The sequence below is a fragment of the Acidimicrobiia bacterium genome (assembly GCA_040878325.1).
Classification (GTDB): Bacteria; Actinomycetota; Acidimicrobiia; order Spongiisociales; family UBA11373; genus JAUYIV01.
In genome coordinates this window covers 142,125-198,997 of the sequence record JBBDMM010000010.1, presented here as the reverse complement: position 1 = coordinate 198,997, position 56,873 = coordinate 142,125, and the positions used below count along the sequence as shown (strand labels likewise).

Here is a 56,873-nt window from a genome sequence, read left to right as displayed (position 1 = left end):
ACCGAATTCGCCCCGATCACTGTCCTGTGGACCATCCAGTTTCTCGTGCTGACCATCGTGTTCGTGCCCATGGAGCAGCTGACGATCCGCCGGTTGAGCTCGGATGATCCCGACGCCGGGCCCTGGCGGCTGTTCATTGGCGTGATCGTCCTTTCGGTGATCGTCTCCACGGGTTTCACTGCGCTGGCGCTCGACCGGCTGCTCCACGGCGAAACCACCTACCTCGTGATAATCGCCGCCCTCATCGCGGGCTATGGCGGATTCGCGCTCGCCCGGGGCATGCTTGCCGGGCACCGCCGCTTCAAGGAGTACGGGCTCTCGACCCTGGCCGAATCGGTGTTCCGCCTGGTTCTAGCCGCGACCCTGCTGGCCGTTGGGGTCGGCGCGGTAGGGCTCGGCTGGACGCTGGTCGCCGGTTCGCTGGTGGTGTGGATCTGGCTGCCGTTCCGTGCGGAGCCGTTCCGCCGCACCGGGGAGAACTCCCGGGGTTCCGGCTCGGGGCTGGCGACGTTCGTTGCCGCCAACGCCGCATCGCAGACGATCGTTGCCGCCGGTCCCCTGGTCGTCGGCGCTCTCCGGGCATCGTCGGCAGAAGTCAGCGTCTTTTTCGAAACGTTCCTGCTGTTTCGGGCGCCGCTGACCGTCTCCTACAGCCTCATCGCCCGGGTCCTTCCCCCCTTCACCCGCTTCGTGCAGAGTGGAAATCAGGCAACGATCCGCCTTTGGGCATGGCGCCTCGGCGCACTCGGAGCAGTCGGCGGGGCGCTCGGCTACGCGGTGGGTCGGGCGGTGGGACCCGACCTGGTGGCGTTCCTCCTCGGCGAAGTGTTCCGACCAACCGCGACCCTCGCCGCCTATGCCGCTGCCGGCGTCGCCATCGCAACGATCGCCCTCTTCGCCCAGCAGATCCTCATCGCGATGCGGGCGACAGGGAAGCTCGCCGTCTCCTGGGCCTTCGGACTGGCGGCGGCTTCCCTCACAGTGATGGTCGCCGAGGGAAGCCCCAGCGCCCGGGTGGGTGCCGGCTTTCTCGTCGGTGAAGCCGTCGCCTTCGCCCTGATCGTGACGATGATCGTCAGGAGCTCGAGGTCAACCGCCTGACGGTCAGCGAGCCCCGAAGCCCGACACCACCGTCCACACCGACCGGCCGAGGATCTCGAGATCGAGCCACACCGACAGGTGCTTCACGTAGTAGAGGTCGAACGAGAGCTTCTCTACCGTGTCCGCCTCGTTGTCGGCGTACCCGAAGTTCACCTGAGCCCACCCCGTGAGACCAGGGCGAACCAGATGCCGGTGCATGTAGAAGGGAATCGACTCGGAGAACACCTTCACGAACGGCTCCTGCTCGGGCCGGGGACCGACCAGGCTCAGGTCGCCCCGCAGCACGTTCCACAGCTGAGGGAGCTCGTCGATGCGGACGCGCCGTAACACCCTCCCCACCCGGGTCAGCCGACCGTCACCCCGTTCTGCAAACCGCGCCGATTGGTCCTCGGCGACCTGCATGGTCCTGAACTTGTAGAGCCGGAATGGCTTGCCCTCGAGCCCGATGCGCTCCTGTCGGTAGATCGCCGGGCCGCGCGATTCGATCTTGATGGCCAGAGCGATCAGAGAACCCAGGACGAGGGAGAGCGGGAGAGTGACGAGGACCAGGGCAGTGTCGACGATCCGCTTGACCTGCACATACAACGTGCGGCCCGACAACGGCACCGTCAACTCCCAACCTTCGTGCAGGTGAACGATGGGCAGCCGGCCCGTGTGATCCTCGTAGGCAGAAGTCATCGACCGCACCGGAAGGCCGGCGAGATTGCAGGACGACACGAAGCGGGCCATCTCGTCGCTCAGCACCGAGCGCAGGTCCACCGCCAGTGTGGCGCCGGGGACCAGCCGATCCGGCGCGATACCGGACGGATCGAGCACAGAAGCGATATCGGCGTGGGGAGCCGCCAGCAGGTCCTCGACGAGTGCCTTCTCGGACGTGACCAGCACCAGGGTCTCCGTCCATGGCCGTCGACGCCGAATCCAACGATGGATCAGCCCGATCCCGAGCCACGCGGTGACCGTGACGAGCACGAACCCCCGGGACCAGAAGCCCCGGAAGAACACCAGGCCGACGGACGCCGTCGCGAGCGTGATCAACGACATCGACAGGGCACGCCCGTACGAGGGGCGGTGGACTCCGGTGGCCGCCGGACGGAAGGCGATGAAGAGCCCGAGCAATGCCCCGCCGACAATCGAAGCGAGCATCGTGCCCGACTGTGGCCGCGCCCGCCACGGGATTGGATCGCCGAAGATGACGAGTGAGGCGATCTCCATCGCAACCAGCAGCGCGGCTAGGTCGAGCAGGACGGCTGCAACGAGCGTGCGGCGAGCCATTAGGCGATCAGGCTACTTCAGCCGCCGTCAGGGGATTCGCCGGGGCCGCCACCGGCCATCCGTCGCACGATCTCGACCATGGTGCGGACGCCGAATCCCGTCGCCCCTTTCGGGATGTAGTGCTCGGCTTCGGACGCTCGGGCGGGGCCGGCGATGTCGAGGTGGACCCACGGCACGTCGCCCACGAACTCCTTGAGCAGCAAGGCCGCGGTGATCGCCCCACCGAACTTGCCGCCGGTGTTCTTCATGTCGGCGACCTCCGAGTCGATCAGCTTCCGGTAGTCGTCGGGCAGGGGGAGCCGCCAGGTGCGCTCGCCCGCCGCCTCCGCTGCGGCTGACACGATGGCTGCAGCGTCGTCGCCCCCGAACAGCCCGGCGATCTTTTCCCCCAGTGCCGCCTTGCACGAACCGGTGAGGGTGGCGATGTCGACGATGAGATCCGGCTTCTCTTCGGCCGCCAGCGACAGGCCGTCGGCGAGAACGAGCCTCCCCTCGGCATCCGTGTTGAGCACCTCGATCGTCTTGCCATTGCGGATCTCGAGGACGTCGCCCGGCCTCACGGCCGATCCGCTCGGCATGTTCTCGGTGAGTGGGGCGATCCCCAGCACCCTCACCGGAAGGCCCATCTCGGCGATCACCTGCATCGCCCCGAAGACGGCAGCGGCGCCCGACATGTCGGTCTTCATGGTCTCCATGCCATCGGCGGGCTTGATCGAGAGGCCCCCCGAATCGAACACGATTCCCTTGCCGACGAACGCCACGAAACCCTTGGCACCCTTGGGTTCGTAACGAAGCTCTACGAGGCGCGGGGGCTTGGTCGACCCGAGCGAGACACCCAACAGCCCCCCGAGGCGCTCTTGGGCGATCTCCCTCTCGTCGAGCACCCGGACATTCATTCCCACGCGCGCAGCCAGGTCGCGGGCTACCTGGGCGAGCACCTCCGGAGCTTTGTCCATCGCTGGGGTGTTGATCAGGTCGCGGGCGAGGTTGACTCCCCCGGCGATCGATCGACCCAACTGTGCCTCCGCCACGGACGCGTCATCCGCCCCGAGCAGCACCAACGAGGTGGTTAGCGAAGGCTTTGGATCGGTCTTGTGACGGGTGAAGGTGTAGGCGCCGAGAACGAACCCCAGCCCGGTCGCCTCGGCTGCTCGATCGACCGGAACCGCGTGCAGCGTGGTGGCCACCATCACCGCCTTCGGGAGCGAGCGAGCTCCACACCCAGCAGCCCGGCGAATGATCTCGGCGTCTGGCTTGGAGCCGAGACCGACGAACACCACCCGGTTGTAGGGAACGTCCCCGGAGCCCGCCAGTGAGAGCGTCTGCCCGGGCTTGCCGGTGAACTCGGCTTCGTCCATAAGCCGATCCAGACGGGGCATCCGTTCCGCGACCCAGCGCCCCGCATCGTCGAGTGCCTTGTTGGCGCCCACACCCAACACGACGGCGTCGGCGAACGCCTCCCCGTCGAGGCTGCCTCGTATCTCGATCATCCGCTCTCCTCTGCTTCGGTTCGGCTGGGTATCCACGCGGCCTCGGCCGAGCGGGCGAGTACATACAAATAGTCGGCGAGCCGGTTGAGGTAGGGCACCACGAATGAGTCCTCGATGCCCGAGTGACGGACATGAGTCACCGCTCGCCGCTCGGCCCGGCGAGTGATAGACCGGGCGAGGTCGAGCGCCGCCGCCACCGGCGATCCGCCGGGGACGATGAACTCGTTCGGCAGGCCGCGCTCGGCTTCGATGTCGTCGATCCGCGCCTCGAGGGCGACCACCATCGACGCAGTGGTGAGCGACACCCCCGCTTCCAGCAAGCCGCGACGCTCCGCCGAAGTGGCCAGCTCCGCCGCCACGACGAACAGGTCACGCTGAACACTGAGAATCTGGTCGGCCAGGTCCCCTGAGGCGAGGGCCCGGGCCACCCCGAGTGCCGAAACCGCCTCGTCGACCGTCCCGTAAGCCTCAGGCCCGGTCTCGTCCTTCGCCACCCTGCCCCCATGAAACAGCCCGGTCGACCCGTCGTCACCCCGCCTGGTGTAGATCTTCATGCGGGGCGGAGTGTAAGGGGTCGCCCGGCTTCGCCGGGCTCCGCCAAGAGCCAAGAGTCAAGAGCCAAGAGCTCGTCCGAATCGCAGATCCGAGATCCGTCGTATCTCCGACTGCGAGTCGCGCTTCTTGATTCTTGAATCTTGGCTCTTGACTCTCTACAGCATCCTTCCCAGGACCATCGCGCCGGCGGCGGTGAGCATGGCGAGATAAGAGAGGCCGGTGGCGGCCATCACCCCCGAGTAGCCCCGCTCCCGTAGCGCCAGGCCGACGGCCACCATGAGCAGGACCGTGGTGGCCGCCAGCACCACGAACGCCCAGCCCGTCACTGCTTCGGCCGGAGCCCACGGCACGCCTCCGTGGGCCGCGACCAGCGCCGCGTCGATGACACCCCCGGCCGCTCCGATGATGGCGAGCCGCCGAAGGGCGGGCCGCGGCAGGCGCGGGTCGACCAGGTACCAGTGCCCGAGCATCATCTCGCTGGTCACCGCCCCGAGAAACAACCCCCCGGAGATGGCAAGGAGCGGGCGGTCGGCGAGCGCGGCGGCGGCACCGAACGAACAGGCGGCCGCCGCCGCCAGGATCACAACCGCAGGAGGGCGACGCGACATCGCCGCCGCCATCAACACCAGCCCGCAGCCCGCCCACGCCGCCGGACCCCCGCCGGCCAATGCCGCCGGGATACCGAAGAGGAGCGCCACCCCCGCCGCGAGGAGGGCGTACCCGGATCCGACGACACGCCAGGCTGCGACCAGCGCCAACCCCGCGGCGATGCCGCTGGCCCACGCGGAGAGGACGAGAGAAGGATCCAAGGCGGGCGAGTCTAGGGCAGCCCCTCCTGACCCCTCCGGGGGCTGAAACGCGACCCGGTACACTGGGGGCCCCGCCGCGGCGCCATCGCCTGCGGCCCTCGTCCGGAAGGAACCGCATCGTGTCCGACAGCCTGATCGCGCCCCACGGCGGCTCTCTCGTCGACCTGATCGTCGACCAGGCTCGCGCCGACGAGATGAAAGAACAGTCACGCGACTGGCCGTCCCTCGACCTGTCGCCCCGGCACCTCTGCGACTACGAGTTGTTGGCAAACGGTGGGTTCTCGCCATTGACCGGATTTCTCGGGCGAGCCGACTACGAGCGGGTGCGCGACGAGATGCGACTCGCCGATGGCACGTTGTGGCCGATCCCGATCACGCTCGACGTGCCCGAGGAATTGGCGAAATCACTCGCGGAGGGCGACATGCTGGCCCTCCGCGACGACGAGGGAGTGATGCTGGGCGCGCTCCGGGTTTCGGATGTGTGGCAGCCGGACCGCGAGGAGGAAGCCCGCCAGGTGTTCGGCACCACCGATCGCAAGCACCCCGGCGTCGCCCACCTGCTCGACCGCACCCACCCCTGGTACGTCGGAGGCACGATCGAAGCCGTCGGCCTCCCCCACCACTACGACTTCGCCACGCTGCGAATGACTCCGGCCGAGGTCCGTCAGCGTTTCGCCCGACGAGGCTGGCGAAGGATCGTGGCGTTCCAGACCCGCAACCCGATGCACCGGGCCCACCTCGAACTCACGGTCCGCGCTGCCCGCGAGGTCAAGGCCAATCTGTTGATCCACCCCGTGGTCGGGATGACCAAGCCCGGAGATGTGGACCACTACACCCGGGTGCGCGCCTATCAAGCCGTCATGTCGCGGTACCCCAATAACACGGCCGAGCTGGCACTGCTCCCCCTCGCCATGCGGATGGCCGGACCGCGCGAGGCGGTGTGGCACGCCATCATCCGCAAGAACCACGGCTGCACCTACTTCATCGTGGGCCGCGACCACGCCGGGCCGGGCGACGACTCGAGTGGCCAGCCCTTCTACGGGCCGTACGACGCCCAGGAGATGCTCTCCCAGTTCGAGGAGGAGCTCGGCGTGGGCATGGTGCCGTTCAAGATGATGGTGTACCTCCCGGATGAGGATGAATACCGCCCGATGGACGAGGTGGCCGACGGCACCAAGACACTCTCGATATCCGGCACCGACCTGCGTGATCGGCTCCAGGACGGTCGTGAGATCCCGGAGTGGTTCACGTTCGCTCAGGTCGCCGATGAGCTTCGCAAGACCCATCCCCCGCGTAGCCGTCAGGGCTTCACGATCTTCATGACCGGCTTGTCGGGGTCGGGCAAATCGACCGTCGCCAACGTGCTGCGGATCAAGCTCCTGGAGATGGGCGGCCGTCCGGTGACGCTGCTCGATGGCGACATCGTCCGCAAGAACCTCTCGTCGGAGTTGGGATTCTCCAAGGAGCACCGCGACCTGAACATCACCCGCATCGGCTACGTGGCGTCGGAGATCACCAAGAACGGCGGCATCGCCATCTGCGCCCCCATCGCCCCCTATGACGAGGTGCGCCGCCTGGTTCGCGAGACGATCGAGCCGGTAGGAGGGTTCGAACTGGTGTGGATCTCGACGCCGATCGACGTGTGCGAGTCCCGCGACCGCAAGGGACTGTACGCCAAGGCCCGCGCCGGGATCATCAAGGAGTTCACCGGGATTTCGGATCCCTATGAGGAACCTGCCGACGCCGACGTGGTGATCGACACCTCCGACATCACCCCCGAGCACGCCGCCCAGCGAATCATCCTCCACCTCGAGTCACAGGGATACATCGACGCGTCGCGCGACTGAGTGCCTACGGCCGTCGGAGCATGGCCGTCTCTACCTCGACTTCAACCACTCGATCACGCGCGCCGCGACTGCCTCCGGGGTGAATCCATAGGCCTTGGCTAGATCCTCCCAGGGGGCGGATTCGCCGAAGTGGTCGATGCCGATGGCAAGGCCGTCCGATCCGACGATCCGCTCCCAGCCGAAAGTGGCGGCAGCCTCGAGCGACGCCCGGGGAAGGTCCGGGCCGAGCACTGACTCCCGATAAGTGGCGTCCTGCTCGAAGAACGCCTCCCAGCACGGGAGTGAGACGACTCGCAAGGAGATGCCGGCGTCGACCAGGCGCTCGGCGGCGGCAAGGGCGACCCACACCTCCGATCCGGTGGCGACCAGGACGGCATCGTCACCCTGGCGGATGACGTATCCACCCAGATGCAGCGACCCCTGCGGCCGCTCCAGCACCGGCAGGCCCTGGCGCGTCAGGATCAGGCACGACGGCCCATCGGTGCGGCGCAGCGCCATCTCCCACGCTTCCCCGGCTTCGCCGGCGTCGGCCGGGCGGATCACCCACATGTTCGGCATCGCCCGCAGCGAAGCCAGGTGCTCGATCGGCTGATGCGTCGGGCCGTCCTCGCCGAGGAACACCGAGTCGTGGGTGTAGATGAAGATGCTGGGGGCGTGCATCAGCGCGGCCAGCCGGGTCGCCGGACGCATGTAGTCGTTGAAGGTGAGGAAGGTCGCTCCGTAGGGGCGTAGCCCACCGTGGATTGCCATCCCGTTGACGGCTGCCCCCATCGCGTGTTCCCGCACCCCGAATCGGAAGTTGCGGCCGGCGTAGTCGTCCTGGAACTCGGGACTCCCTTCGATGAGGGTGTTGGTCGATGGAGCGAGGTCGGCCGACCCGCCGAGGAGCCCCGGGTAGAACGGGGCGATGGCGTTGATCGCCTTGCCCGACGCCTTGCGGGTGGCCACCGATGCTCCGACTGCGAATCCGAGGTCGCCGACTTCCACCGGTGGCGGAGCGAAGAAGGCGTCCCACTCCTCGTCCGACGCCGAGGCCCGCCGTCCTTCCCACTCCTTCCGGGCAGCTGTGCCCTTGACCATGGCTTCACGGAACAGTGCGTAAACCTCGTCGGGTACCTCGAACTTGGAATCGACCGGCCACCCCATCCCCCGCTTCGTGGCCGCGATCTCCTCCTCACCGAGCGGGTTGCCGTGAGCCTCGGCGGTGCCTTCCTTGGTGGGTGCGCCATGAGCGATCTTGGTGTGGCAGACGATGAGGCTGGGTCGATCGTCAGCCTTGGCGGCCGTGATGGCCTGGTCCACCGCCTCCCGGTCGTGCCCGTCGACATCGAGCACGTGCCAGTTGTACGCGGCGAATCGGGCACCGACATCTTCGGTGAATGTGATGTCGGTGTCGCCATCGATGGAGATCTCGTTGTCGTCATACAGGTAGACGAGCCGGCCCAGCCGCAGCCGTCCGGCGAACGACGCTGCCTCGGATGAGATCCCCTCCATGAGGTCGCCGTCGCTGACGAGGGCGTAGGTGCGATGGTCCACCAGCTCGGGGCCCAGGACCGCACGCAGGTGGGCTTCTGCAATCGCCATCCCGACTGCAGTGCCGAACCCCTGGCCGAGCGGTCCGGTGGTGGTCTCGATCCCACGGTCCTGGTCCCGTTCGGGGTGCCCCGGGGTCGGTGATCCGATTTGCCGAAAGTTCCGGATGTCATCCATCGAGATGTCGAAGCCGGCGAGGTGCAGCAGCGAGTAGAGGAGCATCGAGCCGTGCCCATTGGAGACCACGAATCGATCGCGATCGTGCCAGTGCGGATCGGTTGGGTCCACCATCAGGTGGCGGGTCCACAGCACCACCGCGATGTCGGCCATTCCCATCGGCATCCCCGGGTGGCCGCTCTCGGCGCGCTGGACGGCGTCCATGGCCAGGGCTCTGATCGTGTCGACGGCCAGCTGGTCGGTGGTCATGCCACCACTCGCAGGCTGCGATCGGACCGGTTCAGTTCGTCGATGCCATCAGGTCCTACCGCCACGATGTCCTCGATCCGCATGCCGAACTCGCCGGGCACGTAGATCCCGGGCTCGATCGAGAAGGTCATGCCCGTCTCGACCGGGAGTTCGTTGCCCTCGACGATGTACGGGTGCTCGTGACCTTCGATACCGATCCCGTGCCCGGTGCGATGGATGAAAAAATCGCCATATCCGGCGTCGGCGATCGCGGCCCGGGTGGCCCGATCGATCTCCTGGGCCGGCACCCCGGGGACCACCGCGGCCCGGCCCGCAGCCTGCGCCCGCTCGAGCACGTCGAATGCCGCGCTGTACCGAGCGGAGGGCGGACCGACATGGAGCGTACGGGTGGTGTCGGAGTGGTATCCGTGCGCCCGGCCCCCGAAGTCGAGCACGATCGAGTCGCCTTCGGTGACAACCCGATCGCCGGTCTCGTGGTGCGGAGATGCCGAATTGGGGCCAGAGGCCAGGATCGTGAAAGTCGAGACGTCGTGCCCCTCGGCGACGGTCATGGCCGCGATGTCGCCGGCCACTGCCCGCTCGGACCGTCCGGCGAAGGAAACCTCGTCAAGCCGTGCGACCACTCGATCGGTGGCCTCGGCCGCATGGCGGAGCCAGCGGATCTCCTCGGGCTCCTTGCGCATCCGCAGCTCCCTCGTCAGCGGGGTCGCCGAGGCGAACGACGCCTTGGGGATGAGCGACTGCAGACCGAGCAGAAAGATCGACCAGGTGGGATCGGCGATCACCGCACGAGTGCGGGGACCCACGATGCCGCCCACGATCTCAACCGGGTCGTCGGTCTCCCCCCAGTCCCGCACTGAAAAGGCGCCGCGATCCATCACTCGGGGGGCTTCCAGACGGGGCACGACCAAGGTGGCCTCGTCGTCGGCAGGCACCACCAGCATGGTGAGCCGCTCGAGCGGCATCGCCTCATATCCGGTGAAGTAGGGAAGGTCGGCCCCCACGGAGAGAAGGGCGACCTCGACGGCCTGGCCCGCCATGAGGGCACGCAAACGGTCGAGGCGAGACGAGTAGTCGAAGTCAGGGAACATCGTCATCGAGGCTAACTGGCACCGGGGCACACGGCGACGCCACATCTGGCATCCTGGTCGGGTCCAGCTCCGTGGACAGGAGGGCATCCTGGTCCGCCGATCGCTCGTCCTCGCCGCCACGCTCCTCGCTTCGTGCTCGGGGGGTAGCCGCAGCGCGCCTATCCAGGTCGACGTGACGACGACCGCCGGGCTCCCGGCGCTGCGGGTAGGTGAGTGGATCCGCACCGACGACGAATCCCTGCTCGACAACGGGTACCAGTGGATAACCGACGTGATCGAGGCCGGTGACGGGCTCGTCGCCAGCGGTATCGACTCTTCACAGACCGACCCCGATGCCGTCATCTGGATCTCCCCCGACGGCACCTCATGGACCCGGGTGCTCAGCCCCCTGTTTGGGGGGCCGCAGGCCCAGGGGATCCACGACCTCGCCTGGGGCGGGCCGGGGATCATCGCGGTCGGCTTCGACGGCTCGGGTGGGAACTTCGACGCCGCAGTGTGGGCATCGGTCGACGGAACGGAATGGATCAGAGTGCTGGATCCCGGATTCAACGACGACGGTGACCAGGAGATTCGCACGGTCGTCGCCACCGACTCCGGCTTCGTCGCAGCGGGTCACGACATGTCGGGCAACCAGGTGGACGCCGCCGTCTGGGTGTCGCCCGACGGCCTCCAGTGGAGGCGGGTGTTCGATCCCGCCCTTGGAGGGTTCGGCCACCAGCGGATCTACTCGATCACGGTGGGCGAGCATGGACTCGTCGCGGCTGGATCCAACTACTGGCCCAACCAGTTCGGGCTCTTCCACATGGACGCCCGGGTCTGGGTGTCGCCTGACGGGCTCTCCTGGTCGCTCGTCGACGACCCCATCTTCGAGGGCCCGGGTTGGCAGTTCGTCAGTGCGGTGAGCGCCGGCCCCGAGGGGTACGTGGCGGCGGGTACCAACATCCTCGGCCGGCCCGGCGTGGACAACGACGTGGCCGTGTGGGTGTCCACCGACGGGCAGGCGTGGACCCGGGTCGCCGAGGAGACGTTTGCCCTTCCCCTGGTGCAACGGGTGTCGGCGATGACCTACGGCCCCCAAGGCTTCGTCGCCGTGGGTTACGACACGACGATCGCCGGGAACCGGATCCCGGCCGTCTGGCTGTCGGCCGACGGGACCACCTGGGCTCAGATTGAAGCCGCCGCCTTCGCCGAGCCGGGGCATCGGTGGATGAACACCGTCACCACCGGTGGACCCGGCCTGGTGGCGGCCGGTGCGGACGGAACCCGACCGGTAGGCGATCCGGCGGTGTGGCTTTACCCGCTGGTCGGGCCCTGACCCTCAACCGTCGAGCAACCAGCGCGCCGTCTCGACTAGATGGCAGACTTGGAGCGAGCCGAGGGGGCGCGTGGACTCGAAACCAGTCGTAAGGCGTTTCTCAGAACCCGACGAGGTCGTCGACGTGCCCGGATTGGTGCACTCCGAGATTCTCGAAATCGGCGGATTCGGGCTGGCGCGCACGGTCCACGCCGCTGGTTTCCGGTGGTCGACCCATGTCGCACCTTTGGTGGGAACGGAGTGGTGTGAGGTCCGACACATCGGCCTGCTGGTATCGGGAATAATGCATGTGCAGTTGGCGACCGGCGAAGAGTTCGAGGTGGGCCCCGGGGAGGTGTTCGACATCCCTGCCCACCACGACGGCTGGATCGTCGGCGGTGAGGAGTGCGTGACGATCGATTGGACGGGGGTACGCAGCTGGCTCTCGCCGCTCGACAGTTTGAGCCGACGGGTCCTGCTCACCGTGCTTTTCACCGACCTGGTCGACTCCACGGGAACGGCGACGTCTCTCGGGCCAACCCGATGGGGCGAGCTTCTCGCCCAGCATGGGAACATCGTTGGCGACACCCTTGCTCGCTTCCGGGGCCGCCTGGTGTCGACCACGGGCGACGGCGTCCTGGCGACGTTTGACGGGGCGGCGCGCGCCATCAGATGCGCCCCCGCCCTCCACGAGGCCCTGGGATCGTTGGGCCTCCGCATCAGGATCGGCATCCATACGGGCGAAGTGGACCTCGCCAGCGAAGACATCTCCGGCGTGACCGTCCACGAGGCGGCCCGCATCCTCGCTCTGGCCGGCCCCGGAGAGACTCTGATCTCGGACGTGACGGCAGGGCTGGTCAGCGACGCCGACATCGCTCTCGTCGAGTTCGGGACCCATGAGTTGCGAGGCACAGGGAAGTCCCGCGTTCTCTACAAGGTCGGATGAATACCCGATGATGGTCCATGCCGCAAGACTCGGGGAGATTTCGTGATTCGCCTAGCCGGTCGGTGTTCGAGGGCTTCCTGGTGCCGCCCCTTGAGCGGTACCAGGAGCCGTGACAGCGTCGAGACGAATGTCAGCCCACCACCCCGCGCAACTGCTCGAGCATGGTGGTCCATCCGCCCGCGTGCCGCCGGGAGATCTCCTCGCTGGAGTAGCCGGTCTCGCTGACCACTACCTCGGTCTCGTCTCCGTGGTCGAGGAACTCGACGGTGACCCGGGTGGCCTCGTCGATCCCACCCGACAGCGCCACCTCGAACACCAGTCGGTTCGGTGAGTCGAACTCTCGGAAGATCCCCTTCTCGATGATCTGGTCGCCGCCCGGCGGGCCGAATTCGAGGTGGTATCCGCCGCCCTCTCTGGGGTCGACCTCGGCGTGCGAGACCTCCCAACCGACGACGGGGGCGTACCAGCCGCGCATCTCGTCGGGGTCGGTGAACGCCCGGAACAGGCGCTCCCGGGTGGCCCGGTAGCGGCGGCGCAGGACGAACCCTTTGGCATCGATCGTGTCGGTCATGCTTCCTCCAGGTGGTGTTCCAGGGCGTCGAGGCGTTGCTCCCACACAGCGCGGCGGTCGTCGATCCACGCGACGACCGCGACGAGCGCCGCCGGCTCCAACCGGCAGGTCTTGACCCGGCCCACCTTGCGGGACCGCATCAGCCCGGCACCTTCGAGCACGCCGAGATGCTTCAGCACCGCCGGCAACGACATGGCGAACGGGGACGCCAAGTCGGAGACCGTCGCCTCGCCCTCGGAAAGGCGCTCGACGATCGCTCGCCGGGTTGGATCCGACAGGGCTGCCAGGCGTCGGTCGAGGGTGCGAGAGTTAACCATCGGGTTAACTATTCCAGGTTCACCGGCGGTCGTCAACCCGCTCGCGCCGACTCCTTGGCGTGATAGGAGGACCGCACCAGCGGTCCGCTCTCCACATGGCGCAGGCCAACCGACTGGCCGTACGCGGCGTACTCGGCGAACTCGTCGGGGTGCACGTAGCGGTCGACCCTGCGATGGCGGGCGGTGGGGCGGAGGTACTGGCCGATGGTGACGATGTCGACCCCGACTGCCCGCAGGTCGGCGAGCGTCGACAGCACCTCTTCCCTGGTCTCCCCCATTCCCACGATCAGCCCCGACTTGATCAGCGACTCGGGTCGCATCCACCGGGCACGGGCCAGCAGCGCCAGCGATCGCCCGTAGTTGGCGGCGGTGCGCACATCCCGCTGGAGGCGGAGTACGGTTTCGGTGTTGTGGTTGAGCACCTCGGGGGCGGCGTCCATGACCGTCCGCAGTGCGGCCCGATCGCCCTTGAAGTCGGGGACCAGCACCTCGACGTCGCAGGTGAGCCGGGTGCGGATCTCCTTGATCGACTCGGCGAAGATCTCCGAGCCGCCGTCGGCCAGGTCGTCGCGGTTCACCGAGGTGAGCACGGCGTGCTCGAGGGCCATGGACGCCACCGCCTCGGCCACCCGCTTGGGCTCGTCCCAATCGACCGCCCCCGGTCGCCCGGTGTTGACGTCACAGAACCCGCACGCCCGGGTGCACACGTCGCCGAGCAGCATGAAGGTGGCGGTGCCACTCCCCCAGCACTCGTAGATGTTGGGACAGCCCGCCTCCTCGCACACGGTGTTGAGGTCCAGGCCCTCGACCAGCCGCTTGAGGTCGCGGTAGCCGGGGCCCAGGTCGAGCCGCACCTTCATCCACGGCGGCTTCTCGGGCTCGCCGGGCAGCCGGCCCTTGACCGTGATCGGAATCAGGTTGCGGCTCTCCGGAGAGAAGGTGCCGCAGGCGACCAGCTCGTCGACATCGAAGGCGGGGGCGACCCGGCCGGTGCCCCGGGTGAAGGCGGCCCGATGGTCTTCCACCTTGTCATGCCCGAACACCGCGGCGAAACGGGTCACGAGCAGGTCGACCACTTCCTCGATCGACACCTTGCGTCCGAGGATCTCCGCGATCGAGGTGACGGGACGATCGGGGATGCCGCATGGGACGATGTGGCCGAACCACGCGAGGTCGGTGGTGACATTGAGCGCGAAGCCGTGCATGGTGACCCGACGGGCAGTGCGCACCCCGATGGCGGCCACCTTGCCCGAGGCGGTCCACACCCCGGTGAATCCGTCCTCGCGCCACGCTTCGATCCCCAGGTCGGCGAGGACGCCGATCAGCGCCTCCTCGATCCGTCGCACATGGCCCACCACATCCGGCTTCGGCCCGAGTCCGAAGATCGGGTAGCCGACGAGCTGGCCGGGGCCGTGGAAGGTGACATCGCCTCCACGATCCACCCGGAACAACTCGGCCCCCAGCCCCGCCGCCTGCGGTTCGGAGATGAGCATGCTGCCACCTGTGGCGAATCGGCCCACGGTGTACACCGGCGGGTGTTCGAGCAGGAGCAGGTAGTCGTCAGTAGTGCGCCCCTCGACCCGACCCTCGTGGATGGCCCGCTGGAGGTCCCACGCCTCCTCGTACGGGAGGCGGCCCAACCAGCGGGACCGGAGCAGCGTCATGTCAGCTCTTGTTCCCAATCCCAGGTCTCGAGGTTCTCCTTGATTCGCGCGAGGAACTTCACCGCGGTCGATCCGTCGAACGCCCGGTGGTCCCAGGTGAGCCCCAGGTACCCGACGTGATGAATCGCCAGCCCGTCGTTGCCGTCCTTGTCGGTGATCACCACCGCCCGCTTGGCGACGGTGTCGGTCGACAGGATCGCCACGTTGGGCACATTGATGATGGGCACCGACATGAACGAACCGAACGGCCCCGGGTTGGTGATGGTGAACGTGCTCCCGGCGAGGTCGTCGGGCTCCATCTTCCCGCTGCGGGCCTTGTCGGCGAGTTGCTTCACCCCGCGGGCGATGCCCTTCATCCGCAGGCCGTCGGTGCCCCGCAGGGTCATCACCACCAGGCCGCCCTCATCGAGGTCGACGCTGTAGCCCAGGTTGATCTGCCCGTGCAGGACCCGCTTCTTGTTGGGGAGATCGAACGACGAGTTGACCACCGGGAACGCGTTGAGCGCGTCGATGGTGGCCCGACTGATAAACGGCAGGTAGGTGAGCGAGAAGCCCTCGCGCTCCTTGAACGCGTCCCGATGGCGCTGGCGAACCCGCTCGAGGGCCTCGTAGTCCACTTCTACCGAGGTCCACACATGGGCCGCCGTCTGCTTGGCGCGGGTCATGTTCTCGGCGATACGAACCCGCAGCCGATCGAGATCCTCCACCTGATCGCCAGCAGCCGCGGCGACGGACACCGGTTTCGCCGCCGGAGCCTGTGGGGCCGCAGCGGGAGTCGGAGCCGCCGCAGGGGCGGCGGGCACGGCGGCGGGAGCCGCCGGCACCGGGGTTTCCGCAGCCGGAAGAGCCACCGGAGCCTCGGGAGTGGATGCCGGAGCCTCTGTCGGCGCTGGAGCAGGAGCCTCTGCCGCGGCGACATCGGCAACCGGGGCGGCGGGGGCCGGTGCCGGAGCCTCCGCTGCCGGGGCTGGAGCCGGAGCCGGAGCGGCCGGCGCCTCGACCGCCGGGCCTGACGCCACGAACTGCTCGACATCCTTGCGAGTTATCCGGCCCCCGCGGCCGGTGCCGACCACCTGGGAGAGGTCGACCCCGGCCTCGGCGGCGATCCGTCGCACCACCGGTGAGAGCATCCCCACTTTCCCGGCAGCCGGAGCCTCGGGGGCGGAGGGCGCGGTGCTGGTCGCCGGTGCCACCACCGGGGGCGCCGCCGCCGGCGGATCTTGCACCTCGACCGGCGGAGGGGCCTCTACCGCCGGCGGCGCTGCGGCCGCCGGTGCAGGCTCGGCAGTGGCCGCCGCGGGCTCGGCAGCAGGCGTGGCGGCGGGGGCCACCGATTCGCCCGCTTCACCGATTATCGCCAGCGGGGTGCCGACGGCGACCGTTTGGCCCTCGGGCACGAGAATCTCGAGCACGGTGCCGGACCACGAAGAAGGCACCTCGGTGTCCACCTTGTCGGTCGAGATCTCCAGGAGCACCTCGTCCTCACTGATGGTGTCTCCGGCCTGCTTCGCCCACCGGAGGATGGTTCCCTCGGTGACCGTCTCGCCCAACTGGGGCATGGTGACCGTGTGCGACATGGATCCTCCTAGACGTCTGCGAGCTTGCGGACCGCTTCGAAGACGTCGTCCGCCTGGGGCACGAACGCATCCTCAAGGACTGCGGCAAAGGGTATGTGGGCTTGGGGCGGAGTGACGCGGATCACTGGCGCGTCGAGGTCCCAGAATGCGTCGGCGGCCACCCGGGCGGCGACTTCCGACGCAATGCTGGCGAATGGCACGTCCTCCTGCACCACGACGAGGCGCGAGGTCTTGGCGACCGACGCGAACACCGCATCCCAGTCGATCGGCGACACCGACTGCAGGTCGATGACCTCAGGCTCGATGCCTTCGGCGGCGAGCCGCTCGGCAGCCTCCAGCGATGTGTGGAGCATTGCTCCCCAGGTGACGATCGTCACGTCGTCGCCCTCGCGAGCCACGCGTGCCTTGCCGATCGCGATCTCGTAGTCGCCCGGCGGGATCGCCTCTTTCACACTTCGATAGAGCTTCTTGTGTTCGAGAAAGATCACCGGATTCGGATCTCGGATCGCCGCCAGCATCAGGCCCTTGGCGGCCGTCGGAGTGCTGGGGACCACCACTTTGATGCCCGCGTGGTGGGCGAGCATCCCCTCCGGGCTGATGGAGTGGAACGGCCCGGCGCGAAGCCCCGCTCCGCTTGGGCCGCGGATCACGATCGGGACCGCCTTGCCGGTCTTCCAGTGGTACTTGGCGGCCTCGGTGGTGATTTGGTCCAAGGCCGGATAGATGAAGTCGGTGTACTGGAGTTCCACGATCGGCAGCTGGCCCATCAGTGCCGCCCCGACCGCGCCGCCGACGATGGCCGATTCGGCGATCGGCGTGTCGATCACCCGATTGGGCCCGTACTTCTCGTGGAGACCCTTCGTCACCTTGAACGCGCCCCCGAAAGGTCCGACGTCCTCGCCCAGGATGAAGACCCGCTCGTCGCGTTCCATCTCCTCGTCCAGCGCCTGGGCCACCGCGTCGAGCAGGGTCACCGGCTCACCGGCGGGCGCGGTTGGGGCCGGAGCAGAGGTGGTGCGGACCGCAAAGATGTCCATCGAGACCGACTCGGGCGACGGGTCGGCTTGCTCCTGCGCCCACTCGATCGTCTTGCGGATTTTGTCCTCGATCCGCCCGACGATGTCGGCGCGGCGTGTCTCGTCGAGCAGCCCCCGCGAGCCGAGGAATTCCTCGAACCGAGGAAGCGGATCCTTGGCCATCCAGGCCTCACGCTCGTCGGGCTTCACATACTCGGCGGGATCATGCCCGGCGTGGCCGAAGTGGCGGAAAGTCACCGCCTCGATGAGGGTGGGGCCTTCGCCGTTGCGGGCCCGCTCGACCGCCTCCTTGGCGGCGGCGTAGCACTCGAGCACGTCGTTTCCATCGACCACCACTCCTGGGATCCCGTACCCGTCGGCTCGGTGGGCGACATAGGAGAGGTTGAACTCCAGGTCATTGGGGGTGGAGTAGGCGTACTGGTTGTTCTGCACCGTGAACACGATCGGCAGGTGGAGCACCGCGGCCATGTTCACGGCCTCGTGCCAGGTACCGGTTGCGGTCGCACCCTCGCCGCAGTTGGCGAGCGCCACCCGGCGTTCCGACTTTTGCTTGAACGCCAGGGCGCATCCCATCGCCACCGGGTACGCGTCGGGGAGGGGCGAGACCACCATGAGGGTGCCCTTGTCGACCACCCCAAAGTGGCTGTTGCCGTCACGGCCCTTGGTCGGGGCGGCGGCCTTGCCATAGAAGTTGAGGAGGGTCTCCTCGAGAGTGACGCCCTTCGTCAACTGGCCGAGCAGATCCCGGTGGGTGGGCCCGAAGACGTCGTCCTTCTCGAGAGCGAACGCAAAGCCCACCTGAGCGGCTTCCTGCCCGACACCGGGGTACACCGCGCCCGCGAGGCGGCCACCGCGGTACATGGTGTGGAGGCGCGTCTCGAGAGTACGACCGGTCAGCATCAACTCGTACATCGAGATGAGCTGGGCTTCGGTCAGTTCGGCGGCATGGCCCTTTGCTTCGATCAACGTCGTCCCCTCGAGCCCGACCCGGGCCGCTCGTCGTCATCGGCGCCAGCAATGTTCCCATACCCGATCAATGCAGGCTCCTACCGGCAGCGGCGAGCAGCGTTTCGCCGACCGCTTCCGCCATCGTGGGATGCGCGTGGATGAACGCCGCCGCCTCGGAGGGCAGCGCTTCCCACCCGACGGCGTACATCAACTCGTGAATCGTCTCCCCCGCGATCGAGCCGACGACGGTGGCCCCCAGAATCGGCCCGTCTCGTTGGACGACCACCCGGGCCATGCCCGTCTCTCCCTTGATGATGGCCCGGCCGGCACCGGCGAACGGATGATCGGTCACCACGACGTCGTAACCCGCATCCTTCGCCTGCTGTTCCGTGAGGCCCACCGACGCCACTTCGGGGTGGGTGTAGACGACCAACGGGATCGCCCGATAGTCGGTGGGGGCTGCGGTCCCGGTGGCGATGTGCGTGATGGCCGAGATCCCCTCGGCGAAACCGGCGTGAGCAAGCTGTGGTGTCCCGGCGACGATGTCACCGACCGCGTACACATTGGGGGCTCCGGTGAGCATCGTCTCCAGATCTGCCACCACGAAGCCCCGGTCGAGAACGATCCCTGCCTCTTCGAGGCCGATACCCGAGGTGACCGGAGCCCGTCCGACGGCCACCAGCACCACATCCACCTCGACCGACTCGTCACCGAATGGCACGACCACGCCGCTGGACACGATCTGGGGTGCCCCCACCCCCACCCCGGTGTGCACCTGCATTCCCTTGTCGGTGAACGACTTCTGCAAGAGGCGCGCCGCCCGCGGCTCCGCTCCCGGAAGCACCTGGTCGACCACCTCGAATAGATGCACCTGCGACCCGAGGTCGATGAGCATGCTGGCGAACTCCGCCCCGATCGCCCCGGCACCGATGATGGCGACCCGCTCGGGCCGCGAGGTCCAGTCGAGCGCATGATCGGAGCTGACGATCCGCTCGCCGTCGAAGTCGTAGCCGGGGATCGACCGCGGGACCGACCCGGTTCCGATGATCACATTGCGCGCCTCGATCCGATTCGATGAGCCATCGGCGAGGGTCACATCGACCGTTCCCCGGCCGGCGAGGCGGCCCGTCCCCTGGATGACCTCGACTCCACGCTTCTTGAGCAGTCCCTGCAGCCCGGTGAACAGTTGATCCACCACCCGGCCCTTCCGCTCCAGGGCCTTCGCCCAATCCAGGCTGGGAGCCGAAGTGATCACTCCGTGGTCGGCGGCATGGGCGACCTGGTGGAACACCTCGGCCGTGTTGAGCCAGGACTTGGCGGGAATACACCCGCGGTGGAGACAAGTGCCGCCGACCTTGTCCTTCTCGACCAGAGCGACCGAGAGCCCGAAATTGTGGGCATATAGGGCGGCTGCGTAGCCCCCTGGCCCACCCCCGATGATGGCGACGTCGTACAAGAATCCTCCGGGCTCGGTGCCCTACGAGGTTAGTTCCCCGGTCACTGTCACCCGCCCTGGGACTCCCGGAGACGTGAACCGGCGTCGACTTCCATCGCCCCTCGACTGCCGTACCCTCACCGGGTGCAGACCCGGTACCTGATCATCGCCGCACTGGTGACGGCGATGGTGATACTCGCCGCATCGCTCGTCTGGTTCTTGATGGGCGCACTTTGACGGTCTCGTTCGAAACCGCCGACGGGCTCACCCTCGAAGGCGACTGGTCGAATCCCCTCCAAGCACCCCGCTGCGCCGTCGTGCTGTGTCACCCTGACCCCAGGCAGCGGGGCACGATGAACGCCCCCCTCATCAAGAGCCTGGCGGGAACCCTGAGCGACGCCGGCTTCGCGGTGCTGCGGTTCAACTTCCGGGGAGTCGGACGGTCCGAGGGCGCTCACGGCGAGGGTGTCGACGAGATCGCCGACGTCGCCGCTGCTGTTGCGCTCGCAGTCCAGACGCACCCGGCGGTGGAGGTCGGGTTGGCCGGTTGGTCGTTCGGTGCCGTCGTCGCCCTGCGATGGCAGGCGGCGGCAAGCTCCACCATCCGATACGCCGGTGTTGCTCCGCCGGTGTGGTTCCCCGACGCGAGGGGCGGCCTGCTGCCCGAACCCTCCGGTCTCGCTCCGGCCAGGCGCCTGTTCGTCATCGGTGACCGCGACCAGTACACCTCGGTCGACGACCTGCGCGGATATGCCGATTCGATCGGAGCCCGCATGGAAGTGCTTTCGGGCAGCGACCACTTCTTCTACTTTCGAGAAGCGGTGGTGGGGAAGGCCCTGGTAGAGCACTTCAAATGAGGTCCAGGCCTCCTAGCCCGCGGGGGAAAACCCCCGGTTGCGAGCCTCAGCGAGCGTGTCCGGCCCGAACGAAGCGAGCAGCTTGGAACCGAGCAGGGCCTCGGCTTCGACCCTTGCCGAGAGGCGGGTGAACTGCAGGTCGTTGTCGCAGTCGTGGACCCGCATGTCGTCGCGAGTGCCGACGAAGCGGTGGGCGGGAAAGGCACGCAGACGACCCATGATCAACTCACATTCATGGTCACGACGGCCCGGGAGAGGCCGTCTCCGTCGGTGATAAGGATCGTTCCGAGAAGGTCTCCCTGGCTGAATTCGATCTCCCATGTGGAGTCGTCGACGCGGGCTGCCCCATCGATCACGTAGCCCTGGCTCACCAACTCGATCGTGAAGAACTGGATCAGGGATAGCGAATCCGACTCCACCGTGACCGTGAACTCGGTGCGGTGGTTCTCGGCATCGATCACCGCGTCGGAGATCACCCCAGCAGCCGGTAGGGGGAACCCGTCGGGAACCGAACGGGGAATGCGCTCTTCGATCGGCTCACCACCGGCGTCGTCGCCGCAGGCGACCGCGATCGTCAATAGTCCGACGAGCGCCATCGAAGCCGCCCTAGCCACGACACGACCCGATGCCCGGCGTCGGGTCGCCCACCGGCAGCACCGCCGCCGGTGGCGGCGCCGGGTCGAGGCGGCGGAACGGGACCGTCGACGGAGAGAAAGTGAGCGCGGTCGACACCACAGCCACGGCGAGGCGGTTCCGAAGGTCGTCCCGCGAAGTCTTCCCGGTCGGCAACTCGAGAGCCGCATTGGCGAGGAAGTCGGGACCGGAGGCGTATGACTGGGGACTGGAGACTGGCGACTCGCGACTGGCCCTCATACCCGCGGCGGCTCTCGATACCCCCCGAATACACCCTTGAGCGCCGCGGCGATCTCGCCCTCGGTCGCCCGTACCCGAGCCGCGTCGATCATCAAAGGCATCAGGTTCGCCTCGCCCCGGGCCCCTTCGACGAGCCCCTCGAGGGCGGACGTGACCGCAGCCTCGTCGCGTGCCCGGCGGACGGCGGCAACCCGACTTCGCTGGGAACGTTCTACTTCGTCGGAGATCCGGAGGATGTCCAGTTCCTCGTGATCCTCGCTGGCGTATTTGTTCACGCCGACTATCGCTCGCTCGCCAGAGCCAACGGCCTTCTCGAACTCGTAGGCCGAGTCGGCGATGGCACCCTGGAACCAGCCTTCGTCGATGCCGGCGAGCACCCCGTCGAGCATCGACCCGCGCCCCATGCGGTCGACGTGCTGGAGGATCTCCTCGACCCGCGCCTCCATCCGGTCGGTCATCTGCTCGACGAACCACGACCCACCCAAGGGATCGATCACGTCGGCCACCCCGGTCTCCTCGGCGATCACCTGCTGGGTGCGGAGGGCGATCTCGGCGGCACGCTCCGTCGGCAGGGCGTAGACCTCATCGAGGGCATTGGTGTGCAGGCTCTGGGTGCCGCCAAGGACGGCGGCTAGTGCTTCGATCGCGGTTCGCACCACGTTGTTGTCCGGCTGCTGGGCGGTGAGCGACACGCCCGCCGTCTGCGTGTGGAACCGGAGCTTGATCGACCGCTCATCCTGAGCGCCATATCGATCCCGCATCCAGCGCGCCCAGATGCGCCGCGATGCGCGGAACTTGGCGATCTCCTCGAAGAAGTCGAGGTGGGCATCGAAGAAGAAGGAGAGGCGCGGGGCGAAGTCGTCCACCGCCATCCCCCGCCGCATCCCCGCCTCGACGTAGGCGAAGCCGTCGGCCAGGGTGAACGCCAGCTCCTGGTGGGCGTTCGCCCCGGCTTCACGGATGTGATACCCGCTCACCGAGATGGTGTTCCACTGCGGCACTTCGATCGTGCAGAACTCCATCATGTCCGTGGTCAGCCGCAGGTGTGGTGCGGGCGGGTAGATCCACTCCTTCTGCGCGATGTATTCCTTGAGGATGTCGTTCTGCAGCGTGCCGCGCAACGCCTGCCAGGAGACGCCCTGCTCCTCGGCCGCCACCAGCAGGAATGCAAAGAGGATCTGGGCGGGCCCGTTGATGGTCATCGACACCGAGACTTCGCCGAGCGGGATTTCGGCGAACAGATCCGCCATGTCGTCGGCAGAGTCGACCGCGACCCCACAGTGACCCACCTCGCCAAGCGAAATCGGGTCATCGCTGTCGTACCCCATGAGCGTCGGCATGTCGAAGGCGACGCTCAGGCCGTGTTGGCCCTGTTCGAGGAGGTGACGGAACCGGGCATTGGTGTCCTCGACTCCGGCGAACCCGGCGAACTGGCGAATGGTCCACGGCTTGCCCCGGTAGCCGGTGACATGGATACCCCGGGTGTAGGGGAAGAAGCCCGGGTATCCGATCGCCTCGGGCGGCTCGTCACGAGGCAGTCCGACCGCCGGAAGGTCTTCGAACGACAGCGTGACCCAGCGGTCGCGGCGCTTCGCTGCCTTGCGGTAGTGCTCCTCCCAGCGATCGCGGTTCACTCTTCCTCACCTTCGTCCGACGAAACGGTAACCGCCTCGCCACAGTTGGGGCAGGGTGCCACCTCGACCGATCCGACGATGAACTTGTAGCCGCAGCCGGGACAGATCACCCGGGGGGAGGGGCGGTCCGGAGCAGGCGGTGGTGGCGGGGGCGTTTGCAACCCGTTGGCTCCGGTCGTGGCGCGGACGTCGTTCGGGGTGCCGCACGTCGGGCACACATGGCGGCCCACGCCGGGGACATCGAACTGCGACCCGCACCTCCCACACCGAACGATCATTGGTTCACCGCCTCACCCACCGCTCCGATCGACACCAGATACTCGGTGTCGGCCGCGATCACCTCTGCGATGTCGAGGACATCGAACGATCGACCCGACTCTGCGGACCGCTCCATCAAGTACTCGATCGAATCGCCGCTACCGACGATCGGGCGCTCCTTGCCCTCGCGCGGCGCGACCACCTGGTGAAAGTGGACCTGCCACTCGAGCAGAAGGTTCACGTCGTCGAGATCGAGCGACTCCATTGCCCGGTCCGACAGCCGCTCGTATACGAATCGTGCCGCCTCGGGCACCAGATACTCCGCCGGGTCGTCGGCGCCGCTCCGTCTGGCGGCCTGCCACACCATGAGGGCGATGATCGCGACCAGGGCCGCGGCGAGGAGGGCTCCAACTGCAACTGCACCCATGAGGGAATGGTACCCAGGGCCTCGCTTCTCTCAGCTGGCGATTGGCGATTGGGACAGCCATGACTTGGGGAGGAGTTGGGGCGTAACGTGCCAGAAAGCTCCGGCCGGAACCGCCACCGGCCCCACGGGCAGCACGCGGGGAGCCGTTAACCTCGGTGGTGCCCACCTCTCGAGGTATCCACCTGTCCGTCAACACCGTTTCCACGTTTCTCGCCGTCGGGGCGATTGCACTCAGTCTCCTCGTCCTCGGCATCGCCGGCCTGTGGGTGGTGGCCCGAGTGTCCGCCGGCGCATCCCGAGCGTTGCAGCGCCTCGCGGACTCGGTACAGGGGTACGGTCTGTGGCTCGCCTGGTTCATGGCCGTCGTCGCCACTCTGGGGAGCCTCTACTACTCCGAGGTCGCCGGTTTCACGCCCTGTGAATACTGCTGGTACCAGCGGATCGCCATGTATCCCCTGGCGATCATTCTCGGCATCGCCGCGTTTCGCCGAGACCGCGCCATCCGGATCTACGCGATACCCGTCGCCGCGGCCGGTGGGGTGATCTCGGCTTACCACTACATGATCCAGCACTTCCCCAGCCTGGCCCGAGGCACATGCGACCTTTTCGCGCCATGCAGCGCGGCCTACGTGTGGAAGTTCGACTTCGTGTCGATCCCCTTCATGGCGCTGGTGGCGTTCGCCTCGATCGTCACGGCGTTGGCCCTCGATGGTCCTTCGGCCCGGGCGCGCCGATCGTCGATCGACGAAGTTTCCGATTCCGAGGAGGATTCATGACCAACCGCAGCATTGCCGCGCGCCCTTTTCCCTGGCTGCCAGTCCTCGGCGGGCTGGTGGCCATCGTCCTGATCACCGTCGTGGTGCTGACCTTCGACTCGGGAGGGTCGGGGGCAGCTGAGTTCGGGGAGCCGACGATCACCGGCGCCGCCCTGCCGCGGTTCGACGACTCAGCCACGGATCCTGCCGCCGGCATGCCCGCCCCGACGGTCGAGGGCGCCGACTTCGATGGCCAGTCTGTCTCGATAACCAGCGACGGCCGACCGAAGATCATCATCTTCCTGGCGCATTGGTGCTCGCACTGCCAGGCCGAGGTCCCTGTTGTGCAGGCGTGGGTCGACGCGGGCCTCAAGCCCGATGGGGTCGACCTCTACTCGGTTGCGACCAGCACCGCCGAAAGCCGCCCCAACTTCCCGCCGTCCGAGTGGCTCGCCTCGGAGGGCTGGACCGCCCCGGTAATCCTTGACGACAGCGACTACTCGGTCGGCGACGTGTTCGGGCTCAACGCATTCCCCTACTGGGTCTTCGTGAATGCTGACGGCACTGTGGCCAGCCGTCTAACCGGCGAGTTGCCGGCCGACGCGATCACCCAGATCGCCGAGTCGTTGCTCGATGGCTAACGGGTGAGCGACCTATTCGCTCACCCGTTTAGATACCCAACCGGTCCGCCAGCACCAACCGGTGGAAGGCGGGGCTTCCAAACAGCAACTCGTCGGTCTTGGCCCGCTTGAAGTAGAGATGGGCGTCGTGCTCCCAGGTGAAGCCGATCCCGCCGTGGATCTGGATGTTCTCCGAGGCACAGTGGAAGTACGCCTCCGAGCAATACGACTTCGCCAGCGGACCGACGATCTTCGCCTCGGCATCGTCGGCAGTGACCGCCCACCCGGCGTAGTACGCGGCCGATTTGGCCGACTCGACGTCGACCAGCATGTCGGCGCACTTGTGCTTGATCGCCTGAAACGATCCGATGGGACGACCGAACTGCACCCGGTCCTTGGCGTACTGCACCGACATCTCGAGGCACTTCTGCGCCCCGCCCACCTGCTCGAAGGCGAGGGCCACGATCGCCCTGTTCAGAGTGTCCTGGAGGGCTCCCCACCCCGCCCCCTCGGTGCCGAGAACCGCCCTCGCCGGCACCCGCACGTTGCTGAACGTGATCTCGGCCTGCTTGCGGGTCATGTCCATCGTCTCGAGGCGCCGCCGGGTGATTCCCCCCGCCCCGGCATCGACGACTACGAGGCTGATCCCCTGCTCGCCGCCGGTGGTGTCGTCGGTGCGCACCACGACGATGATGGTGTCGGCAGTATGACCATCGACCACGAAGGACTTGGTTCCGTCGAGGATGAGCTCGGAACCGTCCCGTTTGGCCACCATCGTTATGCCGTCCGCACCCCACGACCCGTTGGCTTCGACCTGGGCGATGGCAACGGTTCGTTCCCCGGCGGCGATACCGGGCACGAGCGCCTGCTTCTGCTCCTCCGTGCCGGCGGTGAGGATGAGGTCGGCGCCAAGGACCACCGTCGACAGGAACGGCGACGGGAACAATGCTCGGCCCATCTCTTCCATGAGGATCGCCTGTTCCATGAAGGTGAAGCCGGCGCCGCCGTACTCCTCGGGAATCGCCATCGCCTGCCAACCCTGAGATGCGATCTCGGCCCACAGGGCGGCGTCGAAGCCCTCTTCGGTCTCCATCAGACGGCGAACGACCTCTGACGGCGACTTGGCTTCGAGGAACCGCCGGGCGGTGTCTCGCAGCATCTCCTGCTCTTCGCTGACGGCGAAGTTCATCGGGCGGACCTCCCGAGTCCGTTGGGTTGGTGAAGGGTAGTAAGGACCGCCGGGCGTATCGGCGGTAGGGGCTTTGGTCGCAGGTAGTGTCGGAGAGCGACCGAAGGGAAACGCCAATGCAGTTCGTGTTGATGACAGAACCCCATCTCGGTATGAGCTACGCCGACCTGCTGGGCGCGGCGAAGTTCGCCGACGAGGCCGGCTTGGAAGGGTTCGCCCGCTCCGACCACTTCTTGTTCCCGCGCAACACCGCTGCGCCCGCCACCGAGGCATTCGCCACTCTCGGAGGGCTCGCCCGCGAGACGAGCCGGGTCGAGTTGATCGTGCTCGTCTCACCGATCACATTCCGCCACCCGGCGGTGCTGGCGAAAGCGGCGACCACGATCGACGAGATGAGCGGCGGGCGGCTCTCGCTGGGTGTCGGAACCGGATGGATGGAGGACGAGCACGCCACCTACGGGCTCGACTTCCCCGACCTCGGAGTCCGCTTCGAAATGATGGAGGAGGCCCTCGGTTACCTGTGGCACGCCTTCGGCCGGAAGGCGGGGCCGTTCGAGGGCAAGCATTACCGGTTCGACGGCACCGAGGTGCACCCCCGTCCTACCGGGACGATTCCCCTGATCGTCGGCGGCAGCGGAGAGAAGCGCACCCCCCGCCTCGCCGGAACCTATGCCGACGAGTACAACTTTGGCCATCGACCGATCGAGGCGATCAAGCTGCGGATCGGGCGTGCCCGGGCCGCCGCCGAGAAGGCGGCACGAGACCCCGACGCGCTGCGGATCAGCGTCATGACCTCGGTGGCTGCCGGAATGGACGAGGCGGGGTTCCAACGGGTTCTCGCCCGGATCGCCGAGGCCGACCCGATGGGACGAGACGCCGAGACGCTCGAGAAGCTGATGAAGGAGCGCAACATCCCGATGGGAACCGCCGACCAGGTACGCGAGGAGGTCCACGCACTGGAGGAAGCCGGGGTGGACCGCTTCTACGTCCAACATCTCGGCCCCTTCGACCACGAGGTGCTCGAAGAGCTCTTCGCCGCTCTGCGGGGCTGAGAAGGAACCAAGAGTCAAGAGCCAAGAGCCAGCGGGCTTGTTCTTGATTCTTGATTCTTGAATCTTGAATCTTTTCGATACCTGGCGATCCGCCTTTACCCTGTGACGATGTCCTCCCCCCCGTTGCTCGTCATCGAAGACCTGCGCGCCTCTGCCGAGGGGACCGAGATCCTCAAGGGGGTATCGGTGGTCGTCGAGAGGGGCGAGATCCACGCGTTGATGGGCCCGAATGGCTCGGGGAAGTCCACGCTCGGCAATGTCCTGATGGGCCACCCCGGCTACAAGGTGACCGGGGGGCGAATCCTCTTCAAGGGAGAGGACATTTCCGCATGGACCCCCGACCAGCGGGGCCGGGCCGGAATGTTCCTCGCCTTTCAGTATCCCGAGGAGATCCCGGGCGTCTCGGTGGTCAACTTCTTGCGCAGTGCCCTCAGCAACCGCACCGGCACGGAATACACGGTGCTCGAACTGCGGCTGAAGGTGGCAGACACCATGAAGGCATTGGGTATGGAGGTCGAATTCGCCGACCGGTACCTCAACGAGGGCTTCTCAGGAGGCGAGCGAAAGCGCAACGAGATCCTGCAGATGTCGGTGCTCGAGCCCGAATTGGCGGTCATGGACGAGACCGATTCGGGCCTCGACATCGACGCCCTGAAGATCGTCGCCGAAGGTGTCACCCAGCTGGCTTCACCGGAGCGAGGCTTCCTCATCATCACCCATTACCAACGGATGCTCGACTACATCACCCCGGACGTGGTTCACGTGTTCGTGGACGGCCGGGTGGTGGAGACCGGCGGCCCCGACCTCGCCAAGCGGATCGAGGAAGAGGGGTACGACGCGTTCCGGGAGGTGAAGGCGTGAGGGCGCTACCGGCGCCCAGCAATGCGCGATGCGCGATGCGCGACTCGCAATGCGCAATGCGCAATGCGCGGCGCGTCGGAGGTTTTCAGACAGGTTGGGCCGGTAGCGCATTGCGCATCGCGCATCGCGCCGCCCGTAGGGCGGCCCCATGACCGACCTCGCCCACCTCCGCAGCGACTTCCCCATCCTCTCGCGGGAGATGAACGGCAAGCCGCTCGTCTACCTCGACAGCGCCGCGACCACCCAGAAGCCGGTGCAGGTGCTCGACGCGGTCGACGATTACTACCGGAAGCACAACGCCAACGTCCACCGCGGGGCCTACAAACTCGCCGAGGAGGCGACCGACCTGTACGAGGGCGCCCGCCTCAAGATCGCCCGCTTCATCAACGCCACCACCGAACGCGAGGTGGTGTTCACCCGCAGCACCACGTCTGCGATCAACCACATCGGGTACGGCTGGGGCCTCTACCACCTGAAGCCCGGCGATCGCATCGTCCTCACCCATATGGAGCACCACGCCAACGTCGTGCCCTGGCAGTTGATCACCCGCCACACGGGAGCCGAACTCGTCTACCTGCCGCTCACCGAGGACTTCATGGTGGACATCTCTCGCATCGGGGAAGTGGTCGACGAGCGGGCAAAGATCGTGTCGATCTCGGGCATGTCGAATGTGCTCGGCTCGTTCGGGCCGGTCGCCGAGGCCGTTGCCGCCGCCAAGGCCGTCGGCGCCCTCACCGTCGTCGACGGCGCCCAGCTCATCCCGCATTCGGCCGTCGATGTTCAGGCGATGGGCGCGGACTTCGTGGCCTTCAGCGCCCACAAGATGCTCGGCCCCACCGGAGTCGGGGCGATGTGGGGACGGATGGAGCGCCTCGAGGAGATGGAGCCCGCCGAGGGCGGCGGCGAGATGATCCGCGACGTCGATTTCGAAGCATCCACCTGGGCCGAAGTGCCCCACAAGTTCGAGGCGGGTACCCCCCCGATCGCCCAGGCCATCGGGTTCGGTGCCGCCGTCGACTACCTATCCAAAGTCGGGATGGACGAGGTGCGCGCCCACGAGATCGAGATCACCGCATACGCGTTGGAGAAACTCTCGGAGATCCCCGACCTGACGATTTACGGGCCAATGGATCCCCAGAAGCGGGGGGCGGCGGTGTCGTTCACCCTCGCCGACATCCACCCCCACGACCTGGCCACCATTCTCGATCAAGCCGGGGTGGCGATTCGGGCCGGTCACCACTGCGCCAAGCCGTTGATGCGAGTGCTCGGTGTGCCGGCGACCGCTCGGGCATCCTTTTACGTCTACAACATTCCCGAAGAGGTCGACGCCCTCGTGGCGGCACTGCACGAGGCGAGGAGGATCTTCGGTGTCGCTTGACGAGTTGTACCGGCAGGTCATCCTCGACCACTACCGCAAGCCCCGACACGCCGGCCACATCGAGGGAGCCGACGCCCGGGCCGAGGGTGTGAACCCACTCTGCGGCGACGAGGTCACCGTCGAACTGCGGATCGAAGACGGCAAAGTGACCGATGTGGCGGTGAGGGGCCGGGGATGCTCGATCAGCCAGGCGTCCGGGTCGATGATGGCCGACAAGTTGATCGGCCTTTCCACCACGGAGATCGACGAACTGGTTCACCAGGTCAAGCGTCTCCTCGACATCGAGCCCGGCGATTCCGGGGTAGATCCGGAGCGTCCCGGTGCCGTCCTCGGCGACCTCGAGGCACTGGCCGGAGTCCGCCGTTTCCCGGTGCGGATCAAGTGTGCCGACCTCCCCTGGGCCACCCTGCAGGAGGCGCTCGCCGGGGTGGGGTGAACCTCCACCACGACGCCTTCCCCGCTAGCGTTCCCTGATGCGCCAGAGGGGCCTGGTGGTCATCCTCACCCTTGTCGCCGCGGCCTGCGGCGGAGGTGACGGATCGTCCAATCCGATCGCCACCACATCGACCGCTGCCAGTGCGACCACCGTCACGTCAAGCGGACCGACGACCACCACTCTTCCGCCCACCACGACGACCACACTCGACCCGTTCTTGGTAGACATCTTCTCGATTGAACCGATGCCCCCCTCCGAGCCGGCGACCGGGGTCAACGCGGTTCTCGGCGGTCCACCAGACGAGATCGCCACGCTGCTCATCCTTGCGGACCTGGAGGATGCCGGCATCGACCTCACCGGGATCGAGATCTTCGTCTGGCCGATCTCGGGTACTGGGTCGTCCCTCGTAGTCATCGAGTTCGGCGACTCGGCCGGGCTGTATGCGGAGGATGACGACCAGGCGACCCTCCTCGTGAACTCGGTGCTCACTCATCCGGTGATCGCCGAGCAGAACATCACCCGCATGGTCCTCAGGATCGCGGGGGCCGACGAGGAGGGTCCCTACGTCTTCACCATGACGGCGCTCGTCGCAGACATGCTGCGGTCCCTCTCGACGGGAGCCTCGCTGGAGGAAGGCGAAGCGCAGTTCGAGTTGGAGAGGCCGGAGCCATGAAACGAGTGATCCCTGTCTTCCTGGCGTCGCTGCTTCTGAGTGCGTGCAGCTACGGGGAGTTGCTGGAGTTCGTGGAAGGGTCAGCGGGCGGAGGCGACCTCAGCGCGCCGGAGAACCCGACCGACGTTCAGGCCGCCGGGTCAACCACTGACGCCCGAAGTGACGACGAGAAAGCCCAAGCGGAGATCACCCAGGCTCTCGACCCTGACCTCGGGATCGGTACGAAGATCGGGCTGGCCAATGACGCGGTGCAGTCGAGACCAGCCGATCCGCGCTATCTGATGTACCGATCATGGTTCAACCGGATCGCCGGAGACGATGAGGCAGCGAAAGCCGACCTGGCCGCGGCGTATGGCCTGGCTCAGGAGGCCTACGGCGGCGGTCCAACCGCCGAACGCCGCTACGCCGAGTTCTACCTCGACGCCACCGCCGCGGTGATGCTCACCTACCCGGAGGACTCGGAAACTCGCGATCGGATGGAGTTCGTGTACTGCATCGCCTTCTTCAAGTATCGAGAGGACTTCGGCTCCAGCCTGCTGGGCTCCGCCTACCTCGACTTCAAGGCGCACCAGGATCTCTGTACCTGACTGATCAACTCTTCGTCGCGCTGATCTCGAGGAACTCCCCGCCCCCTCCTCAGCGACGGTCCCGGTGAGAACGCCGCTCGCAATCGTTCCGTGGAAGGTGACCGCAACCTGGCGCGCCCACTCGGCGGTGATGTCGTCACGACCGGTCGTGTCCCAATTTGGCCCGGTCCCGCACTCGGGCCCCTCCAGCGACACGATCTCGAAGTGATCGGCAGCGAGCACCACCTCAACGACCCCACCTTGTGCCGTACCTGATCTGCTGAAGACATGGCGCACCACCGCATCGCATAGCGGGTCGTCGTTGACGGATCGCACCGTGTAGCCGAGGGTGTACTCGACGGTCATCCCCGTCGCTCGGCGGAATCGGGCACCTTCTTCCTGGCGCTTGACTCCGCAACTCTGTCGCACCCCGCGCTTACGATCCCGGACATGAGTGATCTGCCAATCGATGTGATCCGCAGCAGGAAACGCACCCGAACCGCCCAGGCCTACGAGGCCAACGGGCGGTTGCGGGTTCTCATCCCCGCCCACCTCTCCGAGGATGAGGAAGCCGCCGTCGTCACGGAGCTCGTCGGGAAGGTCACCCGCAAGCTCTCGCAAGAGACGGTCGACCTCGAGACTCGTGCCCGCGAGGTCGCCAACAAGTACGGCCTCCGCGCCCCCACCAGCATCGTGTGGTCTGAGCGGCAGAACTCGCGGTGGGGCTCCTGCTCGCCGCGGAACGGCACGATCAGAATTTCGAGCAGGCTCGCCTCAATGCCGGGATGGGTGCTCGACTGGGTGCTGGTGCACGAGTTGGCCCACCTCGAAGTCGCCAACCACGGCGAGCGGTTCAAGTCGCTGGTGAGCCGGTATGAAATGGCCGAACGAGCCGAGGGTTACCTCATCGCCAAGGCCGGGGGGTGAGGTCGACCTAGAGGTCCGCCTCGAAGGTGTCACAAGCCCCGGGGTCGCCGGTGTCCAACCCGACCCGGAACCACTCCTGGCGTTGCGCGGATGAGCCGTGGGTCCAGGTCTCGGGATTCACCTGGCCCTGGGTCTGTTCCTGGATCCGATCGTCGCCGACCGCCGCAGCCGCATCCAGCGCTTGGCCGATCTCGTCCTGCGTAAGCGGCTGGAGGAACCCGGTCGCCACCGCGTGATGGGCCCAGACGCCTGCGAAGCAGTCGGCCTGCAGTTCGGTGCGCACCGAGTCGCTCTCTTCACCCGCACCCCTGCTTCCCGAGCCCAGGTTGCCCATCAGGTTCTGGACGTGATGGCCGTACTCGTGGGCGATGACGTAGGCCTGGGCGAAAGGACCGCCCTCGGCGCCGAGGCGCTTCTTCATCTCCTCGAAGAAGCCCAGGTCTATGTAGATCCCGGCATCGGGCGGGCAATAGAAGGGACCCACGGCACTCGACGCCACTCCGCAGCCGGTGTTGACGCTCCCCTCGAAGAAGGTGGTGGGAGCCAATTGGTACCCCTCCAGGGCACCCAGCCAGTAGGCCTGGACGCTGTTGACGTACCCGACGATGCGGCAGTCGTCGCGCTCGTTGGCGTCGGCGCCGGTCTTGCACTCCTCGCTGAGGTCGGTGGTCTGTTCGCCTCCCACCGTCTCTCCCCCGAGCGAACCCAGCACCTGAGATGGATCGCCGCCCATCACTAGGAACAGCACAACACCGATGAGTCCCGCGAGTCCGCCGCCGACGGCGAGACCGCCGCCCATTCCACGACGATCACGCACCTGCCCGGGATCGAGCTTTGCTCCCCTACGAAATGTCATTTCTGCTCCAGATTATCCGGGTCAAAGTGCCCCTCCTTCTACCCCGGCCACTGCCAACTCAAGCACGCTCCGCCAGACGACCGGTATGGTTCGCCTCCCTGAGCGAAGGATGGTCATGGGTTTCTTCAAGGAGATCAAGGAAGTCAAGGAGACCATCGCCGGGGTGCCGGAAATGATCGAGCAGGCCCAGCAACTGTCCGCGCAGGCCCAGGAGATGCAGGTCGCGCAGGCGGCGATGGCGCAGGCCGCAGTGGCACAGGCGGCCACTGCGGGCAGCGCCGGATCGATCGATCCCGCCATGCTGGAGCCAATCGGCGGCATTTCGATGGAGCGTTACGCGCAGATCGCCAAGACGGTCGGCGAGAAGACGCTCGACCAGGCAGGGACCGAAGCACTGGTCCGGAAGCACGGGCACACGCCAGAGGATTGGCAGGCCGCGTACGACGGATGGAACTCGCGTTTCCAGGGCAACATGGCGCTCGCCGTCCAGTTCGGGACCCTATTCCAACAGACGTCGGCGCTGTGAGCGGGAGGCGAACATGGGATTCCTGAAGGACCTCAAGAACCTCAACAAGGTGTCGAAGGAGGCATCCGCCGGCTTCGACCCCGCCGCCCAGATGCGGGAAGCATCGGCCGCCATGGCGGCGATGACTCACATGATGGAGCAACAAACCCTCGGCGCCCGGCTCGCATCCACCGGCGAGTCGGCCACGGCTCAGGTCACCGCGCTACGCGACACCGGGCAGCAGGTGAACGGGCAACCAGTCGTTGAAATCGACCTCTTGGTCTTCCCGACCGGCCGGCCGCCCTATCCGGTGACGGCCAGCCAGATCGTGCAGCTGACCCAACTCGCCCGCCTCACGCCGGGGTCGCGGCTGACCGTGAAGATCGACCCGGCTGACGTCGCGGCGTTCTGGATCGACTGGACCGCCGCGACCTGAACTAGCCGGCGACGCCGCCTTCGGTCATCCCGCGGAGGTCGAGGGCCTTGTCGAGATCCTCTTCGGGAAGCACGCCCATCTCCAGCGCCACCTCACGCACGCCCCTGCCTGAGGCGAACGCTTCCTTGGCGATCTTGGCGGCGGTGTCGTAGCCGATCTTGGGGGCCAGGGCGGTGACGATGATGATGTTCTGCGCCAGCAGCGCCGCCGCCCGCTCCTCGTTGGCCTCGAGGCCCTCGATGCACTTCTCCCGGAAGGCGTCGGCGGCAGATCCGATCAGTTCGGCGGATTCGACCAGGTTGTGGGCGAGCACCGGCATCATCACGTTCAGTTCGAGGTTGCCGTTGGCACCCGCCCACGCCACCGCGGCATCGTTGCCGATCACCTGGGCGGCCACCTGCATCACCATCTCGGCCATCACCGGGTTCACCTTCCCCGGCATGATCGACGACCCCGGCTGGGTCTCGGGGAGCCGCAACTCGCCGATGCCGGTGCGGGGGCCCGACCCGAGCCAGCGGAGGTCGTTGGCAATCTTGAACAGCGACACGGCAACGGTACGCAGCGCCCCACTGGCGTGGACCGCGGCGTCTTTCGAGCCCTGGGCCTCGAAGTGGTCGTCGGCCTCCCGGAACGGGTAGCCGGTGCGCTCGGCGATCTTGCCGATAACCGCGGCGGCGAAACCCTCGGGAGCGTTGATTCCGGTACCCACCGCGGTGCCGCCCAGAGCCAGTTCCTCCAAACCGGGGAGGGCCGCCTGGAGCCGCTCGACGCTCTTGCGCACCATGGCGGCGTATCCGCCGAACTCCTGGCCAAGACGCACCGGGGTGGCATCCATCAGATGGGTGCGGCCCGACTTGAGGATGTGATCGAACTCAGATGCCTTCGCCTCAAGGGCGACCGCAAGGCGCTCGAGGGCGGGGATGGTCTCGCGGCGGAGGGTGGAGACGGCAGTCACATGGATCGCCGCCGGAATCACGTCGTTGGAGGACTGCCCGGCATTGACGTGATCGTTGGGATGCACGAACTTGCTCCCCCGGCCATGCCCGAGCAGTTCGGATGCCCGATTGGCGATCACCTCGTTGGCGTTGGTGTTGGTGGAAGTGCCCGAACCGGTCTGGAAGATGTCGACCACGAACTGGCCGTCGTGGACCCCGGCCACGACCTCCTCGGCAGCGTTGACGATCGCCCCGGCGATCGCACCGTCGAGACGCCCCGCCTCGCCGTTCACTGACGCCGCCGCCGACTTGATCATCCCCAACGCCTCGATGAACCGGCGACCAAACCGAAGGTCCGAGATCGGAAAGTTGTCGACAGCCCGCTGGGTCGACGCCCCGTAGTAGGCGTCGTCGGGAACCTCGACCTCGCCCATCGAATCCTTCTCGACCCTCATCGCACGGGCTCCTTGTCGGCTACGGCATCAAGGGTAGGAGTGTCGGAACGGCGGTTGGTAGGGGCGGAGGGCTCCCGGGCGGCGCCACCGTTGCGAGCACCCTTGGAACACGTAGCCTGCGGGCAGACCCGGAGTGAGGAGGGGAAATGGCGAGCCTGCAGGAGTGGATCGACGGGTACCGCCGCGCCTGGCAGGAACTCGACGCCGACGCCGCGGCTGCCTTGTTCACGGAGGACGCCACCTACCGGGCCAACATCTTCGAGGAACCTCATCGGGGCCAGGAGGGCGTCGCCGACTACTGGACGGCCGTGACCGCGGCGCAAAGCGAAGTCCGGGTCCGCATGGGCCGCCCGTTCGCCGACGGCGATCGGGTCACCGTCGAGTTCTGGACCAACATGCAGGTCGACGGCGATCCGGTCACCCTCCCCGGCGCCTTGCTGCTCGATTTCGCCCCCGACGGCCGATGCCGGCGGCTCCGCGAGTACTGGCACTACCAACCCGGCTCATTCGAGCCTCCTGAGGGTTGGGGAACCTGACCACCGGATGCTGCGTTGGCGAGCCGACCCCCACCTCCACCCCAACGGGGATCACAACCCCTTGAGGAAGTCCCCCGACTCCTCCTGCTCCGCCTCCAGGCCAAGTTCCTTGCGGATGCCTTCGTAGCCGACCGAGTCGAGTTCGTCGGCGAGTTCGCGGCCTCCGCTGCGGACGATCTTGCCCTTCATCATCACGTGGACCCGGTCGACGTCGAGATAGCGCAGCACCCGGGCGTAGTGGGTGATCACCAGCACGCCGAGTTCAGGCCCGCGCATCCCCTGCACCGCTCCGGCGACATCGCGCACTGCGTCGACGTCGAGGCCAGAGTCGATCTCGTCGAGGATCGCCGCCTTGGGGCTCAGCCCGAGCAACTGGACGATCTCCGACTTCTTTTTCTCGCCCCCTGATAGGCCGACGTTGACGAAGCGGTCGATGAACGGTTCGAGGTCGAGGTCGACCGCCGCCTGCAGTGCCCGCTCCCCCACCTCGGGTCCACCGACGAGGGCCATCTCCGCGATCAACTCCCGCAGCGTCACCCCCGCTACCTCGACCGGGTACTGGAAGCCTTCGAACAACCCGGCGCGGGCCCGATCCTCCACCGGCTTGCCGAGCACTTCGACGCCGTTGACCTTCACCGAGCCGGCGGCCTCGTATCCGGGGCGGCCCATCGCCGCATGGCACAGCGTCGACTTCCCCGAGCCGTTGGGACCCATCAGCACGTGGAGTTCCCCGAAGGGAACGGCGAGGTCGACCCCGTCAAGGATGGTCAACTCGCCGAAGCGGACCACCAGCCCGGAGATCTCAAGAGCGTTCATTCGTTCTCCTCCACCGGCTCGACGTCGACATAAAGGTCGTTGCCATCACGGATGATCTCGTACACCGGCACGGGCTGGGTCGCCGGAAGGGTGTGCGGCTTGCCGTTGGTCACGTCGAACTCCGAGCCGTGGCGGGGGCACTCGACCATGTTGTCGAACAACTCGCCCTCGGCGAGAGACGCCTCGGCGTGGCTGCAGCGGTCGCCGATGCCGTAGACATCGTCGCCGATGCGGAAGAGGGCGATCCGGTGGCCGGCAACCTCGACCAGAAGGCCGGTGCCCAGCGGCAACTCTTCGATCCGGGCGATCGGAAAACGCTGTATCACAATGCCACCGCGGCGTACTTGTCGAGCGCGATGTCGCGCAGGTGCGAATCGAGCGCCCGGTAGGGGAAGCGCTGGATCGCCTCCTCGAAGAACCCCTTCACCTGAAGCCGGTCGGCCCGGGGACGGTCGAGGCCCCGGCTCTGCAGGTAGTACCGCTGCTCCTCGTCGAGGGGACCCACCGCCGAGCCGTGACCGCAGCGGACATCGTCGGCGAGGATCTCCAGGTTGGGGACCGAGTGCGCCTCCGCCCCGTCGGATAGCACCAGATTCCGGTTGGTCTGGTGGGCGTTGGTCTTCTGCCCCTCCTTCTCTATCCGGATCAGCCCTGAGAACACCGACTTGGCATGGTCGGCGACCGCCCCCTTGAGGAACATCTCCGAGGTCGTGCTTCGGGCGGCGTGGCGCATGTAGTAGCGGTAATCGAGGGTCTGCTCGCCATCTCCGAAGTAGACGCCGACGATCTTTGCTCCGGCGCCCGCCCCCACCAGGTCGACAGCAAGGCGAAGCCGGCTGTACCGGCCGCCGTACCCCGCCTCGGCGAGGTAGAGCGAGGCGTCGCGGCCTGAGGCCATTCGGTGGGCGGCGATCGAGACCGTGTCGTCCCCCCATTCCTGGATCACGGTCACCTCCACCCGGGCCGCCGCACCCGCGGAGACCTCGAAGGCGGGCACCACGAGCGAGGCGATGCCGTCAGGGGACCGCTGAAGCACGACTACCGACACCGACGATTGCTCACCGGCGACCACCGAGATCCGCGGCAAGGCCAGTCCGCCGTCGGTCACCGTCTGCAGGTCGATCAGCACTGGGGCTTCGGGTTGGGCCCCCGCCTTGGTCGAGACGATCACCCCGTCACGGGCAAAGGCATCGTGGAGCGCGGCGAACCGGTCGCTGAGCACGGTCCCGGTGGGACTCACCGCACCGAGACCTGCCTTGACCTCGACGCCGTCGCCGCCGTCGACCGAGATGGTGTGGCCGTCGATGTTGACCGCCTTGCCGGCCAAAGGGCCCAGCAGACGCTCGATCTCATGGCTGCCCAGAGCAGTTCCTGGCGCGTCGGCAATGGCGTAGTCGGCAAGGTCGAAGTCGAGTTCGACGTAGCGCCAGTCCTCGTCCTTCTCCGTGGGATGCGGCATCGCCTCGAACTGCTCGAACGCACGGGCCGCCCGCTCCTGGACGGCGGCGTCAAGGGCGCTGGCAACGCGTTGGTGCGTCGAGCGGTCGAGTGGGAGCAACAGAGGCCTCGGTAGGGGTGGCGGATGGTATTGGTAGTAAGGCGAAAAGCGAAAGGCGATGGGCGAAACCCCGCCGGACCCTTAGATCGCGTCCAGCCGGGTTTCGCCTTTCGCTCTTCGCCTTTCGCAGCGCTCAGCCTGAAACCAGTTCAGCCTTGGCGCTCTCGAACACCTCGCGCAACATGCTCTCAGTGAGTCTTCCGGTGAAGGTGTTCTGTTGGCTCACGTGGTAGGAGGCGAGGATCAGGGGGCCGCTGGTCTGGGACCTCGCGCCATGGGTGAATGGCGGTCTCGGCCTGGGAACCGTGATGCCGCGCTGCTCGAGCGCCTGGTGGGCATTCACCCACGCGAAACCTCCGAGACAGAGGACCACCCGAAGTTGAGGCAATAAGTCGAGTTCCTGGTGGAGCCAGGGTCGGCAGTTGTCCCTCTCCGAGACCAGCGGCTTGTTGTCGGGCGGGGCGCACCGCACCGGGGCGGTTACCCAGGCATCGGTCAGGTACAGACCGTCTCCACGGTGTTCAGATGCGGGCTGGCTGGCGAAACCGCTGGCGAACATCGCCCGGAACAGCCATTCGCCGGATCGGTCGCCGGTGAACATCCGCCCGGTGCGGTTGGCGCCATGGGCGCCCGGCGCCAGGCCGAGTACAAGCAGTCGAGCGTTCGGGTCGCCGAACCCTGGCACCGGCTTGCCCCAGTAGTTCTCGTGCTGATAGGCGGCTCGCTTCTCGACCGCCACCTGCTCGCGCCAGGCGACCAGCCGGGGGCAGCGTCGGCATTGCGCGATCCTCGCCGAAAGCGTGTCGAGGTCCATCGAGGCCCGACGGTAGGGCGAATCGGCGCCCGCAAGCGGGTGCCCGCTTGTCCCCGGGCCACTTCCTACACTCGCCCAACCCCATGGAACACGCCCTGGTCCTCGGTTTGATCATCGGCGCCCTCGTGCTCTTCGCCCTCGAGGTGACCCGACCTGACATCGTGGCCCTCGGGGTGACCCTCGTGCTGCTCCTCACCGACACCGTCACGATCGCCGAGGGATTCTCCGGCTTCTCGAACCCTGCGGTGATCACGGTGATCGCCATGTTCATCCTCAGCGCCGGGCTGGTTCGGGCCGGGGTGGCCGACTGGCTCGCCAAGGTCGTCGCCAAGGGAGGCGGATCGAGCCCGATCCTGCTCACCCTCGTCGTGATGATCGCCGTGGGTGTGATGTCGGCGTTCATGAACAACATCGGCGCTGTAGCCGTGCTACTGCCCTCGATGTTCCTCATCACCAGGCATACCGGCTACCCCGCGACAAAGCTGCTCATCCCACTGGCGTTCGGGTCACTGCTGGGTGGCCTCACCACGCTCATCGGGACGCCGCCGAACCTCCTGGTGTCGATCGCGCTCGAAGACCACGGGTGGGAGGGCTTCGCGATGTTCGACTTTCTCATCACGGGACTGGCGGTGATGGCAGTCGGCGCCGTCTACATGGCCCTGGTCGGGCGCCATCTGCTGCCGGATCGCGCGCTTCAGAATGACCTCACGGAGAAGTACGCACTCCAGGACTACCTGACCGAACTGATCGTCCCCGAGGGTTCAGAGTTTGCCGACAAGCCACTCGCCGAGAGCAGGATCCCCGCGAAGCTCGGCCTCACGGTGCTCCGCGTGATGAGACAGACGGATCAGGGCCGAATCTTCCTGTCACCCACCCCCGACCTGGTACTTCGGGTGGGCGATCGCCTCGTCGTCGAGGGAAGCATCACCAATCTCGTCGGGGAGACCTCGCGACCCCTGGTGCCCTACGCCGAGACGAAGCTGACGGCTGCGGCCTTGACCCCCGAGGACACCATCCTCGGCGAAGCCGCGATCGCACCAGGATCGTGGCTCATCGGCACCATGATCGAACGGGGCCAGGTGCGCCGCCGCTACGGCGTGCTCGTGCTGGCGCTGCGGCGACGCGGCGAGACGATCCGCGAACGATTCATATCGATACCCCTCGAGGTCGGGGACGTGCTTCTGGTCCAGGGCCCGGAGCGTGCCATCGCGGACATGGCGGCAAGCCGTGACTTTCTGATGGTCAACCGAATCGATTCGAAGCGTCGCTTCCCCCGCAAGGTCCCGCTCGCGCTGGCCAGCATGGCCGTGGCGATCGTCACCGCAGCGTTCGGGTTGCTGCACATCTCGGTCGCGGGGATGCTCGGGGTGCTTCTCATGGTCGCCACCGGCTGCATACGCCCCGACGAGATGTACCGCGACGTGGAGTGGCGGGTCATCTTCCTCATCGCCTTCATGCTGCCTCTCAGCATCGCCATGGATGACGACCACACGGGCACCGCCCAATGGCTGGCGGACCGATTGGTCGACATCGCCGGCGACTCCGGTCCGCTCGTGTTGCTCGCGGTCCTCTTCGTGTTCACCACGATCATCACGTCGGTGATGTCGAACGCCGCAGCCTCGGTCCTGGTCGCACCGATCGCCATCGCCATCGCTGTCGGGTTGGGCTTCGAGCCGTACCCGTTCCTCATGGCTGTCGCCATCGGTGCCTCGTCCACCTTCCTGACCCCGATCGGCCACCAGGCAAACGTGCTGGTGTATGGCGTCGGCAACTATCGGTTCAGCGACTTTCCAAAGGTGGGTGCACCGCTCACCGTGCTGATCTTCGCGGTGACGATGCTGGTCGTACCTCGCGTATGGCCCTTCACCCCGATCGGGTGAGGGCCCGCTTCCCGCTTCCCGCCTCCCGCAAGAACCGTTTAGAACCCAGTTCCTTGGTCTTGTAGTCCACAGCGCCTGTTCACAACCACTTGTCCACAAGTGGGTAACTCCGGCGTTGACAAGTCTCCCCACATCAGCCTCTCCCTGCTCAGTGGGCCAAACGGTTGGACTTTCAGCCAAGGGGATTATCCACATTCGCCTGTGGACACCCTTTGCGGCGGGCCGACCCCCCGTGATACCGTTCCGCCCCTCCGGCGCTGGAAGGGGTTGGGGCATTGGTCAAGCGGTTGCGTGAGGTCTCGCCACTGGCTGACGGGATCGGGATGTATCTCGAATCGGTCGCCGCGCACGAGCTGCTCACCGCCGAGGACGAAGTCCGCCTCTCCCGCGCGATGGAAGTCGGCCGCAAGGCGCAGGCCCGGCTCGAGTCCACCGCGAAACTCAGCCCGACCGAGCGGGCCACCCTCTATCGGGAGGTCCACGCCGCCGACGAGGCGAAGGCGGAGTTCATCCGGTCGAACCTCCGTCTCGTCATTTCGATCGCCAAGCGGTACACAGGCCGCGGCCTCGATCTCCTCGACCTGGTCCAAGAAGGCAACCTCGGCCTGATCCGGGCGGTGGAGAAATTCGACTGGCGCAAAGGCTTCAAATTCTCCACCTACGCCACCTGGTGGATTCGCCAGGCGATCACGCGGGGGTTGGGGAACCAGGGAAGAACCATCCGACTCCCCGTCCACATGGTCGACGTGGTCCGCACCGTGCAGGAGACCGCGCTCACCCTTTCCGAGAAATTGCACCGACAGCCGACGATGGCAGAGATCGCACACACCAGCGGTCTCGACCTCGAGCGGGTTGAGATCGCCCTGACGGCGCCCGGCGACACCGTTTCGCTCGAACGGCCGGTAGGCACCGAAGGAGATGCCGAGCTCGGCGATTTCGTGGAAGACGCCGATGCCCTCGACCCTTTCGAAGCGGCCGCCGAGGCATCCGCCCGGCTGCAGCTCGAGGCAGCAATGAAGATGCTCGAAGACCAGGAACGCGAAGTGATCGTGCTCCGCTACGGCCTCGACGGCTCACCCCCGCGGACCCTGAGCGACGTCGGCAAGAAGTTCGAACTCACCCGCGAGCGCATCCGCCAAATTGAAGGCCGTGCCCTGGCGAAACTGCGGCATCCAAGCAGTGAGTTCGATCTTGAGAGTCTGTTGTAGAGGGGCTCGCTGCGCTCGCTCCGCGATTGGCGATTAGCGATTGGCGAGAGTCGTGAACGTCAAAGAGCACCTGTTCGCGGTTCCGGCGAATGCCCTATCGCAGGAGGCCTGCCGTAGGCGGGCCGACCATCGCCGGAGGCCGCCCAAAGGGCGGCCGACTCACACCTCGAACAACCTCGGCGCCCTGCCCTCCATCCCTTTGAGGGCCTCGTAGTCGACCTCTGCCCAGGTGATGCCGCGGTCGACGGCGAGTTTGCGGGCTTGGGGGGTCACCGATTGGGCGGCGAAGATTCCGCGAACCGGGGCGAGGGCGGGTTCGCGGTTGAGGAACTCCAAGTAGCGGGCGAGTTGCTCGACACCATCGATTTCGCCTTTGCGTTTGATCTCGACGGCCACCACCTGCCCGTCGGAGTCGCGGCACAGCAGATCTACCGGCCCGATATCGGTGAAGTACTCTCGTTCGAGCATCTCCAGGCCGTCCTCGATCGCCCAGGGGCGGTCGGCGAGCAGTTCCTGGAGGTTCGATTCGACCCCATCTTTCGACAAGCCGGGGTCGACCCCTAGATCGTGGGCGGTGTCGGAGATGATCTCCTCGATGTCGATGACGAGCGCTTCGCCCTTCGGGTTGGTGACCAGCCACCGGCCCTCCTGCTCGTCGAGGTGGTTGGGAGAATTCATCCAGTTCAGCGGCTTGTACGCCCCGCCATCGGCATGAATGGCGACGCAGCCATCCGCCTTCACCATCAGCAGCCGAACCGCCGATGGCAGTTGAGCATCGAGTCGCCCCGTATAGGTGACACTGCAACGGGCAACAACGAGGCGCATTAGGGGGAGGCTACTTAGTCACCAGTCTCCAGTCGCCAGTCTCCAGGAAGAGGATGGCGTTCCGGCTTCCGCAAGGCGAAGACTCGCCCGACTGCTGGCGTCGATCCAGGGCCTTCTTGCTGGGGACTGGAGACTGGGGACTGGGGACTGATCTAGACCGCCGCAGGCGGGCTAGATCAAGTGGTCACTCTTGCCGGACAGTTGGCGGAGGATGTCGGTCTGGCCGGTGTGATAGGTGTCGTGGAAGTAGGCGAAGAGGATGCGAGCATCGCGCGAGGCCGACCGGCCCTCGACCTCGATCTCCTCAGCCAGGTACTCGGGGGTAGCCGCGCCGATGCGTCCCTCGATCTTCGCCTGGGTCACCCGCAAAGCCTCCAGCAGGTCGGGCAGCTTCCAGACGCCCTCCCCGTCCTCGTGGATCGGATCGGCCTCCCGGCGGTATCGCTCGAGACCGTCGTCGCTGCTCCACAACCCTTCGCCGTCGATGTTGCGGAACAAGGCATTGCGGCTGGTGACGATGTGCCCCACCACGAAGTTGAAGCAGTTCACGTTGTAGGGAGACTGCATCAACGAATCCTCGTGAGTCAGCCCCGCCGCCTGGGCCTCGACGATCTGCACGTTGCGCTTGAACCCACGGCTGACCAGATCGATGTCCATCGAGCCAGGCTACAGGCCGGGCGTCGCCCGGCTCGCCTTCCTGCTGACGGATTGAAGCCGAGCCTTCGGCTCAGCCGACCGAGCCCTGGAGTTCGGCCGAAGGACGAACTCCCAAGGTTCTGTTGGTTGACCGCCTGTGGCGGTCAACCCACAGAACCCTCCATCTGCAGCTCGATGAGACGGTTCAACTCGACCGCGTACTCCATGGGGAGTTCCTTGACGATCGGTTCGATGAAGCCGGCGACGATCATCGCGGTCGCCTCGGGTTCGCTGAGGCCGCGGCTCATCAGGTAGAACAACTGGTCGTCGCCCACCTTCGACACCGTGGCCTCGTGGCCGATCTGAGCGTCGGACTCCTCGATCTCCATGTACGGGTAGGTGTCCGATCGGCTCTTGTCGTCGAGGATCAGAGCGTCGCACCGAACGAAGGACTTCACGTTCTCGGCGCCGTTCTCCACCCGGACGAGTCCGCGGTACCCACCCCGGCCTCCGTCCTTCGAAATCGACTTGGAGGTAATCAGCGACGTGGTGTTGGGGGCAGCGTGGACGATCTTGGCACCGGCATCGAGATGTTGACCCTCGCCGGCAAAGGCGATCGAGAGCACCTCACCATGGGCGCCCTCTTCCATCAGCCACACCGCCGGATACTTCATGGTGAGCTTGGAGTTGTGAACAATGAAGCCTTCCGACACGAAGTTCCCGGTGCCGGCCACTTCAATGTCCCACGTGGGAACACTCTCCACGGACTCATCGCGGTCGACTCTTCGGATTTCCACGGTCTCGGGAAGTTCTATCGACGACCGCCCCACCCGCCGGAAGTACCGCAAACTTGCTGGCTCCTGTCGTGTGATCGCCTGTCGCAGCGCGGGCGCCAGATGCAGCACGAGCCTGGTATCTGCGACGCACTCCAGTTGGTGACTGCCCCTCGCGGTCGCCTGGACGCCGAGGATTTCGACCTCTCTGGGCTCAGCGAACTCCGTGCGGACCCGAGCGGTGATGCCCAGCGTCAGCAGCACGTCGGCGACGCCGTCGAGCAGCTCGCGACTCACGGACTTGGCGCTCACGCCTCTGCGCCCTATCGCCGCGCAGCCGTCGCCATCCAAGAACCCGGCTACGAATGAAAGCCGCTGCGACTCCGGAAGGTCGAGAACCCACTCGGGAACCCGCTTCGTGGTGGCCTTTCCGGTGAGCCCCAAGCCATCGAGTAGTTCCGCGAATTCAACACTGCTCCAGGTCACCGTCACGCCATCGGACCGCCGGGTACGACTGACACCAGGCATCAGACGGGCCATCACTTCCAGCAGACGCGCTCGAGCCCGGTCAGCGTCAGGAACGGAGAACGTGACCTTCGCCCAACGACGCCCACCGTTCGCCGCTGCTTGTGAATCGGTAGATCCATCAGCGAGATACAGCCCGAAGAGCCACATGAGATCGTCGGTCGTCTCCTCAGGCAGCGCCAGGCGAGAGATTCGCTCGCGACTCGACTCAAGATTCTCCGCATACTGGTTCGAGCCCCAGAAGACGGATGTCGTGGCGGGGGTGTCCAATTTCTTGGGAACGCCGAAGTCTGTCGAGCTGATCGGCACGATCGCTTCCTGCACCTCGTCCGCTCGGACATAGCCGAGTTCGTAGCGACCGGACTTCTTGGCGTGGGTGGGGTGGTACTTGTACGAGAAGAACGGATGATTGTCCGTCACACGAAGCCGCCGGTTGGCGATCCGCACCTCACGCACCGGCTGGACTCCGGAGAACCGCTTGGCGACCACCGGTCGCCAGACGAGTTCGCCGGCATCCTCGTCAAACGAGAGGACTTCCTCGCCCGGGACGACTCGTTCGATAGGCTTCACACCGGAGCGCGTCGTCACCCGTGACCCCTCTGCGAGGCAGCCCAAATTCCCGTCGATCCACTCCATGGTGGCGTTGCGGTACGCCGCGGCGCGCTTGGTCACGAGGTTGTAGACATTGTTCGACCAGTTCTGGATCGTGGTGTAGCGGCAGCGGCCGCCTTCCTTCACGACGATCTCGACCACTGCCGAGTGGAGCGAGTCGGTCGAGTAGGTGGGGGCCGAGCATCCCTCGACGTAGTGGCAGTAGGCACCCTCGTCGACGATGATCAAGGTCCGCTCGAACTGGCCCATGTTCTCGGCATTGATCCGGAAGTAGGCCTGCAGCGGCTGATCGACGTGCACCCCCGGCGGTACGTAGATGAACGATCCGCCCGACCACACGGCCGAATTGAGGGCGGCGAACTTGTTGTCGTTGGGCGGGATGATGGTCCCGAAGTACTGCTTCACGATGTCGGGGTACTCGCGCAGGGCGGTGTCCATGTCGCAGAACAGCACCCCGAGCTCCTCGAGGTCCTCGCGGTTGCGGTGGTACACCACCTCGGACTCATATTGCGCGGTGACCCCCGCCAGGTACTTGCGCTCTGCCTGGGGGATGCCGAGCTTCTCGTAGGTCTCCTTGATGGAGTCCGGGACCATGTCCCAGTCCTTGGCCTGGCCCTCCATCGGCTTGATGTAGTAGTAGATGTCGTCGAAGTCGATCTCGTCGAGCATCCCGCCGCCGCCCCACTTGGGGATGGGCTTGCGAAGGAAGCGCTGGTACGCCTTGAGCCGGAACGCCAGCATCCAGTCGGGTTCCTTCTTCATGGCCGATATGGAGCGGATGATCTCCTCGTTCAGCCCCTTCTGGGGCTTGAACACGTAGTCGGCCTCGGTGTCAGCCCAACCCAGTTGGTACTTGCCGAGGTCGATGTCGACTTTTGCCATGGAGATCCCCTCGATGCGCGCTCGCCGCGGGATGGTACCCAGTCACGAGCGTCCCGAATCAGCGGTCTGTGTACCCGGGACCGGCCCTCTGTAGGGCCGACCCGGGACTTCCAAAAAGAGCGGTGCGCCGGAAACGGTGTGGGGAGTGGGGGGAAGACCGACCCGTGTCCGGCGCCCCGCTACGACCATTACAACACGAACCCACCGCTATTAGTTCCAATTTTGTCAGATTCCGTCGAACCCCTGTTCGGTCGATTTCGGTGTCGGTATCCTCCGGCCCATGCCGGTCATCGTCATAGGAGCCGATTCGCCGCTGGGCGCGGCAATCGTCGACACCTTCCGTGGCCGCCCGGGTGAGCTGCGGGCGTTCGTGGGGACTGCGGCGGCGGGCGAGCCCCTGCGTGCGGCCGGATTCAAGGTTGCCGTCGGTGACATCAGTGACTCCACCCACGTGGAGGGTGCCGTTTTCGGCTGTTTCACCGCGGTTCTGGTCGCCGAGGCTGCTGCCGACGGTCGGGACCTCGCATTCGCCGACGGACCGGATTCGGTGATCGACGGCTGGCTCGCCGCCGTCACCGCATGTTCGGTCCCCCGCGTGATCCTCGTCGGTTCCGCCCGAGCCGCCCGGGCAGGCGTCGCGTGGGTGACGGTGGATCCAACGGGACGCCCCGCGGCGGAGGTCGCCGCCGAGGTGGCACGACTGGATGATTAGTCGGCCGCCTTTGGCGGCCTCCTTACCCGCTACCCTTGATTCGCGCGGGTTCGGAATCCCGCATCGGAGACAATGTGACCAAACAAGATGACGTCGTACGCGTGCAGGGGACGGTCCTCGAGACCCTTCCCAACGCCATGTTCAAAGTAGAGATCGAAGGCGGTCTCGAAGTGCTCGCCCGCGCCTCCGGCAAGATGCGCCGGGGCCGCTACATCCGCATCCTCCCCGGCGACAAGGTCGACATCGACCTCTCGGTCTACGACCCCAGCCGCGGCCGCATCGTCTGGCGCTATCGGACGTGAGTCGGACGCCCTTCGGGCGTCCTCCCGCGATTAGCAATTCGAAGGATCGCGCTCGCCCCTCATGTCGCGATTCTGTCGAGTTGCGACGAGCGGCGACCTGACGGATTAGAGATGCCTCCGGAGATGTGCAGGACGCGAGCCGCCCGACCTACGAATTGCGAATTGCCGGCCCGAGCGGAGCTCGGGCCTAGACCTCCTGGAACAGGTAGCGCCGGAGGATGTCGAGGCGGTCGCCTACTCCTTCGGGGTGGAGGTACCAGAGGGTCGCCGCGATCGACGAGAGCAGGGCGTTGCCGTCCTGGGGGGTGAAGCAGAATCCGACGAGCTCGTTGCCGTTACGCACCGCCAATGTCTCGATCGGCAGCACCGTCTGGCTGAGGATTCGGCCGTAGTAGCCGTGGTCCCGTCCGAAGGAGAAGATCTGGTTGGCAGACCGCTTGTGGGTCAAAGCCACCCGTCGGTTGGCGCTCAGCCGGTCGATCGCACCCTCGACGGTGATCTCCTCATCGAGTACCAGACTGAAGTGCAGGGCGTGCATGTACTGGGTCGGGAGCTTCACCGCCGACGAGAAGACCGGTAGGTCGTGACCCAGCGTCTCGAACAGGTGATGGGCGTCGCGGGCGTGGTGAGTGCCGAAGCGGGCGTCGTCATGGCGGCCCACCGACGGGCTCGGGGCAAAGCCGCTGTCCTGGCTGATGTCATTCGCCCGACGCATGCACAGGAACCGGCCGTTCTCGAGGTGCGAGACCGTTCCCCCCTCGTCGAAGGCGAGCGTCTTGATCAGCACCGAGATGTTGTGGGTGTTGCACGACACCACGTGGATGAACCGGTCGTGACCCCGGACCAACGCATCGTCGTTGATGCCCCGGGCATACATCTTGCCGAACCCGAACTCGGAGCCCTGAGCAAGGAAACCCAGCGGTCCACGCGCCTGCTCGTAGTGATCGACCTTGTTGGCGTTACCGGCCGGGGTGCAGTCGATGACCACCGACGCCCGCTCGATCGCCTCCATGGTCTCCAGCTTGGGATTGTGGCCAATCTCCTCGAACGAGGAGCGTCGATCCGCATCCACCGCGAGAACGGCGCCGCGGCCAACGAGGTCCTTGACCTTGGCGCGCTCCTCGATCATCGGAGTGCGCTTGTGGAAGGTGACCTCGTCGATACCGAAGGCCTCGCGGTAGTCGGCGAGGAGCCCGATCAAGGGCTCCCCGATGGTCCCGGTGCCAACGACATGGACAATGTTCGACATTTGCCCTCCATCACCCGCCTGAACTGGTAGTCATGCTATCCCCGTGGCGGCGACCAATCACGCCACCCCGAGGCGATCAAGTCACGCCCACCTGGTGGACGGGATCGCTGCCGTCGAGTCGCTGCCGCTGGTTGGCCGACAACTGGGGCGTGTTGACGCCGGCGTAGTGGACTGCGGAGTCCTCGACCCCGCCCGTCGCCAGCCGCGCGGCGGCGAGCGACCCGGAAACGGCCAGGTCGCGCGGCCCGGTGGCGCCTGCCTCCGGGGCCAGGGCCAATCCAACGAGCAGGACGGCGGCGACGACAAGACTGCGCATTCAGACCTCAGGGATGAGAGAGAGAAAAGGACCCGGGTCGCATGCTATGTGCAGAGAGTCGTCGCTTCAACACTTTCTGTAGTTTCGGCGACGCCATTCGCCTTCGCGGGGTGGGACTAGTCAGGAAGAGGAGTCGATTCCGATTTCCCCGGAACGGATCGACCCACCCGGCCGGTCATCTGGAAGACTGCGGGGATGCGGGCGCTGCGATTTCATGGGGTAGGGGACCTGCGGCTCGAACACATCACTGAGCCGATCGCGGGAGACGGGGAGGTGATCGTCCGGGTCGAGGCGTGCGGGGTCTGCGGGTCGGACCTCCACTTCCTCGACGGAACCGCCCGAACTGCCCATACCCCGATCACTTTGGGCCACGAGATAGCCGGAACCGTCGACCAGTCCTCCATCGACGGGTGGCCTGTCTCCAGCCCGGTCCTGGTGGCCGCCGGAGGACACTGCGGGGAATGCCGGCGGTGCCTGGAGGGGCGAGTAAGCCTCTGCGAGCGATCCGAGGTCATGGGAATCCACACCGATGGGGGCCTCGCCGACCTGGTTCGGGTTCGGGCTGACATGCTCATCCGCCGTCCGCCAGAACTCTCCCCCGAGGTAGCCGCGACCGCGGTCGACGCCGGGGCGACCGCGTTTCACGCCGTCACCCGCCGGGCCGGCGTGCGCGCCGGCGACTCGGTGGCCATCATCGGTGTAGGCGGACTCGGAGGGTATGCACTGCAGATCGCCCGCAACCTTGGGGCGGGTCCCGTCATCGCCGCCGACATCGACCCCGATCGGCTCGAGGAGGCCCGCCGGCTCGGGGCAGACGAGGTTGTCCTGGTCGAGCCCGGAACCTCGCTCGGCCGGCAGGTGAAGCTGCTGACGGATGGCGGAGTCGACACTGCCCTCGAATTCGTCGGCCGGGCGGCGACCGTCGACGCCGCGGTCAAGTGCCTGCGACCGGGTGGCGTCGCCGTGGTGGTCGGAGTCGGAACCGAGCCTCTGGTCACCCTCCCTCCGGTGCTCTGGTCGAACCACGAGTACACCCTCACCGGCTCCTACGGGAGCCTTCCCGGCGACGCCGAGGCAGTACTGGCAGCCTTAGGGGAGGGCGCCCTCCAGCCCCCGCCCATTGAGAGAGTGGCCCTGGACGAAGCCGCCGACGTGATCCGGACCGCCGCCCGCGGCGAGCGCCGAATCGTGGGGCGACTGATGGTGCAGCCGTGACGATCGAACTCCACCACGGCCGATACACGATCTCGACCGATCCGGCCCGACTGGACCTCGACCTGATCCGACGGTGGCTCGACGAGGAGTCGTATTGGGCCCGGGGCCGAACGAGGGAGACAGTCGAGATGGCGGTCGCCCACAGCCTCAATTTCGGGGCATACGCGGAATCAGGCGAGATGGTCGGCGGCGCCCGGGTGGTCACCGACTTCGCCACTTTCGCCTGGCTGTGCGACGTGTTCGTGGTCACGGCGCACCGTGGAACCGGGCTCGGCAAGGCGCTGGTCGAGGCGGCGACCCAGCACCCGCGCCTCAGGGAGATCAAACGTTTCGCCCTCGCCACCGCCGACGCGCATGAGCTCTACCGACAATTCGGGTTCACCGCCCTGGACCACCCCGAAGCCTGGATGATGAGGAGAGGTGAGACCGCGTGACGAAGCGCAATTCGCAATACGCGATACGCAATACGACAGAGCGCGTAGATCGGCCTCCGACGCGACTCCGGCTAGCCGACGCGAACGGCTGACCATCTGGAGGAGCGCTCAATGGTTTCTGTCGAATTGCTTATCGCGTATTGCCTATCGCCACTCGTCCGCGAGTACGGTGAACGCCCATGATCACCTCAACACGCCGCGCTCCCACACGCTCACCAGGCGTTGGTATTCGGGGCTGGTGCTGAGCAATTGGGCGTGGGATCCCAGGGCGATCACCCGTCCCGCGTCCATCATCACCACCCGGTCGGCGCGCTCGGCGCTGCGTAGGCGATGGGCGATGACGATGGCGGTCCGGCTCTCGAGCAGGGTGTGCAGCGCCCGCTCGACGCGCGCTTCCGTTTCGGGGTCGAGATTCGCCGTGGCCTCGTCGAGGACGATCACTGCCGGGTCGACCAGTAGGGCGCGGGCGAGGGCGATCAACTGCCTCTCCCCCGCCGAGAACCGGCCGCCGCGTTCCCTGACCAGCGTGTCAAACCGCTCGGGCAGCTCGCGCACCCATTCTTCGATGCCGATGGCCCGGCAGACCTCCCACAGTTCTTCGTCACCCGCGCCCGGGCGCGCGTAACGCAGGTTCTCGCGCAGCGTTCCGTTGAACAGGAAGCCCTCCTGAGGAATGAGCACCGCGTGCCGCGCCCGTGCCTCTCTCGTGACCGACTTGAGGTCGTGCCCATCGATCAGCACCCGGCCGACGGTCGGGTCGTAGAACCGGAGTACCAGCCGCGCCAGGGTCGACTTGCCGGCACCCGTCTCACCCACGATGGCGATCCGCTCCCCCGGCGCGATCTGCAGATCGACGTCCTCGACCACGAGCAAGCCGGGCTCGTACCCGAACGAGACGCCCTCGAGCACCACCTCGCCGGACAGTCGACCCGGCAGATCATCGGCACCACGGAGATCGGCCACGGCCGGTGGCGTATCGAGGAGGCGAAACAGCTTCGAGAGGGCGGCCGCCGCCGACTGCATCTGGTTGTAGACCTGGGAGAGGTTGATGATCGGCTGGAAGAACCAGTCGAGGTAGAGCAGCATCGACACCAGCGTGCCAAACGAGAGGTCGCCCGACACCACCCGTCTGCCACCGAAGTAGAGGACGATGCCGTACCCGGCGATGCGCAGGAAGGCTACCGCGGGGAAGTACCAGGCGACCGCCCGGGCGGTGTTCATGTTCGCCTCGTAATACTTCTCGTTCACGCGGCCGAACTCTCCGGCCTGCTCACGCTCACGGGTGAAGGCTTGGACGACTCGGACTCCGGTGATCCCCTCCTGCAGCGTGGCCAGCACCCTTCCGATCTGTTCCCGCACCTCGCGGTAGGCGCGGCCGGCGAATCGCTGGAACACGTACGAGAGGCCCACCAAGAAGATGATCAGCAGCAGCACCTGCCCGGCGACGGTGGGGTCCACCAGCACCATCGCCACCGTCACCCCGAACAGGGTCAACACGTTGGTGACCAGGGTCACGGCACCCTCCTCGGCGAAGTCCTGCACCGATTCGATGTCGTTGGTCATCCGGCTGACCAAGACCCCAGCCTTGGTGCGGCCGTAGAACCCCATGTCGAGGCGCATCAGGTGGGAGAACACCCTCGAGCGCAGCATCTGCAGATACCGCTCGCCGAGCCACGCCACGGCGTACTGGGCAATCCGTTGCGCCACGTACTGCATGATGAGCAGCGCGGTGAACGCGGCCGCGGCGATGACGATCAGCGACCGATCACTTGCCGTGATCCCGTCGTCGATGCCGACGCGAATGGCGATCGGGCCCAGCAGCCGGGCGATGGTGGCCACCACTGTTGCCACCGTCGCACCCAGCAGCGCCCGTCCCAGGCCGCGACCCAGTCGGGCGGCCCGACCGATGAGACCAGAGCTCGGGCGGTCGGCGTCTGTCATGGCGTAGCCTCGACCTGAGCGAGAACCTCGCCATAGCGCGGGACGGTCGCCAAGAGGTGCGCGTGCGGACCGGTGGCGACGATCTGACCCTCGTCCATGAACACCACCTGATCGACCAGAGCCAGGGTCGAAGTCCGATGGGCGATGATGATCGTGGTGCGGCCCTTCATCACCTGCTCCAGGGCGGCCAGCATCTCCGCCTCAACGATCGCGTCGACCGAGGAGGTGGCATCGTCGAGGATCAGTACCCGGGGATCGCGCAGCACCGCGCGGGCGAGTGCGACTCGTTGCCGCTGGCCTCCGGACAGCGAGTGGCCGCGTTCGCCCACGATCGTGTCGTAACCCTCCGGCAGTGCGGTTATGAAGTCGTGAGCCTGGGCCAACCGGGCGGCGAGACGGATCTGCTCGTCGGTGGCCGTGGGATCGCCGAATGAGATGTTTTCGCGTACCGGCGCGGAGAAGAGGAAGGTCTCCTGGAACACCACGGCCACCTCCCGCCGCAGTTCATCGAGGTCGATCTTGCGGACGTCGAGGCCGTCGAGGGTGATCGCCCCGCCATCGACGTCGCGGAACCGCGGTATGAGGTGAGCAATGGTGGTCTTTCCCGAGCCGGTCGGGCCTACCAGTGCGAAGGAGCTCCCGCCGGGGATCGTCAGGTCGACCCGCTCGAGCACGGCCGGGCCGCCGGGGTAGGCGAACGACACCTGGTGGAACCGCACCTCGCCCGGCCCCGGCGGGACGGGCACCGAAGCCGTAGGATTGGTGATCGCCGGCGCCTGTCCGAGCAATGTTTGAATCCGCGTGGCTGCGGCGGTGGCCCGCGGAATCTGCGCGAAGTACCACCCGGTGATGCGCAAAGGGAAGTTCAACAGTGCGAGGTACTGGGTGAACGCAACGAACTCGCCGAGGGTGATGTGACCCGACACCACCCGGAATCCGCCCAGTAGCAACACGGCGATGTTGGCGAACGACGGGACCATCTCGAAAAGCGGGGCGTAAGCCGCTCGAATCCGGGCCAGGCGAGTACCGCGATCGAAGATTCGCTCGGCCGCCACGTCCAGCTTGGCCTGCTCCTGGTCTTCCTGACCATACGACTTGATCACCTGGATCCCGCCGATGGAATCCTCGACCACCCGGCTCAAGTCGGCCAATCGCTGCTGCACTTCGAACGACAGCTTCAGCACGCGCTTGGCGTAACGACGCGCCAGAAACAGGACCAGCGGCACGGTGAGCGAGGTCACCAGTCCCAGCACCGGATCGAGAACCACGAGCATCACCGCCACCGAGAGAAACATCCCGATGTTGGCGACCGTGATCGGAGTCATCGCGTAGATCAGGCGTACCTGCGACAGGTCGCTCGACGCCCGGGCCATCAGCTCACCGGTGCTGGTGACATCGTGGAAGGAGAACGCCATCCGCTGGATGTGCTCGAACATCCGATTGCGGAGGTCGGTCTCGGCCCGATAGGAGAGCCGAAAGCCGTAATACCGACGAGCCCCGATGCCGATTCCCAGCAGCACCCCTGCCCCGAGAAGGAGGAGCACAAGACCACCGAGGTCGGTGCCCTGTTCTCCGAGGAGTGCCTCGTCGACCACCCGGCTGACCAGGTAGGGCACCGCCACCGTCATCACCATCCACAAAAGCGCCCCGCCGATGGCGAGCGCCATGTCGCGCCGATAACCCAACAGGGTCCGGGTGAGCAGCCGAAAACCGGCGTCCGCCTCGCTTTCCCGCATCCCCGACGTCACCCGCCGACGGTAGCCGCGGGCAGGCCGACCGAAGGTCGGCCCAAGGCGGCCGAAGGCCGCCCGCCCGCCTAGTCGAGGGGAGCGGCGAGGACTTGATCGGGCGGGGGCTCGCCCGCGACGTACAGGGCGACCACCGCACCGAAGAGGATGGCGAGAGCGCCGACATAGAGCCAGACCAGCGCCACCGCGACGGCACCCAGCGTGCCGAAGGTCGGGCCGAGATCAGGGGCGGCGGACAGGTACAGCCCGAATCCGAGGCTGCCCAGCAGAGCAACCGCCGTGGCCACCGCGGCGGCCAACCACGCCCCTGGCAAGGGCCGGGGTGGGCCGAAGGTGTACAGGGCGAGAAGGAAACCGAAGAGGCCGAGGGCCGACACGGGAACTCGTAGCCACACCCAGAGGTCGGCCAGGGCGTCGAAGCCGGTGAGGTAGCCGAGGAACTCGAAGATCTCGCGGCCGGCCACCAGCAGCACGGAGGTGATGAGCAGGGTGATGCCACCGGCGACGGTCAGGCCGACCGCGGCCAGCCGGATGGAGGCGCCCCGGCGCCCCGCGATCTGGTGGTCGACCGCGGCGAGCGCCCTCTGCAGGGCCACCACGGCGCGCGAACCGAGATACAGGGCGACGATCGAGGAGATGAGGATCAGGATGCCCTCGCTCCCCCCAACGCGCACACCCGCCTCCGTCATGAGGTCGACGATGAACTCGACCACTGACTCTGGGGCAACCGGTTCGAGAGCCCTCTCGAGTCGGTCCACCGCAGAAGCCGACTGCCCGATGAGCCCGGCGACCCCGAGCAAGGCGAGGGTCAGCGGAACCAGGGCGAGAAACGCGTGATAAGCCACCGCGGCCGCATGCAGCGACAACCCGGAGTCGCGAACACGCCAGCGCAAGGCAAGGGCATGCTCTTTAGCAGCGGCGAACATCGGCCCATTGTTACCCGAAGCAACCCTGGGCAACGCATCACGTCGGCCGTTCCGGAGACTTGACCGGCCGAAGGCCGCCTGGAGACTGGAGACTGGGGACTGGAGACTGGTACCCCTCCTATCCCCTCACCCTCCGTAGACTCGCCCCCGAATGTCACCGATCCGCCCGCTCCAGGTGGGAGCCGGGCTCGCCATCCTGCTCGCCGCGACCAGCATCGCGCTGTTCTCGATGTTCGCACCAGAAGAATCGACGGCGGCCCCCGGCACGCTTCCGGACCTGGGAACGCTCGTCACGACCACCGACACCAACGGCGGCACCGCCACGTCAGAGCCCTCCTCGACCACTCTGGGGGCGACCACCTCGACGACCGCGTTCACGCAATCCCATGCCTGGGTGGACCGGAGCACCGTCGGGGAACCCTGGGGAACCGCCGTCGAAGGGCTGCTTACCTTCCGCGGCAACCCCACCAACACCTACTACGGCCAGGGGCCGGTGCCATCCAACCCGGAAAAGACCTGGAAATACCCCGACAACCCGATGTGCAGCCAATCCACCGACCTCGGCCAGACGACCACCTGGTGCGGCAATGGGTGGACCGGCCAACCGGTCATCTGGGAGCGTGAGGACGGCGTCACCGAGATGATCTTCGGGGCATACGACGGGAAGCTCCACTTCGTCGACGCCAAGACGGGCAGGAAGACCCGCGACGCCTTTCAGACCGGCGATTTGATCAAGGGAACGCCCACCATCGACCCCGACGGATACCCGATCGTCTACTTCGGTAGCCGCGACAACAAACTCCGCGCCCTCGCCCTCGACCGCGGAGAACCGGTCGAATTGTGGGCATTCGAGATCTGCCTTCCCAAGCCAAGCTGCCCGGAGCCGTCGGACACGGTCGCGGTCGAGGGCCAATGGAACGACGACTGGGATGCCAGCCCCCGCATCGTCAACGACATCTTGTTCGAGGGCGCCGAGAACGGCTGGTACTACATCTGGAAGCTGAACCGGGCGTACGACAATCTCGGCCTGGTGACGATCCAGCCGACCCTCCTGTTCAAGATGTCGACCTATGACGACGCGCTGCTGGAGAAGATCGGACTCTCGTATCCGGCGATAAGCGTCGAGAACACCACCGCCATTTTCGAGGGCCGCGCCTACTTTGCGAACTCGGCCGGCCGGGTGATCGGGCTCGACATCACCAACATCGAGAACGGCGAGGCGCCGGTCGTGTTCGACTACTGGGTCGGCGACGACGTCGACGCTTCGATCGTCATAGACGAAGAGGGATTCCTCTACGTGTCGGCGGAGTACGAGCGCTACCTGCAGCAGGCCCAGGACGTCGGTCAGCTCATCAAGCT

At 66.5% G+C, this 56,873-nt stretch carries 56 protein-coding genes and 3 pseudogenes (2 of these 59 cut by a window edge); 24 read left to right on the top strand and 35 right to left on the bottom strand.

The annotated features are described in order from the left end of the window. On the top strand, positions 1-1,101 hold the 3' portion of the coding sequence (locus WD184_06055; protein ID MEX0826295.1) for a hypothetical protein. The gene continues 141 nt to the left of window position 1, outside the view; the window shows 1,101 of its 1,242 coding nt (coding positions 142-1,242); its start codon lies off the left edge, out of view; the stop codon is at positions 1,099-1,101. 3 nt (positions 1,102-1,104) lie between these two features. Here WD184_06055 and WD184_06050 read toward each other — a convergent pair whose 3' ends face one another. From WD184_06050 to WD184_06035, 4 genes are all read right to left on the bottom strand, one after another. Further along, positions 1,105-2,373 carry a sugar transferase gene (locus WD184_06050; protein MEX0826294.1) on the bottom strand — a complete coding sequence of 423 codons (1,269 nt, stop codon included), beginning with the start codon at positions 2,371-2,373 and terminating at the stop codon, positions 1,105-1,107. Positions 2,374-2,390: 17 nt separating this feature from the next. Beyond that, the gene (locus WD184_06045) at positions 2,391-3,863 is read right to left on the bottom strand and encodes a leucyl aminopeptidase (protein ID MEX0826293.1); all 1,473 of its coding nucleotides are present in this window, start codon (positions 3,861-3,863) and stop codon (positions 2,391-2,393) included. Next, positions 3,860-4,417 carry a cob(I)yrinic acid a,c-diamide adenosyltransferase gene (locus WD184_06040; GenBank protein MEX0826292.1) on the bottom strand — a complete coding sequence of 186 codons (558 nt, stop codon included), beginning with the start codon at positions 4,415-4,417 and terminating at the stop codon, positions 3,860-3,862. Before WD184_06040 ends, WD184_06045 begins: the two co-directional genes overlap by 4 nt. Before the next feature lie 156 nt (positions 4,418-4,573). Continuing rightward, a complete protein-coding gene (locus WD184_06035) occupies positions 4,574-5,227 on the bottom strand; it encodes a hypothetical protein (GenBank protein MEX0826291.1) in 654 nt (217 codons plus the stop codon). A gap of 116 nt (positions 5,228-5,343) precedes the next feature. Here WD184_06035 and WD184_06030 point away from each other — a divergent pair, with 116 nt between their 5' ends. Continuing rightward, the gene (locus WD184_06030; GenBank protein ID MEX0826290.1) at positions 5,344-7,074 is read left to right on the top strand and encodes a bifunctional sulfate adenylyltransferase/adenylylsulfate kinase; all 1,731 of its coding nucleotides are present in this window, start codon (positions 5,344-5,346) and stop codon (positions 7,072-7,074) included. Positions 7,075-7,104: 30 nt separating this feature from the next. Here WD184_06030 and tkt read toward each other — a convergent pair whose 3' ends face one another. Both tkt and WD184_06020 read right to left on the bottom strand, forming a co-directional pair. After that, on the bottom strand, positions 7,105-9,033 hold the full coding sequence (tkt, locus tag WD184_06025) for a transketolase (protein MEX0826289.1): 1,929 nt from the start codon (positions 9,031-9,033) through the stop codon (positions 7,105-7,107). Continuing rightward, a complete protein-coding gene (locus WD184_06020) occupies positions 9,030-10,124 on the bottom strand; it encodes a Xaa-Pro peptidase family protein (GenBank protein ID MEX0826288.1) in 1,095 nt (364 codons plus the stop codon). Before WD184_06020 ends, tkt begins: the two co-directional genes overlap by 4 nt. Positions 10,125-10,296: 172 nt before the next feature. On the opposite strand from WD184_06020, the gene WD184_06015 reads away from it, so the two are divergent. Both WD184_06015 and WD184_06010 read left to right on the top strand, forming a co-directional pair. After that, positions 10,297-11,439, top strand: coding sequence for a hypothetical protein (locus WD184_06015; GenBank protein ID MEX0826287.1), 1,143 nt, complete (start codon positions 10,297-10,299; stop codon positions 11,437-11,439). A 70-nt stretch (positions 11,440-11,509) separates the two neighbouring features. After that, positions 11,510-12,364, top strand: a complete 855-nt coding sequence (locus WD184_06010) for an adenylate/guanylate cyclase domain-containing protein (protein MEX0826286.1) — start codon at positions 11,510-11,512, stop codon at positions 12,362-12,364. A gap of 130 nt (positions 12,365-12,494) precedes the next feature. Here WD184_06010 and WD184_06005 read toward each other — a convergent pair whose 3' ends face one another. The 6 genes from WD184_06005 to lpdA form a co-directional block, all read right to left on the bottom strand. Continuing rightward, the gene (locus tag WD184_06005) at positions 12,495-12,935 is read right to left on the bottom strand and encodes an SRPBCC domain-containing protein (GenBank protein MEX0826285.1); all 441 of its coding nucleotides are present in this window, start codon (positions 12,933-12,935) and stop codon (positions 12,495-12,497) included. Beyond that, complete coding sequence (locus WD184_06000; GenBank protein MEX0826284.1) at positions 12,932-13,252, bottom strand: metalloregulator ArsR/SmtB family transcription factor; 321 nt, start codon at positions 13,250-13,252, stop codon at positions 12,932-12,934. The genes WD184_06005 and WD184_06000 overlap by 4 nt, the downstream gene beginning before the upstream one ends. Positions 13,253-13,284: 32 nt before the next feature. Beyond that, a complete protein-coding gene (lipA, locus tag WD184_05995) occupies positions 13,285-14,916 on the bottom strand; it encodes a lipoyl synthase (protein ID MEX0826283.1) in 1,632 nt (543 codons plus the stop codon). Continuing rightward, positions 14,913-16,493 (bottom strand): dihydrolipoamide acetyltransferase family protein, encoded by a 1,581-nt coding sequence (locus WD184_05990; protein ID MEX0826282.1) that lies wholly within the window; start codon positions 16,491-16,493, stop codon positions 14,913-14,915. The genes lipA and WD184_05990 overlap by 4 nt, the downstream gene beginning before the upstream one ends. A gap of 8 nt (positions 16,494-16,501) precedes the next feature. Then, positions 16,502-18,496 carry a dehydrogenase E1 component subunit alpha/beta gene (locus WD184_05985; protein ID MEX0826281.1) on the bottom strand — a complete coding sequence of 665 codons (1,995 nt, stop codon included), beginning with the start codon at positions 18,494-18,496 and terminating at the stop codon, positions 16,502-16,504. A 67-nt stretch (positions 18,497-18,563) separates the two neighbouring features. Beyond that, positions 18,564-19,934 (bottom strand): dihydrolipoyl dehydrogenase, encoded by a 1,371-nt coding sequence (gene lpdA, locus WD184_05980; protein ID MEX0826280.1) that lies wholly within the window; start codon positions 19,932-19,934, stop codon positions 18,564-18,566. A gap of 212 nt (positions 19,935-20,146) precedes the next feature. On the opposite strand from lpdA, the gene WD184_05975 reads away from it, so the two are divergent. Beyond that, positions 20,147-20,770: an alpha/beta fold hydrolase gene (locus tag WD184_05975; protein ID MEX0826279.1), complete on the top strand. Its 624-nt coding sequence runs from the start codon at positions 20,147-20,149 to the stop codon at positions 20,768-20,770. Between the two features lie 12 nt (positions 20,771-20,782). Here WD184_05975 and WD184_05970 read toward each other — a convergent pair whose 3' ends face one another. The 6 genes from WD184_05970 to WD184_05945 are packed head-to-tail and all read right to left on the bottom strand — an operon-like array spanning position 20,783 to position 23,962. Next, positions 20,783-20,989 carry a hypothetical protein gene (locus WD184_05970; GenBank protein MEX0826278.1) on the bottom strand — a complete coding sequence of 69 codons (207 nt, stop codon included), beginning with the start codon at positions 20,987-20,989 and terminating at the stop codon, positions 20,783-20,785. A 2-nt stretch (positions 20,990-20,991) separates the two neighbouring features. Next, a complete protein-coding gene (locus WD184_05965; GenBank protein MEX0826277.1) occupies positions 20,992-21,366 on the bottom strand; it encodes a hypothetical protein in 375 nt (124 codons plus the stop codon). 10 nt (positions 21,367-21,376) lie between these two features. After that, on the bottom strand, positions 21,377-21,643 hold the full coding sequence (locus WD184_05960) for a hypothetical protein (GenBank protein ID MEX0826276.1): 267 nt from the start codon (positions 21,641-21,643) through the stop codon (positions 21,377-21,379). Continuing rightward, entirely contained in the window at positions 21,640-23,277 is a 1,638-nt protein-coding gene (locus tag WD184_05955) for a methylmalonyl-CoA mutase family protein (protein ID MEX0826275.1), read from the bottom strand. Before WD184_05955 ends, WD184_05960 begins: the two co-directional genes overlap by 4 nt. Then, a complete protein-coding gene (locus tag WD184_05950; GenBank protein MEX0826274.1) occupies positions 23,274-23,555 on the bottom strand; it encodes a hypothetical protein in 282 nt (93 codons plus the stop codon). The genes WD184_05955 and WD184_05950 overlap by 4 nt, the downstream gene beginning before the upstream one ends. Beyond that, complete coding sequence (locus WD184_05945; GenBank protein MEX0826273.1) at positions 23,552-23,962, bottom strand: hypothetical protein; 411 nt, start codon at positions 23,960-23,962, stop codon at positions 23,552-23,554. Before WD184_05945 ends, WD184_05950 begins: the two co-directional genes overlap by 4 nt. A 158-nt stretch (positions 23,963-24,120) precedes the next feature. Between WD184_05945 and WD184_05940 the strand changes: the two genes are divergently transcribed. Next, positions 24,121-24,738, top strand: coding sequence for a disulfide oxidoreductase (locus tag WD184_05940; protein ID MEX0826272.1), 618 nt, complete (start codon positions 24,121-24,123; stop codon positions 24,736-24,738). After that, on the top strand, positions 24,735-25,358 hold the full coding sequence (locus WD184_05935; protein MEX0826271.1) for a TlpA disulfide reductase family protein: 624 nt from the start codon (positions 24,735-24,737) through the stop codon (positions 25,356-25,358). The genes WD184_05940 and WD184_05935 overlap by 4 nt, the downstream gene beginning before the upstream one ends. Before the next feature lie 28 nt (positions 25,359-25,386). Here WD184_05935 and WD184_05930 read toward each other — a convergent pair whose 3' ends face one another. Further along, positions 25,387-26,526, bottom strand: a complete 1,140-nt coding sequence (locus tag WD184_05930) for an acyl-CoA dehydrogenase family protein (protein ID MEX0826270.1) — start codon at positions 26,524-26,526, stop codon at positions 25,387-25,389. Positions 26,527-26,642: 116 nt separating this feature from the next. On the opposite strand from WD184_05930, the gene WD184_05925 reads away from it, so the two are divergent. From WD184_05925 to WD184_05895, 7 genes are all read left to right on the top strand, one after another. Beyond that, entirely contained in the window at positions 26,643-27,578 is a 936-nt protein-coding gene (locus WD184_05925) for an LLM class flavin-dependent oxidoreductase (protein MEX0826269.1), read from the top strand. Between the two features lie 108 nt (positions 27,579-27,686). Then, the gene (gene sufC, locus WD184_05920) at positions 27,687-28,439 is read left to right on the top strand and encodes a Fe-S cluster assembly ATPase SufC (GenBank protein ID MEX0826268.1); all 753 of its coding nucleotides are present in this window, start codon (positions 27,687-27,689) and stop codon (positions 28,437-28,439) included. A 148-nt stretch (positions 28,440-28,587) separates the two neighbouring features. After that, positions 28,588-29,817, top strand: coding sequence for a cysteine desulfurase (locus WD184_05915; GenBank protein MEX0826267.1), 1,230 nt, complete (start codon positions 28,588-28,590; stop codon positions 29,815-29,817). Then, entirely contained in the window at positions 29,807-30,253 is a 447-nt protein-coding gene (locus WD184_05910; GenBank protein ID MEX0826266.1) for an SUF system NifU family Fe-S cluster assembly protein, read from the top strand. The genes WD184_05915 and WD184_05910 overlap by 11 nt, the downstream gene beginning before the upstream one ends. Before the next feature lie 37 nt (positions 30,254-30,290). Beyond that, positions 30,291-30,926 carry a hypothetical protein gene (locus WD184_05905; GenBank protein MEX0826265.1) on the top strand — a complete coding sequence of 212 codons (636 nt, stop codon included), beginning with the start codon at positions 30,291-30,293 and terminating at the stop codon, positions 30,924-30,926. Continuing rightward, the gene (locus WD184_05900; protein MEX0826264.1) at positions 30,923-31,513 is read left to right on the top strand and encodes a hypothetical protein; all 591 of its coding nucleotides are present in this window, start codon (positions 30,923-30,925) and stop codon (positions 31,511-31,513) included. The genes WD184_05905 and WD184_05900 overlap by 4 nt, the downstream gene beginning before the upstream one ends. A 429-nt stretch (positions 31,514-31,942) precedes the next feature. After that, positions 31,943-32,419 carry a M48 family metallopeptidase gene (locus WD184_05895; protein ID MEX0826263.1) on the top strand — a complete coding sequence of 159 codons (477 nt, stop codon included), beginning with the start codon at positions 31,943-31,945 and terminating at the stop codon, positions 32,417-32,419. A gap of 7 nt (positions 32,420-32,426) precedes the next feature. On the opposite strand, the gene WD184_05890 is transcribed toward WD184_05895, so the two are convergent. After that, on the bottom strand, positions 32,427-33,275 hold the full coding sequence (locus tag WD184_05890) for a neutral zinc metallopeptidase (GenBank protein MEX0826262.1): 849 nt from the start codon (positions 33,273-33,275) through the stop codon (positions 32,427-32,429). Between the two features lie 115 nt (positions 33,276-33,390). Here WD184_05890 and WD184_05885 point away from each other — a divergent pair, with 115 nt between their 5' ends. After that, positions 33,391-33,801 carry a hypothetical protein gene (locus WD184_05885; GenBank protein ID MEX0826261.1) on the top strand — a complete coding sequence of 137 codons (411 nt, stop codon included), beginning with the start codon at positions 33,391-33,393 and terminating at the stop codon, positions 33,799-33,801. Between the two features lie 13 nt (positions 33,802-33,814). After that, complete coding sequence (locus WD184_05880) at positions 33,815-34,216, top strand: hypothetical protein (protein MEX0826260.1); 402 nt, start codon at positions 33,815-33,817, stop codon at positions 34,214-34,216. Position 34,217: 1 nt separating this feature from the next. Here WD184_05880 and WD184_05875 read toward each other — a convergent pair whose 3' ends face one another. Continuing rightward, a complete protein-coding gene (locus WD184_05875; GenBank protein ID MEX0826259.1) occupies positions 34,218-35,606 on the bottom strand; it encodes a class II fumarate hydratase in 1,389 nt (462 codons plus the stop codon). A 146-nt stretch (positions 35,607-35,752) separates the two neighbouring features. Between WD184_05875 and WD184_05870 the strand changes: the two genes are divergently transcribed. Beyond that, positions 35,753-36,142 carry a nuclear transport factor 2 family protein gene (locus WD184_05870; GenBank protein ID MEX0826258.1) on the top strand — a complete coding sequence of 130 codons (390 nt, stop codon included), beginning with the start codon at positions 35,753-35,755 and terminating at the stop codon, positions 36,140-36,142. 51 nt (positions 36,143-36,193) lie between these two features. Here WD184_05870 and sufC (WD184_05865) read toward each other — a convergent pair whose 3' ends face one another. The 4 genes from sufC (WD184_05865) to WD184_05850 all read right to left on the bottom strand — a co-directional run bounded on the left by sufC (WD184_05865) (position 36,194) and on the right by WD184_05850 (position 39,330). Then, positions 36,194-36,958 carry a Fe-S cluster assembly ATPase SufC gene (gene sufC, locus WD184_05865; GenBank protein MEX0826257.1) on the bottom strand — a complete coding sequence of 255 codons (765 nt, stop codon included), beginning with the start codon at positions 36,956-36,958 and terminating at the stop codon, positions 36,194-36,196. Then, positions 36,955-37,284, bottom strand: a complete 330-nt coding sequence (locus tag WD184_05860; protein MEX0826256.1) for a non-heme iron oxygenase ferredoxin subunit — start codon at positions 37,282-37,284, stop codon at positions 36,955-36,957. Before WD184_05860 ends, sufC (WD184_05865) begins: the two co-directional genes overlap by 4 nt. Further along, positions 37,281-38,516, bottom strand: coding sequence for a Fe-S cluster assembly protein SufD (gene sufD, locus WD184_05855; GenBank protein ID MEX0826255.1), 1,236 nt, complete (start codon positions 38,514-38,516; stop codon positions 37,281-37,283). Before sufD ends, WD184_05860 begins: the two co-directional genes overlap by 4 nt. Before the next feature lie 133 nt (positions 38,517-38,649). Then, positions 38,650-39,330, bottom strand: a complete 681-nt coding sequence (locus WD184_05850) for a uracil-DNA glycosylase (protein MEX0826254.1) — start codon at positions 39,328-39,330, stop codon at positions 38,650-38,652. An 83-nt stretch (positions 39,331-39,413) separates the two neighbouring features. Between WD184_05850 and WD184_05845 the strand changes: the two genes are divergently transcribed. Together WD184_05845 and WD184_05840 are read left to right on the top strand one after the other, a co-directional pair. Continuing rightward, a complete protein-coding gene (locus WD184_05845; protein ID MEX0826253.1) occupies positions 39,414-41,210 on the top strand; it encodes an SLC13 family permease in 1,797 nt (598 codons plus the stop codon). 287 nt (positions 41,211-41,497) lie between these two features. Next, positions 41,498-42,418 (top strand): sigma-70 family RNA polymerase sigma factor, encoded by a 921-nt coding sequence (locus WD184_05840; protein ID MEX0826252.1) that lies wholly within the window; start codon positions 41,498-41,500, stop codon positions 42,416-42,418. A gap of 159 nt (positions 42,419-42,577) precedes the next feature. On the opposite strand, the gene nucS is transcribed toward WD184_05840, so the two are convergent. The 5 genes and pseudogenes from nucS to sufB all read right to left on the bottom strand — a co-directional run bounded on the left by nucS (position 42,578) and on the right by sufB (position 46,671). Beyond that, positions 42,578-43,243, bottom strand: coding sequence for an endonuclease NucS (nucS, locus tag WD184_05835; protein ID MEX0826251.1), 666 nt, complete (start codon positions 43,241-43,243; stop codon positions 42,578-42,580). Positions 43,244-43,414: 171 nt separating this feature from the next. Continuing rightward, a complete protein-coding gene (locus tag WD184_05830) occupies positions 43,415-43,900 on the bottom strand; it encodes a DinB family protein (protein MEX0826250.1) in 486 nt (161 codons plus the stop codon). Between the two features lie 143 nt (positions 43,901-44,043). Continuing rightward, positions 44,044-44,565: pseudogene (locus tag WD184_05825) on the bottom strand (SufD family Fe-S cluster assembly protein). Beyond that, positions 44,566-45,180, bottom strand: a pseudogene (locus tag WD184_05820) (LAGLIDADG family homing endonuclease). It lies immediately after the preceding pseudogene. A gap of 573 nt (positions 45,181-45,753) precedes the next feature. Next, positions 45,754-46,671, bottom strand: a pseudogene (sufB, locus tag WD184_05815) (Fe-S cluster assembly protein SufB). Between the two features lie 280 nt (positions 46,672-46,951). On the opposite strand from sufB, the gene WD184_05810 reads away from it, so the two are divergent. Both WD184_05810 and infA read left to right on the top strand, forming a co-directional pair. Further along, positions 46,952-47,383 carry a hypothetical protein gene (locus WD184_05810; GenBank protein MEX0826249.1) on the top strand — a complete coding sequence of 144 codons (432 nt, stop codon included), beginning with the start codon at positions 46,952-46,954 and terminating at the stop codon, positions 47,381-47,383. 74 nt (positions 47,384-47,457) lie between these two features. Beyond that, positions 47,458-47,685 (top strand): translation initiation factor IF-1, encoded by a 228-nt coding sequence (infA, locus tag WD184_05805; GenBank protein MEX0826248.1) that lies wholly within the window; start codon positions 47,458-47,460, stop codon positions 47,683-47,685. A gap of 187 nt (positions 47,686-47,872) precedes the next feature. Here the strand turns inward: infA and WD184_05800 are convergent, their stop codons facing one another. Continuing rightward, positions 47,873-48,934 carry a hypothetical protein gene (locus WD184_05800; protein ID MEX0826247.1) on the bottom strand — a complete coding sequence of 354 codons (1,062 nt, stop codon included), beginning with the start codon at positions 48,932-48,934 and terminating at the stop codon, positions 47,873-47,875. A 76-nt stretch (positions 48,935-49,010) separates the two neighbouring features. After that, a complete protein-coding gene (locus tag WD184_05795) occupies positions 49,011-49,250 on the bottom strand; it encodes a hypothetical protein (GenBank protein MEX0826246.1) in 240 nt (79 codons plus the stop codon). A gap of 195 nt (positions 49,251-49,445) precedes the next feature. Between WD184_05795 and WD184_05790 the strand changes: the two genes are divergently transcribed. Further along, the gene (locus WD184_05790; GenBank protein ID MEX0826245.1) at positions 49,446-50,465 is read left to right on the top strand and encodes a zinc-binding dehydrogenase; all 1,020 of its coding nucleotides are present in this window, start codon (positions 49,446-49,448) and stop codon (positions 50,463-50,465) included. Continuing rightward, positions 50,462-50,899 carry a GNAT family N-acetyltransferase gene (locus WD184_05785; GenBank protein ID MEX0826244.1) on the top strand — a complete coding sequence of 146 codons (438 nt, stop codon included), beginning with the start codon at positions 50,462-50,464 and terminating at the stop codon, positions 50,897-50,899. Before WD184_05790 ends, WD184_05785 begins: the two co-directional genes overlap by 4 nt. Positions 50,900-51,082: 183 nt before the next feature. Here WD184_05785 and WD184_05780 read toward each other — a convergent pair whose 3' ends face one another. From WD184_05780 to WD184_05770, 3 genes are all read right to left on the bottom strand, one after another. After that, on the bottom strand, positions 51,083-52,840 hold the full coding sequence (locus WD184_05780) for an ABC transporter ATP-binding protein (GenBank protein ID MEX0826243.1): 1,758 nt from the start codon (positions 52,838-52,840) through the stop codon (positions 51,083-51,085). Next, positions 52,837-54,588, bottom strand: a complete 1,752-nt coding sequence (locus WD184_05775) for an ABC transporter ATP-binding protein (protein MEX0826242.1) — start codon at positions 54,586-54,588, stop codon at positions 52,837-52,839. The genes WD184_05780 and WD184_05775 overlap by 4 nt, the downstream gene beginning before the upstream one ends. Before the next feature lie 68 nt (positions 54,589-54,656). After that, positions 54,657-55,514, bottom strand: a complete 858-nt coding sequence (locus WD184_05770) for a YihY/virulence factor BrkB family protein (GenBank protein ID MEX0826241.1) — start codon at positions 55,512-55,514, stop codon at positions 54,657-54,659. Between the two features lie 151 nt (positions 55,515-55,665). Here WD184_05770 and WD184_05765 point away from each other — a divergent pair, with 151 nt between their 5' ends. Then, positions 55,666-56,873, top strand: partial view of a PQQ-binding-like beta-propeller repeat protein gene (locus WD184_05765; GenBank protein MEX0826240.1) — the 5' portion only. The gene runs 412 nt beyond the window's last position; only the first 1,208 of its 1,620 coding nucleotides appear in the window; its start codon is at positions 55,666-55,668; its stop codon lies beyond the right edge, outside the window.

Bases quoted from the DNA above. Each gene is read 5' to 3' on its own strand.
- WD184_05900 (MEX0826264.1), top strand. From the start codon at position 30,923: ATGAAACGAGTGATCCCTGTCTTCCTGGCGTCGCTGCTTCTGAGTGCG.
- WD184_06050 (MEX0826294.1), bottom strand. From the start codon at position 2,373: ATGGCTCGCCGCACGCTCGTTGCAGCCGTCCTGCTCGACCTAGCCGCG.
- WD184_05925 (MEX0826269.1), top strand. From the start codon at position 26,643: ATGCAGTTCGTGTTGATGACAGAACCCCATCTCGGTATGAGCTACGCC.
- WD184_06040 (MEX0826292.1), bottom strand. From the start codon at position 4,417: ATGAAGATCTACACCAGGCGGGGTGACGACGGGTCGACCGGGCTGTTT.
- WD184_05770 (MEX0826241.1), bottom strand. From the start codon at position 55,514: ATGTTCGCCGCTGCTAAAGAGCATGCCCTTGCCTTGCGCTGGCGTGTT.
- WD184_05905 (MEX0826265.1), top strand. From the start codon at position 30,291: ATGCGCCAGAGGGGCCTGGTGGTCATCCTCACCCTTGTCGCCGCGGCC.
- WD184_05915 (MEX0826267.1), top strand. From the start codon at position 28,588: ATGACCGACCTCGCCCACCTCCGCAGCGACTTCCCCATCCTCTCGCGG.
- WD184_06045 (MEX0826293.1), bottom strand. From the start codon at position 3,863: ATGATCGAGATACGAGGCAGCCTCGACGGGGAGGCGTTCGCCGACGCC.
- WD184_05810 (MEX0826249.1), top strand. From the start codon at position 46,952: ATGCCGGTCATCGTCATAGGAGCCGATTCGCCGCTGGGCGCGGCAATC.
- WD184_06020 (MEX0826288.1), bottom strand. From the start codon at position 10,124: ATGTTCCCTGACTTCGACTACTCGTCTCGCCTCGACCGTTTGCGTGCC.
- WD184_05885 (MEX0826261.1), top strand. From the start codon at position 33,391: ATGGGTTTCTTCAAGGAGATCAAGGAAGTCAAGGAGACCATCGCCGGG.
- WD184_05950 (MEX0826274.1), bottom strand. From the start codon at position 23,555: ATGATCGTTCGGTGTGGGAGGTGCGGGTCGCAGTTCGATGTCCCCGGC.
- sufC (MEX0826268.1), top strand. From the start codon at position 27,687: ATGTCCTCCCCCCCGTTGCTCGTCATCGAAGACCTGCGCGCCTCTGCC.
- WD184_05790 (MEX0826245.1), top strand. From the start codon at position 49,446: ATGCGGGCGCTGCGATTTCATGGGGTAGGGGACCTGCGGCTCGAACAC.
- WD184_06000 (MEX0826284.1), bottom strand. From the start codon at position 13,252: ATGGTTAACTCTCGCACCCTCGACCGACGCCTGGCAGCCCTGTCGGAT.
- WD184_05845 (MEX0826253.1), top strand. From the start codon at position 39,414: ATGGAACACGCCCTGGTCCTCGGTTTGATCATCGGCGCCCTCGTGCTC.
- tkt (MEX0826289.1), bottom strand. From the start codon at position 9,033: ATGACCACCGACCAGCTGGCCGTCGACACGATCAGAGCCCTGGCCATG.
- WD184_05890 (MEX0826262.1), bottom strand. From the start codon at position 33,275: ATGACATTTCGTAGGGGAGCAAAGCTCGATCCCGGGCAGGTGCGTGAT.
- WD184_05965 (MEX0826277.1), bottom strand. From the start codon at position 21,366: ATGGCGCTCGTCGGACTATTGACGATCGCGGTCGCCTGCGGCGACGAC.
- WD184_05830 (MEX0826250.1), bottom strand. From the start codon at position 43,900: ATGGACATCGATCTGGTCAGCCGTGGGTTCAAGCGCAACGTGCAGATC.
- WD184_05990 (MEX0826282.1), bottom strand. From the start codon at position 16,493: ATGTCGCACACGGTCACCATGCCCCAGTTGGGCGAGACGGTCACCGAG.
- WD184_05780 (MEX0826243.1), bottom strand. From the start codon at position 52,840: ATGACAGACGCCGACCGCCCGAGCTCTGGTCTCATCGGTCGGGCCGCC.
- WD184_05960 (MEX0826276.1), bottom strand. From the start codon at position 21,643: ATGAGGGCCAGTCGCGAGTCGCCAGTCTCCAGTCCCCAGTCATACGCC.
- WD184_05895 (MEX0826263.1), top strand. From the start codon at position 31,943: ATGAGTGATCTGCCAATCGATGTGATCCGCAGCAGGAAACGCACCCGA.
- WD184_05935 (MEX0826271.1), top strand. From the start codon at position 24,735: ATGACCAACCGCAGCATTGCCGCGCGCCCTTTTCCCTGGCTGCCAGTC.
- WD184_05880 (MEX0826260.1), top strand. From the start codon at position 33,815: ATGGGATTCCTGAAGGACCTCAAGAACCTCAACAAGGTGTCGAAGGAG.
- sufC (MEX0826257.1), bottom strand. From the start codon at position 36,958: ATGAACGCTCTTGAGATCTCCGGGCTGGTGGTCCGCTTCGGCGAGTTG.
- WD184_06005 (MEX0826285.1), bottom strand. From the start codon at position 12,935: ATGACCGACACGATCGATGCCAAAGGGTTCGTCCTGCGCCGCCGCTAC.
- WD184_05795 (MEX0826246.1), bottom strand. From the start codon at position 49,250: ATGCGCAGTCTTGTCGTCGCCGCCGTCCTGCTCGTTGGATTGGCCCTG.
- nucS (MEX0826251.1), bottom strand. From the start codon at position 43,243: ATGCGCCTCGTTGTTGCCCGTTGCAGTGTCACCTATACGGGGCGACTC.
- WD184_05800 (MEX0826247.1), bottom strand. From the start codon at position 48,934: ATGTCGAACATTGTCCATGTCGTTGGCACCGGGACCATCGGGGAGCCC.
- WD184_05875 (MEX0826259.1), bottom strand. From the start codon at position 35,606: ATGAGGGTCGAGAAGGATTCGATGGGCGAGGTCGAGGTTCCCGACGAC.
- lipA (MEX0826283.1), bottom strand. From the start codon at position 14,916: ATGACGCTGCTCCGGTCCCGCTGGTTGGGCCGCCTCCCGTACGAGGAG.
- WD184_05930 (MEX0826270.1), bottom strand. From the start codon at position 26,526: ATGAACTTCGCCGTCAGCGAAGAGCAGGAGATGCTGCGAGACACCGCC.
- WD184_05850 (MEX0826254.1), bottom strand. From the start codon at position 39,330: ATGGACCTCGACACGCTTTCGGCGAGGATCGCGCAATGCCGACGCTGC.
- WD184_05970 (MEX0826278.1), bottom strand. From the start codon at position 20,989: ATGGGTCGTCTGCGTGCCTTTCCCGCCCACCGCTTCGTCGGCACTCGC.
- WD184_05870 (MEX0826258.1), top strand. From the start codon at position 35,753: ATGGCGAGCCTGCAGGAGTGGATCGACGGGTACCGCCGCGCCTGGCAG.
- WD184_05945 (MEX0826273.1), bottom strand. From the start codon at position 23,962: ATGGGTGCAGTTGCAGTTGGAGCCCTCCTCGCCGCGGCCCTGGTCGCG.